The 57,671-nt window shown below is 59.2% G+C and carries 49 protein-coding genes (2 of these 49 only partly in view); 23 read left to right on the plus strand and 26 right to left on the minus strand.

The features are described from left to right. Positions 1-2,346 carry the 5' portion of a lytic transglycosylase domain-containing protein gene (locus DHV10_RS05400; RefSeq protein ID WP_162601214.1) on the minus strand. Its footprint begins 21 nt before the window's first position, so 2,346 of the gene's 2,367 nt are visible here — the first part of the coding sequence; it begins with the start codon at positions 2,344-2,346; the stop codon falls past the left edge of the window. A 263-nt stretch (positions 2,347-2,609) separates the two neighbouring features. Between DHV10_RS05400 and DHV10_RS05405 the strand changes: the two genes are divergently transcribed. The 5 genes from DHV10_RS05405 to DHV10_RS05425 all read left to right on the plus strand — a co-directional run bounded on the left by DHV10_RS05405 (position 2,610) and on the right by DHV10_RS05425 (position 7,709). After that, positions 2,610-3,260, plus strand: a complete 651-nt coding sequence (locus DHV10_RS05405) for a sigma-70 family RNA polymerase sigma factor (RefSeq protein ID WP_109485236.1) — start codon at positions 2,610-2,612, stop codon at positions 3,258-3,260. Further along, positions 3,247-3,483 carry an anti-sigma factor family protein gene (locus tag DHV10_RS05410; RefSeq protein ID WP_109485237.1) on the plus strand — a complete coding sequence of 79 codons (237 nt, stop codon included), beginning with the start codon at positions 3,247-3,249 and terminating at the stop codon, positions 3,481-3,483. The genes DHV10_RS05405 and DHV10_RS05410 overlap by 14 nt, the downstream gene beginning before the upstream one ends. Before the next feature lie 34 nt (positions 3,484-3,517). Further along, positions 3,518-3,991, plus strand: a complete 474-nt coding sequence (locus tag DHV10_RS05415; RefSeq protein ID WP_109485238.1) for a carboxypeptidase-like regulatory domain-containing protein — start codon at positions 3,518-3,520, stop codon at positions 3,989-3,991. 331 nt (positions 3,992-4,322) lie between these two features. Next, positions 4,323-6,452, plus strand: a complete 2,130-nt coding sequence (locus tag DHV10_RS05420) for a DUF1800 domain-containing protein (protein ID WP_109485239.1) — start codon at positions 4,323-4,325, stop codon at positions 6,450-6,452. A 12-nt stretch (positions 6,453-6,464) separates the two neighbouring features. Next, a complete protein-coding gene (locus tag DHV10_RS05425) occupies positions 6,465-7,709 on the plus strand; it encodes a DUF1501 domain-containing protein (RefSeq protein WP_109485240.1) in 1,245 nt (414 codons plus the stop codon). Between the two features lie 29 nt (positions 7,710-7,738). Here DHV10_RS05425 and DHV10_RS05430 read toward each other — a convergent pair whose 3' ends face one another. Continuing rightward, complete coding sequence (locus tag DHV10_RS05430; protein WP_109485241.1) at positions 7,739-10,384, minus strand: ABC transporter permease; 2,646 nt, start codon at positions 10,382-10,384, stop codon at positions 7,739-7,741. 41 nt (positions 10,385-10,425) lie between these two features. Beyond that, complete coding sequence (locus DHV10_RS05435) at positions 10,426-10,752, minus strand: PadR family transcriptional regulator (protein ID WP_109485242.1); 327 nt, start codon at positions 10,750-10,752, stop codon at positions 10,426-10,428. A gap of 128 nt (positions 10,753-10,880) precedes the next feature. On the opposite strand from DHV10_RS05435, the gene DHV10_RS05440 reads away from it, so the two are divergent. From DHV10_RS05440 to DHV10_RS05450, 3 genes are all read left to right on the plus strand, one after another. Beyond that, a complete protein-coding gene (locus tag DHV10_RS05440; protein ID WP_239461296.1) occupies positions 10,881-13,166 on the plus strand; it encodes a hypothetical protein in 2,286 nt (761 codons plus the stop codon). A gap of 36 nt (positions 13,167-13,202) precedes the next feature. Continuing rightward, entirely contained in the window at positions 13,203-14,456 is a 1,254-nt protein-coding gene (locus DHV10_RS05445; protein WP_109485243.1) for an FtsX-like permease family protein, read from the plus strand. Between the two features lie 62 nt (positions 14,457-14,518). After that, positions 14,519-15,406, plus strand: coding sequence for an SMP-30/gluconolactonase/LRE family protein (locus tag DHV10_RS05450; protein ID WP_109485244.1), 888 nt, complete (start codon positions 14,519-14,521; stop codon positions 15,404-15,406). A gap of 74 nt (positions 15,407-15,480) precedes the next feature. Here DHV10_RS05450 and DHV10_RS05455 read toward each other — a convergent pair whose 3' ends face one another. The 5 genes from DHV10_RS05455 to DHV10_RS05475 all read right to left on the minus strand — a co-directional run bounded on the left by DHV10_RS05455 (position 15,481) and on the right by DHV10_RS05475 (position 19,965). Further along, positions 15,481-16,542, minus strand: a complete 1,062-nt coding sequence (locus DHV10_RS05455; protein WP_204101329.1) for a sulfotransferase family protein — start codon at positions 16,540-16,542, stop codon at positions 15,481-15,483. Between the two features lie 657 nt (positions 16,543-17,199). Then, positions 17,200-18,633: a PIG-L family deacetylase gene (locus DHV10_RS05460; RefSeq protein WP_109485246.1), complete on the minus strand. Its 1,434-nt coding sequence runs from the start codon at positions 18,631-18,633 to the stop codon at positions 17,200-17,202. A gap of 38 nt (positions 18,634-18,671) precedes the next feature. Beyond that, positions 18,672-19,184: a GNAT family N-acetyltransferase gene (locus tag DHV10_RS05465; protein ID WP_109485247.1), complete on the minus strand. Its 513-nt coding sequence runs from the start codon at positions 19,182-19,184 to the stop codon at positions 18,672-18,674. A gap of 16 nt (positions 19,185-19,200) precedes the next feature. Beyond that, positions 19,201-19,401 (minus strand): hypothetical protein, encoded by a 201-nt coding sequence (locus DHV10_RS05470; protein ID WP_109485248.1) that lies wholly within the window; start codon positions 19,399-19,401, stop codon positions 19,201-19,203. A 9-nt stretch (positions 19,402-19,410) separates the two neighbouring features. Further along, on the minus strand, positions 19,411-19,965 hold the full coding sequence (locus DHV10_RS05475; protein WP_162601216.1) for a flavodoxin domain-containing protein: 555 nt from the start codon (positions 19,963-19,965) through the stop codon (positions 19,411-19,413). Positions 19,966-20,668: 703 nt separating this feature from the next. Between DHV10_RS05475 and DHV10_RS05480 the strand changes: the two genes are divergently transcribed. The 3 genes from DHV10_RS05480 to DHV10_RS05490 all read left to right on the plus strand — a co-directional run bounded on the left by DHV10_RS05480 (position 20,669) and on the right by DHV10_RS05490 (position 23,729). Continuing rightward, positions 20,669-21,550 carry an HAD family hydrolase gene (locus tag DHV10_RS05480; protein WP_109485250.1) on the plus strand — a complete coding sequence of 294 codons (882 nt, stop codon included), beginning with the start codon at positions 20,669-20,671 and terminating at the stop codon, positions 21,548-21,550. Positions 21,551-21,768: 218 nt separating this feature from the next. Then, entirely contained in the window at positions 21,769-22,515 is a 747-nt protein-coding gene (locus DHV10_RS05485) for a lytic transglycosylase domain-containing protein (protein WP_239461297.1), read from the plus strand. A gap of 98 nt (positions 22,516-22,613) precedes the next feature. Then, positions 22,614-23,729 (plus strand): lysylphosphatidylglycerol synthase transmembrane domain-containing protein, encoded by a 1,116-nt coding sequence (locus DHV10_RS05490; protein WP_162601217.1) that lies wholly within the window; start codon positions 22,614-22,616, stop codon positions 23,727-23,729. A 104-nt stretch (positions 23,730-23,833) separates the two neighbouring features. Here the strand turns inward: DHV10_RS05490 and DHV10_RS05495 are convergent, their stop codons facing one another. Beyond that, positions 23,834-25,042, minus strand: coding sequence for an SGNH/GDSL hydrolase family protein (locus DHV10_RS05495; RefSeq protein WP_109485252.1), 1,209 nt, complete (start codon positions 25,040-25,042; stop codon positions 23,834-23,836). 82 nt (positions 25,043-25,124) lie between these two features. Next, positions 25,125-25,796, minus strand: a complete 672-nt coding sequence (locus DHV10_RS05500; RefSeq protein WP_204101330.1) for a DUF502 domain-containing protein — start codon at positions 25,794-25,796, stop codon at positions 25,125-25,127. Positions 25,797-25,895: 99 nt separating this feature from the next. Here DHV10_RS05500 and DHV10_RS05505 point away from each other — a divergent pair, with 99 nt between their 5' ends. Further along, positions 25,896-26,726: a hypothetical protein gene (locus DHV10_RS05505; RefSeq protein WP_109485254.1), complete on the plus strand. Its 831-nt coding sequence runs from the start codon at positions 25,896-25,898 to the stop codon at positions 26,724-26,726. 388 nt (positions 26,727-27,114) lie between these two features. Continuing rightward, complete coding sequence (locus DHV10_RS05510; RefSeq protein ID WP_109485255.1) at positions 27,115-27,924, plus strand: GvpL/GvpF family gas vesicle protein; 810 nt, start codon at positions 27,115-27,117, stop codon at positions 27,922-27,924. A 384-nt stretch (positions 27,925-28,308) separates the two neighbouring features. Here DHV10_RS05510 and DHV10_RS05515 read toward each other — a convergent pair whose 3' ends face one another. Continuing rightward, positions 28,309-28,725 carry a histone-like protein 2 gene (locus DHV10_RS05515; protein WP_109485256.1) on the minus strand — a complete coding sequence of 139 codons (417 nt, stop codon included), beginning with the start codon at positions 28,723-28,725 and terminating at the stop codon, positions 28,309-28,311. Positions 28,726-28,880: 155 nt separating this feature from the next. On the opposite strand from DHV10_RS05515, the gene DHV10_RS05520 reads away from it, so the two are divergent. Further along, complete coding sequence (locus DHV10_RS05520) at positions 28,881-29,411, plus strand: hypothetical protein (protein ID WP_109485257.1); 531 nt, start codon at positions 28,881-28,883, stop codon at positions 29,409-29,411. Positions 29,412-29,573: 162 nt separating this feature from the next. Further along, on the plus strand, positions 29,574-30,248 hold the full coding sequence (locus DHV10_RS05525; RefSeq protein WP_162601218.1) for a hypothetical protein: 675 nt from the start codon (positions 29,574-29,576) through the stop codon (positions 30,246-30,248). 116 nt (positions 30,249-30,364) lie between these two features. On the opposite strand, the gene DHV10_RS05530 is transcribed toward DHV10_RS05525, so the two are convergent. The 4 genes from DHV10_RS05530 to DHV10_RS05545 form a co-directional block, all read right to left on the minus strand. After that, entirely contained in the window at positions 30,365-32,233 is a 1,869-nt protein-coding gene (locus DHV10_RS05530) for a glycoside hydrolase family 15 protein (RefSeq protein WP_162601219.1), read from the minus strand. A gap of 321 nt (positions 32,234-32,554) precedes the next feature. After that, a complete protein-coding gene (locus DHV10_RS05535; protein WP_338042571.1) occupies positions 32,555-33,472 on the minus strand; it encodes a lysophospholipid acyltransferase family protein in 918 nt (305 codons plus the stop codon). A 114-nt stretch (positions 33,473-33,586) separates the two neighbouring features. Further along, a complete protein-coding gene (locus DHV10_RS05540; protein ID WP_109485261.1) occupies positions 33,587-34,285 on the minus strand; it encodes a lipid-binding SYLF domain-containing protein in 699 nt (232 codons plus the stop codon). Positions 34,286-34,717: 432 nt separating this feature from the next. After that, a complete protein-coding gene (locus DHV10_RS05545) occupies positions 34,718-35,425 on the minus strand; it encodes a response regulator transcription factor (protein ID WP_109485262.1) in 708 nt (235 codons plus the stop codon). 447 nt (positions 35,426-35,872) lie between these two features. Between DHV10_RS05545 and DHV10_RS05550 the strand changes: the two genes are divergently transcribed. Further along, a complete protein-coding gene (locus DHV10_RS05550; protein WP_109485263.1) occupies positions 35,873-36,178 on the plus strand; it encodes an HU family DNA-binding protein in 306 nt (101 codons plus the stop codon). A 59-nt stretch (positions 36,179-36,237) separates the two neighbouring features. Here DHV10_RS05550 and DHV10_RS05555 read toward each other — a convergent pair whose 3' ends face one another. Next, on the minus strand, positions 36,238-36,663 hold the full coding sequence (locus DHV10_RS05555; protein WP_162601220.1) for a DUF3788 family protein: 426 nt from the start codon (positions 36,661-36,663) through the stop codon (positions 36,238-36,240). 228 nt (positions 36,664-36,891) lie between these two features. Between DHV10_RS05555 and DHV10_RS05560 the strand changes: the two genes are divergently transcribed. Beyond that, positions 36,892-37,959, plus strand: a complete 1,068-nt coding sequence (locus DHV10_RS05560) for a hypothetical protein (RefSeq protein ID WP_109485265.1) — start codon at positions 36,892-36,894, stop codon at positions 37,957-37,959. A 12-nt stretch (positions 37,960-37,971) separates the two neighbouring features. On the opposite strand, the gene priA is transcribed toward DHV10_RS05560, so the two are convergent. From priA to DHV10_RS05585, 5 genes are all read right to left on the minus strand, one after another. Continuing rightward, the gene (gene priA / locus DHV10_RS05565; protein ID WP_109485266.1) at positions 37,972-40,476 is read right to left on the minus strand and encodes a replication restart helicase PriA; all 2,505 of its coding nucleotides are present in this window, start codon (positions 40,474-40,476) and stop codon (positions 37,972-37,974) included. A gap of 110 nt (positions 40,477-40,586) precedes the next feature. Continuing rightward, positions 40,587-41,741 (minus strand): M24 family metallopeptidase, encoded by a 1,155-nt coding sequence (locus DHV10_RS05570; protein ID WP_109485267.1) that lies wholly within the window; start codon positions 41,739-41,741, stop codon positions 40,587-40,589. Between the two features lie 99 nt (positions 41,742-41,840). Further along, on the minus strand, positions 41,841-43,259 hold the full coding sequence (locus DHV10_RS05575) for an L-fucose/L-arabinose isomerase family protein (RefSeq protein WP_204101331.1): 1,419 nt from the start codon (positions 43,257-43,259) through the stop codon (positions 41,841-41,843). A 33-nt stretch (positions 43,260-43,292) separates the two neighbouring features. Then, a complete protein-coding gene (locus tag DHV10_RS05580) occupies positions 43,293-43,511 on the minus strand; it encodes a hypothetical protein (protein ID WP_109485268.1) in 219 nt (72 codons plus the stop codon). 9 nt (positions 43,512-43,520) lie between these two features. Beyond that, the gene (locus DHV10_RS05585) at positions 43,521-45,281 is read right to left on the minus strand and encodes a sodium:solute symporter family protein (protein ID WP_338042572.1); all 1,761 of its coding nucleotides are present in this window, start codon (positions 45,279-45,281) and stop codon (positions 43,521-43,523) included. A 466-nt stretch (positions 45,282-45,747) separates the two neighbouring features. Between DHV10_RS05585 and DHV10_RS05590 the strand changes: the two genes are divergently transcribed. After that, positions 45,748-46,965, plus strand: coding sequence for a pyridoxal phosphate-dependent aminotransferase (locus DHV10_RS05590; RefSeq protein ID WP_109485730.1), 1,218 nt, complete (start codon positions 45,748-45,750; stop codon positions 46,963-46,965). Positions 46,966-47,054: 89 nt separating this feature from the next. Here the strand turns inward: DHV10_RS05590 and DHV10_RS05595 are convergent, their stop codons facing one another. After that, complete coding sequence (locus DHV10_RS05595; protein WP_109485269.1) at positions 47,055-47,315, minus strand: energy transducer TonB; 261 nt, start codon at positions 47,313-47,315, stop codon at positions 47,055-47,057. Positions 47,316-47,416: 101 nt separating this feature from the next. Between DHV10_RS05595 and DHV10_RS26900 the strand changes: the two genes are divergently transcribed. The 3 genes from DHV10_RS26900 to DHV10_RS05605 all read left to right on the plus strand — a co-directional run bounded on the left by DHV10_RS26900 (position 47,417) and on the right by DHV10_RS05605 (position 48,737). Next, positions 47,417-47,704 (plus strand): hypothetical protein, encoded by a 288-nt coding sequence (locus tag DHV10_RS26900; RefSeq protein WP_162601222.1) that lies wholly within the window; start codon positions 47,417-47,419, stop codon positions 47,702-47,704. Further along, positions 47,705-47,917 (plus strand): hypothetical protein, encoded by a 213-nt coding sequence (locus tag DHV10_RS26905; protein ID WP_162601223.1) that lies wholly within the window; start codon positions 47,705-47,707, stop codon positions 47,915-47,917. Between the two features lie 319 nt (positions 47,918-48,236). After that, positions 48,237-48,737 (plus strand): GAF domain-containing protein, encoded by a 501-nt coding sequence (locus tag DHV10_RS05605; protein WP_109485271.1) that lies wholly within the window; start codon positions 48,237-48,239, stop codon positions 48,735-48,737. A 79-nt stretch (positions 48,738-48,816) separates the two neighbouring features. On the opposite strand, the gene DHV10_RS05610 is transcribed toward DHV10_RS05605, so the two are convergent. Further along, positions 48,817-52,065 (minus strand): TonB-dependent receptor, encoded by a 3,249-nt coding sequence (locus tag DHV10_RS05610; protein ID WP_109485272.1) that lies wholly within the window; start codon positions 52,063-52,065, stop codon positions 48,817-48,819. Between the two features lie 448 nt (positions 52,066-52,513). Here DHV10_RS05610 and DHV10_RS05615 point away from each other — a divergent pair, with 448 nt between their 5' ends. Together DHV10_RS05615 and DHV10_RS05620 are read left to right on the plus strand one after the other, a co-directional pair. Further along, entirely contained in the window at positions 52,514-54,946 is a 2,433-nt protein-coding gene (locus DHV10_RS05615) for an ABC transporter permease (protein WP_239461298.1), read from the plus strand. A 110-nt stretch (positions 54,947-55,056) separates the two neighbouring features. Further along, positions 55,057-56,013 carry a universal stress protein gene (locus tag DHV10_RS05620; RefSeq protein ID WP_109485274.1) on the plus strand — a complete coding sequence of 319 codons (957 nt, stop codon included), beginning with the start codon at positions 55,057-55,059 and terminating at the stop codon, positions 56,011-56,013. A 174-nt stretch (positions 56,014-56,187) separates the two neighbouring features. Here the strand turns inward: DHV10_RS05620 and DHV10_RS05625 are convergent, their stop codons facing one another. The 3 genes from DHV10_RS05625 to DHV10_RS05635 form a co-directional block, all read right to left on the minus strand. Beyond that, positions 56,188-56,769: an HD domain-containing protein gene (locus DHV10_RS05625; protein WP_109485275.1), complete on the minus strand. Its 582-nt coding sequence runs from the start codon at positions 56,767-56,769 to the stop codon at positions 56,188-56,190. 74 nt (positions 56,770-56,843) lie between these two features. Next, the gene (locus tag DHV10_RS05630; protein WP_109485276.1) at positions 56,844-57,260 is read right to left on the minus strand and encodes a (R)-mandelonitrile lyase; all 417 of its coding nucleotides are present in this window, start codon (positions 57,258-57,260) and stop codon (positions 56,844-56,846) included. Between the two features lie 36 nt (positions 57,261-57,296). Beyond that, a protein-coding gene (locus DHV10_RS05635; protein WP_109485277.1) for a hypothetical protein crosses the window boundary here: on the minus strand, positions 57,297-57,671 show its 3' portion. The gene runs 156 nt beyond the window's last position; 375 of the gene's 531 nt are visible here — the last part of the coding sequence; its start codon lies beyond the right edge, outside the window — the gene reads right to left on this strand; its stop codon occupies positions 57,297-57,299.

Genomic DNA, 57,671 nt, shown 5'->3' on the forward strand with positions numbered 1-57,671 from the left:
CGCTGCGGTCTTGCCTGGCGTATTGGCGCTTGCATCGATTTCTCGATAGATCTCGATGTTCCGCAGAATCGCCTGCACATACTCACGCGTCTGCGTAAACGGAATCGACTCCACAAATTCATCCATCCCGCTGTACGGCCCAGCGGCCTGCCAGTCCTGCACCCGGCTGTCGCCGGCGTTGTAAGCCGCCAGCGCATACTCTGGCACGCCCCCAAACTTGTCCAGCGTCTGTTTCAGATAACGCGTGCCCAGCCGGATGTTCGTCTCCGGATCGAGCAGCTGGAAGGTTTGAAAATTCTTCATTCCCTCCTGCTTCGCCAGCGAGTGCCCCACGGAGGGCAGAAGCTGCATTAGCCCCCACGCGTTCGCGTACGAAATCACGGACGGATTAAACTCCGACTCCTGCCGGATCAGCGACGCAACCAGATATGGATCGACATTATTCTTCGCCGCCTCCGCCTTGATGATTGACCAGTAAGGCTCCGGGAAGAGAATGCGCCAGTAAGGCAGCGGTATTGACTCGATAGACGCGCTCGCCGCTCCGGGCAGCGCGCGCTTCAGTGCGCGCAGTGCGCGGTACGCCTCGCCATACGAGGCGTAGATCTGCGCTTCAGCCAGCGCGCTCCATGAACCCGAATCGGGATCCGCCTGAATCTCACGCGCCATGTACTCATTCAGACCCGCGTTCGCGAGCAGCTTTGCCTTCGCCAAGTGCGGACTGTCTTCCGGAAAACTCTCCGACAGCGTCGGAGTCTCCGGCGTTTTTATCTGCTCCAGGTCCGGAGCCGATGCAGTGTCAGTGCCCGCACTACCCAGCGCTGCAAGCCTCTGCCGCGCCATCTGCGCGTAGAAGAAGTGCTGATACACGCGCACAATCGTGCGGTAGTTTGCCGCCGCCTTCGCGCTATCGTGATCCTGCGACTCATACAGCCTTGCCCGCCAATACAGCGCCGATGCCGTCTCCGGAGTGCCTGGAAACTTGTGTATCTGTTCCTCGAAAATTCGCGCTGCCTCTTTGTAATTCCCCAGGCGATAGTTCAGCCATCCCGCTCGCCAGTGCGCAGCGGATCCGTTCTTATTCGTCGGGAAATGATCTCCGAGATACGCGTAGTACTCTGCCGCCTTCGCATAGTCCTTCTTCAGCAGATACATGTTCCCGCTTGAGAACAGCGCTTCCGCAAGCCACTGGCTCTGCGGAAAGCTGGTCTCCATTCGCGTCACAATCTGCGACTGAGCATCCGCGTCGTTCCGGTTGCGCGCCAGTTCCATCAGCAGGTACGAGCGGCGCGCCCCATTCTCATCCGGAGTGTCGGGCAGAGCCTGCGCCTGGTTCTCCGTCAGCTTCTTCAACTTCAAATCGCACGCTGCCGCCGCAACGTTGAATCCGTTCCGCGCCTGCGTATCCAGGTTCGCCTTTTGCGCCAGCCTCCGGTACTGATCGGCTGCATCTTCATACCGACCAGCCTTGTAGTACGCGTCCCCCAGGCTCCGCAGTTCATCGTTGGTCAGCGTATCCTCTGCCCCCAGATTCGTGAGCTTGGCTCTTGCAATCGAAGCCTCAGTGCTGAGCGGGTACGCCAGCAGCAGCGCCTTGTAAATCCGAATCGCCTCGTCGTTCTCGTTCTGAGCCTGCGCCACAAGTCCGGCAGCCAGTTGATATCCGGCGCGTCCCGCCGCGGGGTCGCTCGCCGCCGCATCCAGCACACGCTTCGCTCCCGCAGCATCATGCAGATCCAGCAGCACATTCGCCTCAAGCTCCGGAACCTCGTCCACGAAAATACTATCCGGATACTTGAGCTTGAATCCCTTCAGCAGGGCTTCAGCCTGGGTCTCCTGGTCCGACTCGTGATACGCCTTGGCAGCGAGAAAGTCGTCGTAGTCCTCCAGGGAATCTCCCGCTCGCTTGGCCTGCTGCAAACTGCTCACCGCATCGGCATAGCGCTTATCCAGAATGTATGCGTGCCCCAACGCCAGGTATGCAGCCGCCGAAGCCTCGCCGCTGTGCGAACGAGCGTAAGCCGTCACGCCCGAGTACGCCGCCGGAGTCCGCAACGTCGCTAACTGCTGCGCCATGGGCCGCAACTCCGAAGACGCCACAAACGCCAGCTTGATCTTGTGTGCTCGAGCCGCGCGGCGCCGCCGCTCCGCCGGGCTCACGACCTTCTTCTTGCCGCGTGCCCTTGTCGCCGATCTTCGGGCGCTCGCCGACTTCGATGAGGTCGACGTCTTCTTCGCTGCCGCCGTCCCACTCACCTTCTTCTTCTGGCTGGTTGTCGACGCAGTCGCGTTGGTCGACTTGGCATTCGGCGCGTCATAGCGCTTCCCCTCTACCGGAGCAGCTGCCATCAAAGCGCAGAGCACCGCCGCGAGAGTCCTCGCCGAGGCACGCGTAAAAACAGGGGGAACCACTGGATGCATAGTTTCAATGTATGACGGATTTTGCCGTAGCGAGCGCCAGAGAATCACCACCGTAACGTACCCACCAATTTCCAGCTCTTCCGCTCCGCCGGGCCTGAAATCCTCGCCTCCGCCCCGGCCACCGTCTATTACACTTAGACGTGTGGGGCGCTTTATGGCCACCCCGCACAGAATTCCCGCAACCAACCCCCATGGCGACCATCCAATCTGTAGCGAACGAACCCGAGCAGCACCCCGATGTTGCCCTCGTCGAGAGGGTCAAAACCGGGGACATCTCGGCGTACGACGAACTCGTCCGCAAATACGAACGCCAGATCTTCCGGATTGCGCAGCACATTACGCAAAACCGCGAAGATGCTGAAGACGTAATGCAGGACGCGTTTCTCAAGGCGTATGAGAAGCTCGATCAATTTCAAGGGAATTCGAAGTTCTACACATGGCTGGTCCGGATCGCAGTAAACGAAAGCCTCATGCGGTTGCGCAAGCGCCGCACAGGCAAGATGGTCTCAATCGACGAGGACATCGAGACCGACGAGGGGAGCGTACCCCGCGACCTCGCCGACTGGGCTCCCGACCCGGAGCAGAACTACACCCAGGCCGAACTGGCCGAAATTCTTCGCAAAACCATCCAGGGGCTGCCACCCGGCTTCCGGGTAGTCTTTGTGCTGCGCGATGTGGACGGACTTTCCACCGAGGAAACAGCGGAGTCGCTCGGCTTGAGCGTACCTGCCGTCAAGTCGCGCCTGCTGCGTGCCCGCTTACAGTTGCGCGAACGCCTCGCCCGCTACTTCAAGCGGAAGAAGGTCGCCCGGGAAAAGGGAGTGAAAAGTGACGTGCACTGAGTTTCTGGCCATGCTCGACGACATGATCGACAACACCGTCTCGCGCGAGATGCGTTCCGACCTCCAGGAGCACCTCCGCGGGTGCGAGCACTGCGAAGTCACCCTCAACACCACCCGCAAGACCATCGAGATCTACCGCTCTCACGAGATCTACGAGATGCCCACCAACCTCCGCGACCGCCTCCACAAAGCCATCATGGAACGCTGCAAAAAAGGCTGCTAACTCTCTTTCGAAATCCAGCGCTATACTTCCGCCCATGGCTCGTGCATGGCTAGGCTTGCTGTTTATTGCGTTCTCTGCCCGCCCGCTCCTCGCGCAATCTACACAGCAACCCGTTCTAAACGTCCGAGTGCTGGATTCTACATTGGCCTTCATTCCCGACGCCAGGATTGAACTTCGTTCTGCGGCCGGCGCTTTAAACAGCGTGCGGACCAATAATCAGGGAAATGCAGCGATTCACTTAGATTCGGGTGAATACTCCATTTCAGTGAGCGCACTCGGATTCAAGGCTTTGAACAGTACGGTGCTATTGCCCAAGTCCGATCTTTCCATCAAGGTTGAACTTCAGGCCGATGAAATCTGTGACAACTGCGGCGACTGGGCCGAACCACTCCAAATGCAGTTTGAGCATTTTGCTCCCTCAGTAGAGCTTAGCTTCGTTCCCTTGAAATCGTTAACTGTGCCGCCTCGCCATCTGCGCTTTCCGCGCTTCCGGCATTTGCTAGGTTGAAGCCAATGACCGGTTACCCGTTTCCCTTCGCTCTGATCCTCCTATCGGTCGGCCCCTCGTTCGAACAGCGCACCGGCGAGTGGCCCAGGTCTGAAAAGCTGGATTTACGACTAAGGTCGGGTGCCCCATGTCTCCCGATTTTGGAGACATGGGATCCCACGACCCACCCTGCTCTACTCCCGCATTTTGTCCCATAACAACGCTTCCACCCATTACCAACGTCCACTTCAGACCCAATGCCCACAACTTCTTAAGCTTTTTGGAGTCATCATGAACAGACGCTGACACACTCCTCTGTACCGCAGCGCAATTTCCAACCGGGGAATGCAGCATGCAGTTTCTTCAAGCACCATTGACTGCAGTCCTGTGCCTGTCCCTCATCGGACAGACGCTTCCTGCCGCACCGCAGAACGGCACACCCGCCTCGGCAATCTCCCACCAATCCGCCGGCACCAACCGCCCCTCCTACCACTCAAAACAACTCCAGGGCGACGACCGCATCCTCCATGCGCTGAACCGCTTTACCTTCGGCCCCCGCCCCGGCGACCTCGCCGCAGTCCGCGCCATGGGCCTCGACAAGTGGTTCAACCTCCAGCTCCACCCCGCGTCGATCGACGAGGTTGACCTCCATACCCGCCTCGCCCAGTTCCCCGCCATGCAGTGGACCCCCGAGCAGTTGCTTTACCGCGTCCCCAGCAACGCCATCATTCGCCAGACCATCGCCGGCAAGTTGCCCCTCCCCGATCGCGGAGCCCTCCGCGCCGTCTACGAAAACCAGATCTTCCGCTACTCCGAAAAGAAGCAGGAGAAGGAGCAGGAAAAAGGCGCAGCCGCATCAACACCGCCGTCCGTGTCCCCGCAGAAAGACATGGCTGCTTCCTCTCCTGAAGCAACTATGCAGAACACCGCGCCAAACACCGCAGCAGACACAAACGAAATGCGCTCCGCCGACACGGCCCCATCCGCCGTGCCAGACGACCAGCTCTCCCGCATTCTCTCGCTCGCTCCATCTCAGCGCGTCTCCGCCCTCGCCGCAATGCCGCCCGAATCCGCCAACACCTTCTTCAAATCCCTCCGGCCCCCGCAGCGCGCCTCTCTCCTCAATGACCTCACCCCCGACCTCCGCGAAACCGTGCTCGACCTTGAGGGCCCGCAGCGACTCGTCAACGAAGAGATCGTCGCCCAGCGCCTCACACGCGACATCTACGCCAGCGCGCAACTCCAGGAGGTCATGACCGACTTCTGGATGAATCACTTCACCGTCTTCCTCCACAAGAACGACGAGATGCCCTACTACCTCGTCAGCTACGAGCGCGACGTCATCCGCCCTCGCGCCCTGGGCAAGTTCGAAGACCTCCTCGAAGCCACAGCGCACAGCCCGGCGATGCTGCTCTATCTCGACAACGCAAGCAGCGTCGGCCCCGACTCCCTCGCCGCCGAACGCGCGCAGTTCCGTCCCAACGACAAGAAGCGCCGCGAAGGCCTCAACGAAAACTACGCCCGCGAACTGATGGAACTCCACACCGTAGGGGTCAACGGCGGCTACACGCAAGCCGACGTCACGCAGGTCGCGAAAATCCTCACCGGCTGGACGGTCGACCGCCCGCAGCGCGGCGGCGGATTCCAGTTCGACCCGCGCCGACACGAGCCCGGCTCCAAAACCGTCATGGGTAAAAAGTTCAAGGATCACGGCGAGCAGGAAGGCCGCGAGCTTCTTCACATGCTCGCCACCCGCCCCGCCACCGCCCAGTTCATCGCGCGCAAGCTCGCCGTCCGCTTCGTCAGCGACAACCCGCCGCAGGCGCTCGTCGATCGCATGACCAAGACCTTCCTCATCACCGACGGCGACATCAAGGCCGTCCTGACCACGCTCTTCCGCTCACCTGAGTTCTGGAACTCCGACATCAACCGCGCCAAAGTGAAGACGCCCATCGAATTTGTGGTCTCCGCCGCGCGTGCCGCCAACGCCGACATCGAAAACCTTCAGCCCCTCGCCAATGCTGTTCGCGAGATGGGCATGCCTCTCTATGGCTGCGTCACCCCCAATGGCTACAGCTGGACCTCCGACACCTGGGTCAGCACCAACGCCCTCGTCAATCGCATGAACTTTGCCCTGTCTCTCGCCGCCAATCGCTTCCCCGGCATCGCCATCACCTGGAATCCTCAATCCACCTCAACCGCCGACACGACCTCAACCGCCCCCGCCAACTCCGATCCGCAATCCGAAGAAGCCCGCCTCGAAGCACTCCTCCTCGCCGGCGGCGTAAGCGACTCCACCAGAACCGCAGTCCTCCAGCAATTCGAGCAGCAGCGTCAGAACAGCGCACCATCCGCCTCCCTGATGCCCGCCGCAGCAGGAGACCGCCCCAGATTCCGCACCCGCCCCGCCTCCCAGACTGAGCGCCAGGATCAGATCCTCGCCGGCTTGCTCCTCGGCTCACCCGAATTCCAAAGGCGTTGAAGGAGAAACAGAATGCAGATCAATCGCCGCTTCTTCCTCCACAAAGGCGCACTCGCCGTCGCCGGAACCGCCGCACTTCCGCAGTTCCTCGTGCGCTCCGTTCTCGCCGAAACAAACTCCGCACCGAACCGCCGCCTCGTCGTCATCTTCCAGCGCGGCGCCGCCGACGGCCTTAACGTCGTCGTCCCCTGGCGCGAAAAGAACTACTACTCCATGCGCCCCAGCATCGCCATCCCGCAGAAGCAGGTCATCGACCTCGATGGCTTCTTCGGCCTCCATCCGGCACTCACCTCTTTCAAGCCGCTCTACGACGCCGGCCATCTCGCCATCGTCCACGCCGCCGGATCGCCCGACATGTCGCGCTCCCACTTCGACGCCCAGGACTACATGGAGTCCGGCACTCCCGGCATCAAAAGCACTGAAGACGGCTGGCTCAATCGCGCTCTTCAGTCCGAAGACCAGTTCGCGCCCCATCAGCAATCTGCCTTCCGCGCCCTCGCGCTCGGCCCTGAGGTTCCCCGCACCCTCGCCGGCAAAGTTCCTGCGATTGCACTCAGCAACCTGAACAATTTCTCCGTTGCAGGCAGAGGACCAGCCCCCTCCCCCGCCGCCAGCGCCTTTGAAGCCATGTACGGAGAAACCGGTGACCACATCCTCCACGCCGCCGGAGAAGAGACCTTCGAAGCTGTCAAAATGCTCCGCGCCGCCAATCCTGCACAGTACCAGCCCGCTCCCGGCGCTGATTATCCCAACTCGGAATTCGGCAATCGCATGAAGCAGGTCGCCCAGCTCCTCAGATCCAACCTGGGCGTCGAAACCGCCTTCACCGACATCGGCGGTTGGGACACTCACCAGAATCAAGGCAACGTTGAAGGGCAGCTCGCCGCTCGCCTGCGCGACTTCTCGCAGAGCATCGCCGGCTTCTGGCGCGACATGGGCGACGCCGCCGAAAACATCACGCTCGTGACTATGTCAGAGTTCGGCCGCACCGCCCGCGAAAACGGCACCGGCGGCACCGACCACGGCCATGCCAACTGCATGTTCGTGCTCGGCGGAAGTGTGCGTGGCGGCAAAGTCTACGGTCGCTGGCCCGGTCTCGATAACCATCAGCTCAACGAAGGCCGCGACCTCGCTCTCACCACCGACTATCGCCAGGTCCTCGGAGAACTCGTCTCCAAAACCATCGGCGCCAGGAACCTCGACCTCGTCTTCCCCGCCGCCCGCGTCGCGCAGAGCAACTTCCTCGGCCTCGTCTGATTCTGACTGGCTGCCCGGGGCGAACCAGACTACTCCGACCTCAATGCATCCGTCGGATTCACCGAAGCCGCTCGGTGCGCCGGCAAGAAGCTCGCCGCAAGCGAAGCGCTTGCCAGCACAACTGCAACAATCGCCAGCGTCGGCACATCCCATGCCGCCACACCGAACAACAGCTTCCTCCCCAGCGACGCCGCCCCGATCGCGCATCCCACTCCAATCGCGACCCCGGCCAGCGTCAGCCATCCCGCCTGCCGCATCACCATCGCATACACGGCACTGCGTTGCGCACCCAGGGCCATCCGCACTCCGATCTCGCGCGTGCGCTGCCCAACCGAGTACGCAATCACTCCATACAACCCAACCGCCGCCAGCACCAGAGCAATCGCCGCAAAGCCATCCACCAGCCACATCGCCGTACGATGAATCATTGCCGACTGCGTGCTGTTCATCTGGTCTTTCATCGTGAGCTCGCCGTAGGTTCCGAGTGTGGGATCCACCTCGTGTACTGCCTTGATCAGTGAGGGCAGAAATGCCCCCTCATCCCCCACGGTTCGAACCGCAACAGCTACATAACTTGCAGGACTCTGATAGATGGCCTCATATTCAGTCGGCCACAACTCCTCGTCCAGGCCACCTTCACGCACATTCCCCACCACCCCGATGATCTCTCTCATCGATTTCGGATCCAGACCACCATTCGCGATCATCTTCCCGATCGGATCTTCTCCGGGGAAATACTTCTCCGCGAGCAGCTTGTTGATGATGATCTTGTTGCTCTTGGAAGCATTGTCATCCTCGCTAAAAAGCCGTCCCCGGATCAGCTGCGCTTTCAGTGTGGGTAGATAGCTTGGGCTCACGTCGCGCTCGTTCACTTCGTTGTGCTCGCCATGGAACGGCTTGCCCACGATACGAATCCAATCCGTGTTGCAGTTGCACTGAATCGGCAGATCCGAGGTAATGCCCACAGACTCGACGCCGGGCAGGGACGAAAGCTTGCGACTCAACTCCCGGAACAGCGAGACCTGTTGTTCTGGCTTCGAGTAAGCGCCCGGAGGAGCGACTACCTGCAGAGTCGCCAGGTGCGTAGCGTCGAACCCGACATCAACCTTTAGCAGTCGGTAGAAGCTCTTGCTCAGCAGTCCCGCTCCAAACAGCAGAATCACTGCCAGGGAAAGCTCAACCACCACCAAGTTGGCCCCCATTCGGCGCCAGAACCTCCCAGCGACAGAGCGGTTTCCATCGCTCAGAGCATCGCGAACGTCTGCGAACGTTAGGCGTACGATGGGCGTGGCCGCCATCAGTCCCGAAGCAAGGATTGCTATCAACAGGCAAAATGCAGCCTCATGCCAATGGATTCCCACTCGCCAGAGGAACGGTAGATTCTGCGCCATTGTCTTGGGGATAAGGCTTGTGAGCACCCTTATCGATCCGTCGGCCACCAGGAACCCTGCAGAGCATCCCAGCAGGCCGAGTAGAAATGCCTCCGTCACAAATTGCCTCGAAATACGAGCGGGAGTGGCGCCGAGCGCTCCGCGCACAGCAATCTCGCGCCGGCGCGATTCCGACCGCACGAGCAACAGGCTTGCCACATTGACAGACGCGATAACCAGGAGCAGCCCAGACGCCGCAAGCAGCGTAAGCATGATGGGCCGCACTGGACCGACGATGATCTCCGACAGCGGCTGAACGACAGCCCCCTGAAACTTGTTCGAATCCGGATACTGTATCTCCAGCTGTGCCGCGATCGCCTTCATCTCATTGAGAGCCGAGTTCCCCGAAACCCCCTCCCGGAGCCGGCCTATGCCGAAGAGGTTGTGACAGCTGCGCCTCTTTTCGCATTCGTTCTTATCCAGCAGCGGAACAAAAAACTCAGCGTTGGCCCGAGGTGCAAATTCGAACTCAAGTGGCAGAACACCGATCACCGTGTACGCCGTCCCATCCAGCGTGATAGCCTGCCCGACAATCTCCCTTCGCGCTCCAAACCGCTTCCTCCACGTTCCATAAGACAGCATGACGATCTTCGCCCCGCCAGGACGGTCTTCCCCGGGCAAGAAGTCTCTACCCAGCATCGGCTTGACTCCCAGCGTTCGGAAAAGTCCATCGCTCACGCGGCCAGCTGGCACTGGCTCTGTTCCCGAAGGCGTTCGCAGCAGGTATCCTGAGCCGCCGTACACATCAAGTGAGCTGAAAGAGTGGTTGAGCCGCTTCCAATCCTCGTAGTCCGCTCGCGACAGGTTCGAACGATGGAGTGTTTCTCCGCTTTCGGCAACATCCATCAGGCGGTTCGGCTCAAAGTACGGCAGTGGCTGGATCACCGCGGCATCCGCAAAGGCGAATATCGCCACACTCACGCCCATTCCCACTGCGAGAATGAAGATCGCAGTCAGAACGAAACCGGGGCTCTGCCGGAATTGCCTCAGCGCAAATCGCAGATCCTGCCACACTGTCTCCCACTGGAAAGCAATCACCCGATGGCTCTCATCGCGAAGATGCGTCGCATTTCCGAACTGGCGCGCGGCCTCCCTGCGTGCCTGCGCAGCCGACATGCCACGCTCCATCAGTTCTTTCTCGACTTGTTCGCGATGAAACGTCATCTCCTCATCCAGATCGGAGTGGAAGCGTCTGCGGCCAAAGAGCATGCTGATCTTCATTGCCATCGATGTGAGCGGGTTCATATGCCCTCCGTTGCTTCACTAGAGCCAGGCTGCGCCGGCCATCACGCTTCGCGCAGAACGCGGCCGATCGCCGTAACCATCTGCTCGAATTCCGACACCTCGACGCCCAACTGCTTGCGGCCGGCCGCAGTCAATGTGTAGAAGCGCGCTCGCCGATTCGTCTCTGTCATCTTCCATTCGGCTTTTACCCAACCCTGCAGCAGCAGCCGCTGCAGCGCCGGATACAGAGAGCCCTCCTCAACCGTCAGCACTTCATCCGACATTCGCCGGATAGATTGCGCAATTCCATAGCCGTGCAACGGCGCCCGCGCGAGCGTCTTGAGAATGAGCATGTCAAGTGTTCCGGGAAGCAGGTCTGGTCGCTTCATGTGCCTATGTATAGGCTATCTAGGGGTTCGGGTCAAACCTTCTGTGACGAGCCGGGAGAACAGGTCCCAAAACGCCGCCCTCGGCTGCCTGCATACCTCATACCTCCTTTAGTAGACTCATCTCCAGAATGTCTCCGACTCCCCGCCTGCTAATCGCCCTGACGATCGCTGCCTCCGCGATGCTTATCGCTCCACCAACTCTCGGTGCCCAGGGTACCCATCTCTGGACTCAATCTCGTATTGAGGAGTTCGAGAAGGGTAGCCCGCAGGGTGTCGCCATCAACAGCAACGGGATGCTCCGCGAAGGTCCGGGCCTCTCCGACCTGCTCACCTCACCTTCCACATTCATCTGGTCTGTCGCCGTCGACAAGAGCGGCACTCCCTACCTTGGCACCGGCTCGCCGGCAACGGTTCTGCGCGGCAGCGCGCAAAAAGACGGCAAGCCCGCCACCATCTTCGAAACGCGCGACGTCAGCGTGCAGGTCGTCCGCATCGGCCCTGACGGCTCCATTTACGCAGCCACTGTCCCCGGCGGTAAGGTCTACAAGCTCAACTCGAGCTCGACAACGAAACAGGATGAGTCATCCGCCAAACTCGTCTTCGACGCAGCCAAAGCAGAAGCCGCACCCGCAGGCGACGACGACGCCAAGCCAAACCGCGAGTCAAAATCGCACTACATCTGGGACATGGCCTTCGACGCCGCCGGCAAGCTCTACATCGCGGTCGGCGGTCCCGGAGCCATCTACCGCGTCAATCCCACCACCCCTGAGAACAAGCCAGACCTCTTCTTCAAGACCGACGAACAACACATCCGGTCGCTCGCCTGGGACACCAAAGGCAATCTCATCGCCGGTACTGACGGATCTGGTCTCGTCTATCGCATCAGCCCTCAGGGCAAGGGCTACGTTCTCTTCGAAGCCCCGCGCCGCGAGATCACCTCCGTTGCCGTTGGCGCAGACGGCACCATCTACGCCGCCAGCGTGGGCGATAAGAGTCACAATCCTCTTCCGCCGCTTCCCGTCCAGGGAGTCGGCACCATCACCTTCACCATCGTCCAGCCCGGCTCCCTGCAAGCTGCCAACGCGAGTTCCTCCGCTCCCGACGGCACCGAACTCTATGCCATCGCCGAAGATCAGGCGCCTCGCAAAATCTGGTCCAGCAAAGAAGACATCGTCTACGCGCTCGATGCGCAAGCAGACGGTATCCTCGCCATCAGCGGCAACCGGGGCCACATCTTCCGCATTCAGAAAAACGGCGACTACGCCGACATCGCCCACGTCGAAGCGCAACAGGGCCTCAGTCTGGCCAACGCCCCTGGGGGCGCCGTCCTCATCGGCACCGGCAACACCGGCAAGCTCTATTCGCTCGGCAAAACCCAAACGCACGAGTACGCCAGCGACGTCCTCGATGCCGGCGCGTTCGCGCGCTTTGGCCGCGTCGAGGTCGAGCCCGACTCCGCCAACTACGATCTCCTCACACGCAGCGGCAACGTCGAACAACCTATCCGCGGCCGCGGAGACTGGGGCTGGTCCGACTGGCAGCCGCTCAAAGACGGCGCGGTGCAATCCCCGCCAGGCCGCTTCCTGCAATGGAAAGCGATCCTCCGTGACGGCGGCCAACTCGGCGAAGTCGGCGTGAACTATCTTCCGGTAAATGCCGCACCCAACGTCGATGATCTCGTCGTCGTTCCCGGCGCGCGGCTCAATCCGCAACCTTCCAATCCGAATCAGCAGACCGTCAACATCAGCTTTCCATCAACCAGCCAGCCCGCCGTCGTTCCAGTCGAAACGAGCAGCGCGACCACTCCCATCCAGGGGGTAAAAGACCGCGGAGCCGTCACCGTCCGCTGGGCCGCGCACGACGACAACGGCGACGACCTCGTCTACTCGCTTTATCTCCGCGGAGACAACGAACACGACTGGCACTTGCTGAAGGACAACATCAGCGAGAAGGCCTACAGCTTCGACGCAGCCCTCATTCCCGACGGCGGCTATCGCATCAAGGTCGTCGCGTCCGACGCACCATCGCATAACCCCGGCGATGCCCTCACTGACTTCATGGAAAGCGATCGCTTCGAGATCGACACCACGCCCCCCGTTGTGAGCGCCCTGAAAGCTGAGGAGCAGCCGATCCAATGCGTGCGCGCGCCCTGCGTCGGTCCTGTGCACGTAACCTTCGACGCCGAAGACGCAGCCTCGCCCATTGCTCACGCAGAGTACGCCATTGACGCCGGCACCTGGCAATACATCGAACCCGCAGGCAAGCTCTCCGACTCGAAACGTGAACACTACGACTTCCAGATCCCCGCCAAGTCTCTCGAAGGCAAATCGGGCGAGCACCTCATCACCGTCCGCGTCTACGACCGGCATGAAAACGTGGGACTGGCCAAATCGGTGGTCACCGGGACGAAATAGAATCGGCAACGGATTCCGGCAATAGAATCAGGCTAGATGCGATTTGAACTCTTTGTGGCGGCGCGGTATCTAAAAGCCAAGCGGCGGCAGGCAGTCGTCGGCGTCGTCACCGCGATCTCCATCGCCGGAGTCACAGCCGGCGTCGCTGCCCTCATCATCGCGCTCGCAATCACCAACGGCATGCGTCGCGATATGCAGGATCGCCTTATCGACTCGAGCGCACACATCCAGCTCATGCGCACGAACCAGAACGAAGGCATCCACGACTGGCGGCCTCTTCTCGATCGCCTCTCCAGGCTGCCGCACGTTGTCGCCGCCGCGCCCGAACTCGACGAGCAGGTCGTCGTCGCACACGGAGCACGCGAAGGCTACGCTCTCGTCGAAGGCATCATCCCTCAATACGAGAAGTCCGTCAGCAAAGTCCTCACCAACGCTCCGGCAGCCGCTGTGAAAGCCCTCGAGCCTACAAACGAATCAGCCGACGCCTCACCTTCATCGCAGCTTCCCCCGCTCATCATCGGCAAGGAACTGGCTGACACCATCGGCGCCGCCGTTGGCGATACCGTCACATTGATCAGCCCCCAAGGCGAACTCAGTCCGCTCGGCATGATCCCGCAGACCGTCCGTTTCCAGCTCGTCGGCACCTACCACACCGGCTTCTATCAATACGACTCCAATTGGGGATTCATTCGTCTCGGCGATGCACAGCGCCTCTACGATGAGCCCGACATCATCACGGTCATCAGCTTCCGCGTCGACAATCTCAATCACGCGCCTGAGATCGCAAAGCAAATCGAAACCGCCGCCGGCCCGGGCTTTCAAACCACCAACTGGAAAGAACAGAACCGCGAGCTCTTCCGCGCCCTTCGCCTCGAGCAGATCGTCACCTTCATCGTCATCACGCTCATCGTCATCGTCGCGGCGCTCAACATCCTCATCGCCCTCACCATGATGGTGATGGAGAAGACCCGCGACATCGCAGTCCTCATGAGCTTCGGTGTGGATCCAAACCAGGTGCGCCGCATCTTCCTCCTGCAGGGATTCCTCATCAGTCTCGTCGGCACAATCCTCGGCCTCATCCTCGGATATCTTGGCGCCTGGGCCGGCTCGCATTACCACATCGGTCTTACACCTGACGTCTACGCCATCGACACCCTGCCCTTCGCGCCTCGAGTCATCGACGGCATCGTCGTTGCGACCGTCTCCATCAGCATCTCTCTGCTCGCCACGCTGTACCCCTCCTCCACAGCCGCCCGCATCCGCCCCGCCGAAGCTCTTCGCTACGAGTAAGCACCGCTCGGCACCGGTACAATTGCAGCGATCTCGAATCCAGCGAATGGAAGAGAAACGCCATGCCGGAGTTCACCAAGCTTGTCGGCGGCTTCGCCTTCACGGAGTGCCCACGCTGGCACAACGGCCATCTCTACTTCTCTGACCAGCACGGCTATCGCGTCTATCAGTCTTCCATCGACGGATTCACCGACGACATCGCCCTCATCCCGAATCGACCCTCCGGGCTAGGCTTTCTACCCGACGGCCGGCTGCTCATCGCCTCCATGTGCGACCGCAGGATCATGCGTCTCGAAGAAGACGGCTCGCTCTCGCTGCACTGCGACCTCTCTGCACTCGCACCCGGCGACATCAACGACATGCTCGTTGATGTCGCAGGCCGCGCGTGGGTCGGCAATTTCGGCTTCGACCTCCACGGCGGCGCGCCTGCCTGCAGCACCTGTCTCATCTGCGTCGAGCCCGACGGCTCCGCCCACATCGCAGCCGAAGGCCTCCACTTCCCCAACGGCATGGTGCTCACTCCAGACGGCCGCACTCTCATCGTCGCAGAGACCCTTGCCAACCGCCTCAGCGCATTTGACGTGCGCAACGGCAAGCTCGGCCCGCGGCGCACGTGGGCCGCCTTCGGTGCCGCACCCACATCATCCAACGTCAGCGAAATCCTCGCCCATTCCGTAGTCGTTCCCGACGGAATCTGCCTCGATGCCGAAGGCGCTGTCTGGGTCGCCGACATCATGCACCACCGCCTCCTCCGCGTAGCCGAGGGCGGCCGAATCCTTCAGGAGCTCTCGACGCCGCTCTCACCATTCGCCTGCATGCTCGGCGGCGAAGACGGCCGCACTCTTTTCATCTGCGTCGCCCCCACCTTCCACGAAGCTGAAGCGAAAACGCTCATGAACTCTTCTATCCTCACAACGCGAGTCGAAATCCCCCACGCCGGCCTGCCGTAGTGTTGAACGCCCGCAGGTACACCCGGCAAACCGGACACTCGCGCCACCGAATCCTTTTGCTGTGAGCCACGGGGCTACCGCAGGCTCGTCGCTCGTTTGCTTCGCCCTACCTCTTCGATTGTGAAACCGTACCTTTGCATATATTCGTAATTGCTTTCGAGCAAGTGTTCCGCGTCAAGCCCATACTCCTGGAGCGAATAACTGTGACGTCCGTATTTCCCTTGACGATTGTTGTCGAGGTACGCGCGCATTCGTTGCTCGAACTTCGGCGTTACCTCAAGATCGAACCATGAATAGATCCGTTTGACCATGGCGATTGGGTCAGCGAACAAGTCGTCGTACATGCAATCAAAAATGCGCCGGGACTTGTCCGGATTGTCACGTCGATACTGAAGCGGCACTGAGAGAGTAGCTTCCCAAATTTCCGAAACGATCTTTGCAAAGCGGTGCTTGTCGAAGAAACCGTCACGAGTGAAGGCGATGCACCACGATTCCATGAGACGACATACCGACGGAACGACGATAAGCGGGTTGCGGTGAGTTAAAACAATTCGGGCATCCTGGTACTCCTTTGCCATCCATGGGAGGGCTGGTGCATAGTTCGGAGCTTTAAACACCCAGTGCGATTTCGCAGGTCTATAGGCATCAAGCATTGTGAAGAACATGCGTTCGTACCGAAGTACCGGAGCGTGGTAACACCCTTGTCGCTGGACTCGTATATAGTCTTCGCCGGCGTCTGGAGCACTCATGACCGACACGCCATTGTGCGCCAGCATGTAAATGTACGACTCCTCGAACTCTGTAGCGCTCCACAAGTGAGATTCGGCAAGCTTTTCGAGGAAGCCTGGAGCGATGCGGGCTAGCAACTTCAGCGCATCGCCCGATCGCGCGATTCGCGGATCGGTTAAAGGATCGCCGTCCTGTGACATGGGCGGCAAGGGGCTCTCCATCTCAAACGTGAGAGGTGACCGAGCATCTGGATCTTCGGCCATGAGCCGCTGGAGCAACGTGCTGCCCGTCCTGGGCAATCCAGTGATGATGAACGGAGCACGAAGCTTACCATGAGTTTGAATGAACGATCGATTCTCCGAGCAGAACTTCAGCACAGCACAACGAGCGGTAAGGTATTTCGTCATAAGCTTCTTTATCAGCACTCGACCGATCCCAAGCAGATGCGGATTGCGGTCGATTCCCTGCACAAAGGCGACGAGGCAGGAACGGAGGGAACTCAGTTCTTCTGCCGTACCGAGGCAAGCATCTAAGGGATGGGCGCGATCAAACGCAGCCAGTACGGCGCGCTCAATTGAGAGCGGCCCTGAATGCTTCCGCACATGAACTGCGTTCAGCCACTCGACTGGCTTCAGCTTTGCCGGATAACGAACATGATTCCTGGGAAAGCGTGCTGTGTCCGCTTGATCGGCCTGCGCAGCGGGTCGCTGAAAGTAGTTGTCTGATGTGAAAGGTGTTGTTTCCAACGCTTGATCTCTGACACGCATAGAGTTGTCCCTCGAGTGGCCATGGATGAAAGGACGAATTGGGGATAGGCCTGCGTTACAGAATGGGAAGAGCCCGAATGTTAGATCATGCGTGGTCCTTGGCACAAGAAAAACTGGTCCGGGTCTCAAAACAGGCTTGGCCCTCGTTTGTGGGTGCCGATGACCAGGGATCCGGAAGTTTGCCCGGATAAGCCGCGCATCGATTCCGCTGTTCGCCGACGGTACCAATCACCACAACTGTGGGTGGATCTTTCCGGTGCATGTATCCGATCTTGGAACTTTTGCGCTCTCAGACCTTTACCGCGGCATGCTCCCCACCTTCCCCACAAAAACCCGCACCGTGACACTCCCGACTGAATGCCCATCCTGCGTCGCAGTCCACGTCAGTTCGTCCCACTTCTCGTCACCTGAACTCCGCGCCGAAACCATCGCCGTCACCGGGTAGCACTCCCCCGCACGCACCGGATACCGTTTGTACTGGGCGTGATCCACCCAACCCGTCGGCAACTCCGCACTCAAATCAATCGCCGCATCGTGGTCCGTGTAATTACACGCCCGCAGCTCGACATTCAGCCACTCGCCATAGTCGGCTTCCATCTCGGGCACCGGAATCAGCGCCGCCATTCGATCCAGATCATGCGCATTCCAGAACAGCGAATAGAACCGCCACGGGTCCCCAATCTCCAGCGTGACCCCGCGCTTCCCCTCCGCCGCGTATCCATGCACCGGCTTGAACGGCACACCCTCCGTCCGCACACCCTCGAACACATCTCCCGTCACCGATCCGCCCACAACCGACTTCCCTAAAATCAGCTTCACCGGAAACTCGAACGTCTTGAAGTTCTTCGCCTTCACCGCATCCACGCCAAGCTGCCCCTCCTGCGTCATGTAGTACGTCTGCTCATCCGCCTCAATCTGCGCGTACGACATATGCCGGCTCGGCGAAGTCTCCGTCATCGCGAAACTCGGCCCCGTTCCCTCCCCCAGGTTCTTCCGGAAAGGCGACTGCTTCTTCGCGTCGTACCAGTACGGCGTGAACACCTCATACGCATCCGTGAAGAAGTAGAGCTTTTGCGGTTGCCATGGCAACAGGCCCTCCGTCAAATTCGACATCCCCGTGCGATTCTTCGCCGGCGAAATCTGCTCCGCGAACTTCGTCGCATCTCCCGCCGCATCGAACGCCTCCGCCGCCACCACGCTCGACGCCTGATGATCCGCATGGTTCTCGCCCGAAACCGGATCGGGCAGCCACGTCAACACCACATCCGGCCGCGTGATCCGCATCAACCGCACCAGCGCTCCCAGCACATGCCCATGATCCCAGTGCCCGAGCGAAAACAGAACATTCTGGTTCGGCGTGTCGTGCTGATTCAGAAACCAGACATTCTCAATTCCGATGGATGCGAGCGCCCTCCGCGCCTCCATCTGCCGCTCCTGCCCCAGTGCCGCACCCGCCTCATTGCCGACTGCATTACCCCCGCCATCACCGTTCGTCACGTAAACAACCGCAATGCGTTTGTGCTCGTCTTGTGCCAGCTTAGCCAGGTACCCCGCGATCATCACCTCATCGTCTTCATGCGCAACCACCACCAATACGTCTGCTTTGAAGCGCGCATCCGGGCGCAGCTGTTCCGGAGCCGTCGAGCTCTCCTGCGCAAACAGTCGAAATGTGAAAAGAAGAATGGCAATCGCCGACAGGCAGCCACGCAGAAGAACCGGCCGAAGTTTCATCGCAACATCTCAAGCTGTGCCCCATTCATCGCACAGCCTCATCCTGCGATGAGTGGGATCCGAAGCATCATCTCGTGCTCGACAATCGCCGTATCATTCGGATACTGCTCCGTCAGACCCGTCTTCACGAACCCGAGCCTCTCGTAAAATGCAATTGCACCTTCATTCACGTCCGTCACCATCAGCACGATTTCCCGCACGTCTCGATCCCGATTCCACTCGACAACCGCATGGACCAGCATTCTTCCCACGCCCGCCCGCCGATACGCTGGATCCACCCACATCGAGACCAACTGCGCGCGTCCTGCAATCTGCGTATCTCTCAAAGTGCCCGCGATCCCGCAAACGGCTCCGCCCTCAAATGCCATAAACATCGCGTCTTTGCCATCGTCGCTGCAGCGCTCCGCGCGCCGTCGCCACTCCTCATCCGGAAACTGCGACTCCCGCGCATAGGTACTCGAGAAGGCAGTCGGCGAATCCGCAAGTGCGCGGAGCCGTGCCTCCTTGAACACAAATGCAGTCTCAGGCGTGATGCGCTTGATCTCGATCATCTGGTTTTGGATCGGTCTATTGCGGCGTAATGATCCCGCCCACCGCATGGCGCCGTGGCAAAACAATCCCGCGATGATCCACTTCAGCCGGAACAGCTTTCGTCTCGACTTCTGCCAACTCCGGCCGATCCGTCATCGCTCCGCCGCAAGCCGGGCACCAGTCCGCCTTCTTGTTGGCCGCCAGCACTGCGTGGCAATTCGCACAGATCCGTTCCATGAAGTCAGTCTATCGAATCATTGGGCTCACGCACATTCGCGCTGCAATCTCCTCGGCAATGGCCCCAGCCCACCGGTGAATCCACTCCCAATCGCGAATATCCGTTGCGGGCACCTTTCGAAGCGGATTCCCGGGCACCTTCATGATCAGCTTCATGGGGAATGCAAGCTTCAGACTTGCCGGATCAAACTTCCCGCCCAGCACCCGCATATCCGCCGGGTGCAGCGACGGATGCTTACCAAGTTCCTTCCTGGCCTGCTCTTCGGCCGCGGCAAATTGCTTCCGCTCCCGCTCCGTCGGCCCAAGCACGAACACCCACGGCCTCACTTTCCCGAGTTCCGCCTCGAAGCGATTCAGAAACTGATGGAACTCCTTCGGCAGATGTCCGATGTAGAGCGCCGCCCCCAGCACAACCTCCGTGCCCGGGGCAATCGCATCCACCTCCGCAATCGACTTCACTTCGACCACCAGACCCGTTTCTCTAAGCGTCTTCCCGATCGCCTCCGCCACCTCGGCAGTCGATCCGCTGCGCGTGCAATACGCAATCAAAACCTGAGTTCTCATACCTGACTCCCCGAGCCCCACTCCGCCGGCCACATTCCGGATGCGTAATTCTGCTCGCCCGATTGCACACCATGTCGTGCCCGCCATCACACCCGCTCCTCGTCACCTCGTGCCCTTGTACCCCCACCCCCTCGTCACCTGCCTCTCGTCCCCTCTTCACCTGCTTCTCGTTCCCTCGTACCCCTGATCACTGACCACTGATCACTGCGCCCTGTGCCTCCCATCACCTTTTCCGTTGCAGTCAATTTCCCCCCAGAAGCGGATACTTGGATCAAAGCTAGACGCAGCTCAATTTGCGGACTCCGGATAAAAGGAGGAACGATCGCGCGGGGGAACAAACCCCTTACATAAGAGACACTTACGGCTAAGTCCAATCCCGAGATACACTTGGAGCGCACGCTCTCATGTAGATAGAAGAAAACAGGACACTTGTTTACAAGCTGTATGGGAGGGGGGCGGGGGGCACACCACCTAATTGAATGTCTGCTTCCGATCTCCGACCACTGACGACTGACGACTGACCACTGACCACTGATCACGATCTAGTCCTTAGTCCTTAGTCCTTAGTCCTTAGTCCTTAGTCCTTAGTCCTTAGTCCTTAGTCCTTAGTCCCTAGTCCCTAGTCCCTGGTCCCTAGTCCCTAGTCCCTAGTCCCTGGTCCCTAGTCCCTAGTCCCTAGTCCCTAGTCCCTTAAAATAGCCTCATGCATCCCCCCGTTCGCCTGGTGGCGATCGACATCGACGGCACGCTCCTGCCCACCTTCAGCCAGAACATCAGCCCTCGGAACGCCGAGGCGCTTCGCGCTGCCCAACGCGCCGGAGTTACCGTCGCAATCGCAACCGGCCGCCGAACCGCATACACCGCGCCGCTCCTCCAGGGCCTCGGCCTGCGAGCGGATATGCCCCTCATCACGTCCAATGGAGCAGTGACTCGAACTCTCGGTGGCGACCCGCTCGACCGCTCGCACCTTAAAGCCAGCGTGGCCCGCGAACTCTGCCAACTCCTAAGGCCTTTCGGAACACTGGTTTTCACCTTCGACACAGTCGGTCGAGGCGAATTGGTTCTCGAAGACATGGAACAGGCGCACCAGCGCATCGAGTTATGGGTCGAGGCGAATCGCAACGCCATCGAGGTAGTTCGGCCTCTCGAGAACGCCCTCCCCGACGGCAACGACCCCATTCAGGGAATGGTCACCGGCGGAGTGGAACGGATGCGCCAAGCCGAGCAAGCCCTCAAGTCCAGCCCGCTCAGCCAGTTTTGCGAAGCCGTCCGAACCGAATACCCTGCTCGCGACCTCTCCATCGTCGACCTCCTTCCGCCGGGCGTTTCCAAGGGCTGGGCACTCGAGCGCCTCGCCACGCGTCTCGGCGTCGACCGCAAAGAGACCATGGCGATCGGCGATAACTGGAACGACGTCAACATGCTGGAGTGGGCCGGCCAGGCAGTCCTCATGGGCAACGCTGCCCAGGACCTCCGCACCATGGCCAAAACCAACGGCTGGAAGCAGGCTCCGCCCAACGACGAAGACGGAGTCGCCATAACTTTGGAGAGAGCCCTCAGCCGCCTCTCCTCTGCTACAGTCTGAGGAAACAGTCTTCACCCAAGCTGCTGCTTGAAGAGTTCGTTTTTGAAATGCCCGACTTCATAGCTTTCGGAAGAAGTTCGAATTCAAGATGCTTGAAACGGCCCGACTTTATAGCTTTCTGAAGAAGTTCGAATTCAAGATGCTTTGAAAGGGCACGACTTTAGTCGTGCCGCATAAGCCCAGAGAGGAATTCCGGGCTTTAGCCCCTGAGGGATGTTTTGAAACTCGCCCCCCAACTCGTCATCACCGCCATCGCTGTCGCAGCCCCAATCGCTGCAACCGCTGCAGAGCGCGTGCACCTCGCCAACGGCTTCGATATGCGCTGCGATCATCACGCCGAAGTCGGCTCCGTCGTTCGCCTCTACATGAGCCACGGCGAAAGCAGCTTCATCGAGATGAAGCCCGCAGAAATCACGAGCTACGAAACAGTCCCCGACCCGCCGGCTCCCGCTGCGTCTGCTCCAGAGGCCCGGACGGAAGCCAGACTTACCCCCGCCGACCTGCACCTGATGCTTGCCGACGCCGGAGAACAGCACAACGTCGATGCCGACCTCCTCGCCAGCATCGTTAAGGCCGAAAGCAACGGCAATGCCCGCGCAGTCAGCCACGCCGGCGCGCGTGGCCTGATGCAGCTCATGCCCGGCACCGCTGCCGATCTCGGCGTAGACGACAGTTTCGCGCCCGACCAGAATGTTCGCGGCGGCTCGGCCTATCTTGACGAGTTGCTCAACCGTTATCACGACAACATCGCGCTCGCCCTCGCCGCGTACAACGCAGGCCCGGCAGCAGTCGACAAGTACCACGGCATCCCGCCCTACCACGAGACCCGCGCCTACGTTGCCCGCGTCATCCACGAGTTCAATCGCCGCGTGATCGCCCGACAGCGCGAGGCCGCGCGTGAATTGCAGCGCGCCCGGACATCAGCGGCTATCTCGGCCGCCCTTCAAGCTTCCTCTTCTCGCTAACGCGCTTCCTAGTCAGGTGCATAGTTGCTCACCGGTGCTCGCCCCGGAGCCGGACCTGCGGGAACATACAATAACAGCAGCATCCCATCGGAGATCGCTTGAATAAACGACAACTGATCCTGGGACTCGTGGTGCTCGCCGCTCTGATCGCGCTTGCCTTCTACGCGCAGCATCGCCACCCTATCAACTGGCATGAGGTCGTTCAACAATTCGCCGTATCCCGGTGGAGCTACTTCGGCCTCGGCATCGCCGGCATCTACCTCGCTTACGTTCTCCGCGCCACCCGGTGGGCCTACCTCCTGCGCCACCACAAAAAGGTCAGCCCGCTTTCGCTCGTCGCCTCGCAGGTCATCGGCTTCACCGCCGTCGCGCTCATCGGCCGCGTAGCCGATCCGGTGCGTCCTTACCTCACGGCTAAGAAGACCGGCCTTACGGTCGCCAATCAGCTTGCCGTCTACATCGTTGAACGCCTCTTCGACTTCGGAACCATGGCCGTCTTCTTCTCCGTCGCCATGATCATCCTCTTCCAAGATCAGAGCGCGTCCTCAAGTCTCATCGTGCAGTCCACCCACTCCGGGTTCCTCGCTAAAATCGCGGGCCCGCGCGTCGCGCAGTTTGGCGGACTCGTACTCACGCTATTCGGCGTCATCTTTCTCGTTCTTGTACGCATCTCCGGGACCGCCGTAGCCGCCCTGATGGAGAAATCGCTTGGCCTGGTCTCCAAAAACGTCGGCAGAGTCGTCGGCGAAAAAATCCGCAGCTTTCAAGCCGGCCTAGACACCATCCGCACCCTGCAGGACTTTCTCATCGCCGCAGGCACATCTTTTGCAATGTGGACGCTGATCGCCTGCGCTTACTTCTTCACGTTGCGCGGATTCACGGGCAGCCCCGCGCTGTCCACCATCAGCTTCACCAAAGCTGTCGTCCTCATGATGATTAGCGGTGGCGCGAGCGTTCTTCAGCTTCCCGTAATCGGATGGTTCACGCAGATCTTCGCCGTAGCAGCCGTCCTCGCCAAGGTCTTCGAAGTTGACGCGGAAGCAGCGATGGCGTGCGCCGCGATGCTTCTGCTCGTCACGTTCCTTTGCGTGATCCCTGTTGGCCTCATCTGGGCTCAGTTCGAAAACATCAGCCTGCGCAAAGTCACGCAAGAAAGCGAAGCCGCCGAAGACGTCGCCGAACCGGCAGTCGCACCAGACCCGGAATCACTGTAGATTTTGTCGCGCTCAGCAAAGGGACTCACCGCAACCCCTACTGTCATCCCGAGCGAAGCCCAGGGATCTGCAGTTCGTGCTCCAGACCCCCTCGGCCCAATGCCCTACCGGAACAAACTCAGATCGATCGAATCCGCCATGATCTGATATCCCGGATCCTTCGGATGCAAATGATCTCCACCATCCGCCTGCGCCGAAAACGCCTGCGGATTTACCGTGTCCCGCGTAGCTTTATCGAAGTCGATGGTCCCGTCGAACACGCCGGACGTCAGAATCCACTGATTCAACGCCTCACGAATCTGTTCGCCCTGCTCCGTGAAATAACCAGCGCCTTTGTACGGCGTCAGAGTTGCGCCGAACACCTTGATACCGTGCACGTGCGCACGAGCGACCAGTTGCATCAGCCCTTGCTCAAGATCCTGTGCCGTCAGCTTGTAGTCGGGCTGATTCGGGCTGTGCAGATGCCCGATGTCATTGATCCCCTCCAGCACAATCATGTACTTCACGCCAGCCTGCGCCAGAACGTCTCGATCGAACCGCGCCAGTGCATTCTGCCCGACACAGTGAATCAGGATGCAGTTGCCGCCGATGCCCTGGTCCAGAACCGAGAGATGTGCCGTCGCGGAATTCCCTTTCAGTCGCGCCGCGAAAAAATCAGGCCATCGGTGGTTGGCATTCTGCGTCGACAGCGCCCCATCCGTGATCGAATCTCCAAACGTCACCACAGACGCTGCATTGGCATCGCTCGCCTGCACATCCACTCCCTTCAGGAAGAACCAGGATGGCGTGACCACTGGCTCCGTGAACGATGCATCGCGAACGTGGTTCCCGGTCGCGATGAAGTTGTCCTGCTGCGCGCTCGAATGCACCGTCACATTGCTTACCTGCTGCAGCGGGAGATAAAAGCTCACCGCAAGGTTGGCTGCAGCCGGCACGGGCATCACCACCGGATCGCTAACGGCCTCTGCGCCTGGCGGAATTACGATTGAAGGCGAGTTGCCGAACCTCAAGTTGTGCAGAGTCGCCGCATCCACACTGCTCGTTCCCGAACTCACCGCGATCGTGACTGCATCAACCCGCAGCGGCTCCTTCCCAAACTCGTTTGTCAGATGTACACGCACCGCATTGCCGCCGATCGACGTGTGCACGATCTCGCGCAGCGTCGAATCCACCAGCGTGGGAATCTGATGCCAGGGGTCACCGTCGAAAGGAGACGCCGCCCACGTCCCCACCCACGGACCAGCCTCAGGCTTCGACTGAGCCACACCAGCAGAAACACAAACCATCATCAGAAACGCAGTTCGCAAGCGCATTTTCAGTTCAAAGCCTCCACAGAAGATCAAAGAATGTCCATCATAAACGCCGAAGAGCGATGTGCCCCATCGAGCCGGGCAATCACAACGTCTTCGATAGGCTTGGCTGCTGCTCCCGCGAGAACACAATCTTCTCCGGCGCCACCGCCCCACCTGTCAGCAGCATGCTCATCGCCTGCTCCATCGTCAGATCGGTGAGTGTCACCCGGTTCATCGGCAGCAGCTGCAAAAACGCCGACGTCGGATTAATCGCATTCGGCAGCAGCACCGCCGCCACTTCCTCGCCCGTATTCGAATCCACCAGCGTCCGCGTCAAAAACCCGATGCTCTTATGCCCGGCCATCGGGAAATCCACCAGCACCACACGCTGATTCGAATCCTTCTTCGCCATCATCGTGTCCAGCAGCTGCCGCACAGATGAGTACACCTTCGCCACCACCGGCAGTCGTTCCAGAACGGAATCCAGCAACCCCAGCGCCTGTCGGCCAATCACCATCGAGGTCAGCTTTCCCAGCACATACAGCACGAGGAGAGTCAGCACCACCGCAAGCACCGGCTGCATCCACGGCCGCCTCAGCCAGGCTTCGGGATACATCGTCTGCAATCCGTACACCAGCGGCTGGCCCGCACGCACCAGCTTGTCGAGCAGAAAACTGAACACCAGCCACGTCACGAAAAGCGGGCCCACCGTAATCAATCCCGCAAGAATATTGCGCTGCAAACTCCGCATCGGTCTCACAAGCACAGATTTCACGCACTCGTCCTCAACCGTCAGAATACGAAATAGGTCCCGGTTTTTCAGAACTGGGTTCGATTGATCATCGCCTATAGTTGTTACTTAAATGGTGGCTGCATGATCGATCCCCTCGGCCCAGATCCGAACGATCCCGCAACCAGGCCAGCGAAACCGAAGGACGTGATCTCCGACTTCGAAGCCCCTGGTGCGGCGGCGCGTTTGCGTCCCAAGATCAGGCATGCCAACTACGACAGTCCCGAAGCCCTCGTGCGTCCCGAAGATGCCGAGCACCAAAAGCCCGTTACCGAACCGAAACCGCCGCCAATTCCGGCGCCACAGCCGAAGCCTGCGATACCAGCCGAACCTGCGGCCAGAACCGCAGCACCACCCGTAGTCATCCCGGAATCGAAAAAGATCTCAATGCCCAAGACCGCCGCAAACGCCGCCATACCCCTAGCCGAAACACCTCGTGTAGCCGACCCTGTCACCAGCGCCCTCGCCCATCCCGTCCCGCCCAAGCCCGGCAAGCTCGAACGTGCCGTCGGACTCGCCAAGACCATGCTCCCCATCGTGGGCAATCTGCTCCCTCTCCTCGAAGGCAATGTCGCAGGCGCCGCCGCCAATCTCATCGCGAACCGCCATGGAGGCCAGCAGGTCGACCTCAAACCCATGGAAGAAGCGATCGCAAAGCTTCAATCAGACCAGCGCGCCCTCACCTTCCACACCGGCGAACAGAAGCGTGCCATCCGCCGCATTGAAGATGAGTTCGCTACGCTGCAGGAGTCAGTCCAGAAGCACGCCGCCGATCAGGCCGAGCTGGCAGAACAACTCGTTAAGCTCGCCAAGCGCACTTCGAGCTTCATGCGCCTGGTCACTATCCTTCTGATCGTCTCCATCCTCTTCTCGGCCCTCCTGGTCGTCCGCATCGCCTACCTCATGCACTCGTGAGTTCACCTTGAGCGTTCATCGCGATATTTCGCGGTGAACGGGATTGCCACGCCGCTTTTGGGACCAGGAACGGATGCAGGGATCCAAATTCGCGCCTATTTACTAAAAAAGCACTTCACGTCATCGCAAAAGCTACTGAACCGTCAACTACATTCCATCCTACTTCAACTCTCGTTGACGTAGCAAAAGCCACTTCCGCTTCCCTACTCACCTTTTACGCTGAACGTGATGCAGAACATTGCCAGCCGTATTATGCGAGGACTACTATTCCCGGTAGTTCAATTGGGGATATTTCGCCCTGTGTCGAACCGCTGTCTGTACTGAGTTCACAGAGCTTCACTAACGAGCGGCGAGCCTACCAACTCGCCCGCACACGGAGTGCCTCCATATGGCATGGTATGCCTACTGCATTGGTGAGAAACAAGCCTTCCCAGAACTAGCCCGCCACCGAAAACCAGTTCCGCTTGAATCAGTCCACGGAGTAAGCGGAAATCAGGTTTTCCTTTACCCAGCCAGTGATCTAGCAGTTATCGTCAGTGAGCATAACCCGGCAGAAGCTCTTAATCAGAAATCCGGGGTCGACCACGCAAGAGTCATTGCAGATTGTTTCAAGCACTCCACCGTTCTTCCCTTCCGATTCGGTACAGTCTTCAACGACGACGAAAGCCTCCGCAAATCCATCCGGTCCAACCAGCGCCAGTTCCTCGGTAACATCGAAAAACTCCGCGGCAAAACCGAGATGCACCTCAAGATCCTCGTTGACGACTGCTCCTGCGGCAAAGAACTCGCCTATCTCGCACCAGATAAGGTCGGTCGCGAATACCTCTCCAACCTCCGCGAAACCGCAACCCGCCAGCGCGAGCGTCAAACCCGGGCCCGGGCCGTCAGCTTTCAGATGCATCGCCTCTTCGCCCCTCTGGATGAAGAAGTCAGCTGCCGCCTCACTGAATCCGGCAAGATGGTTCTCGACATCTCTCACCTCATCGAGCGCAAGTGCGTCGAGCGCTACCAGAACAAGTTCCAGACCACCAGCGCAATGATGAAGGACTGCCAGATGCAGCTCTCCGGTCCCTGGCCGCCCTATCACTTCGTCCATCGCCTCACGCGTGGAGCGCACATTCCCGCGCAACCCACACATGCAGAGGTTCCCGCTGCTGCTGCAACTCCGGCAACGACGCAAGTCGCCGCCATGGCCTGATTCTCTCCGCAGTCGAAGTCCTCAGCCCGGCTCCGGCCGGGCTTTTCATTGCTCCGTACTGTTCCGATCTATGGGTTTGGGTGCCCATGTCTCCCGATTTTCGTGACATGGCTTATAGCCGCCGTGTGCCGGGTATCAGAGTGACACGCCGAAGCTTGCGTAGGCGGATCCATTTGGCTCATATGCCAGCCAGTCGTGTCATGCCGACCAGAGCTCAGCGAGTGGAGGAACCTCCATTTGCTTTTCATCGGCTCATTCATCCTTCGGCGCTGCTTGCGAATGGGTGGGAACGATGAAGTCCCACACCACCACACCGGCTGTCATCCCGAGCGGCGCTGAGGGACCGCGCGTTCGTGCAGCAGCCCGTCAAAGCTCACGTCCGGCCTAGGCCCGGGTTCTCTTTGATGTCCCCTTCACAGATTTCTTTGCCGTTTTCTTCGCCGGTGAGCGTTTAGCCGTCGACCTCTTGGCGGACGATTTCTTTACGGGCTGCTTTTTAGCCGGCGTCTTCCTGACCGGAGATTTCTTGGCCGACGTTCTGACCGAGGACTTCTTGTCAGCTGCCGTCTTCTTCGCGCCTGCCTTCGCAGAAGCTACTTCCCTCACCGGTCGTTGAACCTCCGCTTCCTTCGGCGCTTCTGGCTTCGTCTCCGCAGATTGCTGCTCCTCCGGCGATTTGGTCACGGCCGCTACAGCCGCCCCGACTGCCGCTGTGACCGAGCCCGCCATACCTTCTGCCATCGCGAGTCCATATCCGATCTTTTCCGCCGCTTTCTCCACAATCGACTTCTTCTCTGCCATGAATGCCCCTTCCGTGTCGGGTCCTGCGTCGCTACGAATTGTAGAGGCATGTTCGCAGTCAGCATACAAACTTTTGCGCAGCTCACTTCCGAATTGCCAATCGAATGTTCCTCATCAGGCTAGCTGACCGATCATGGTTGCAGAGGCTCTGAGCCATGTACCGCAAGAACACCCTCTACATTGACATCGATGACACCATCATCGCCGAAGTGCTTCCTGGATCCGGCCGTGATCTCCGCCCCTGCGTGATCACTCAACTCACAGTTCTCGGCCAGCTCTTCGACTGCTGCTGGCTCACCTCATGGCCGTATTCACCGGCGCACGCCCCGTCCTACGGCATGTGCGTTCAAACGCTCATGCACGCGCTGTACGCCCATCGCGTCAATGAGACATTTCGCTATGCACGATGGGATCACGAGCACCCCGACGGCAAGGCTGGCTTCGTTCTCAGCCCTGACCAGCCAGAAGAGTGGTACTGGCTTGAAGACCCCATTCCCGCGGGAGAACGCGACGCGCTCGCAGCGGCGGGCAAGCTCGACCGCTACATCCCAGTCGACCCGCAAGGTCCCTGGGGCTTCCTTGATGCTGTCAACGAGCTCTTTGTCAGGACTGGAATCACACGCTCTGCGTTCGACCGAGTTGGAGCCCGGCCTGCGTGGTTCGATCGCACTGCTTTGCTTTTCTGATCATTCCCATCGCGCTCCTTTCACAAGAATTTATAGACACTCGTCTGACCCCGGTGTACCATCGTTTTCCGTTCCCCTACTCCGTTGCAAAACAGCACGGGCAATTTCTTGCACAGCGATGAGGAACGTTCCCCCATTCCATGGTTCCCGAAAGGAAATCCTATGACCAGGTCCCGTTTGTTTCAGATCACCGGCGTTTGCGCTGTAGCAGCCACAATCGCGATCGTCGCGTCCACAAATCCCTCGAAAGCCAAGGCAGAAGATCGCGATCACGACCGCGACTCGCGCGTTCAGATCGGTCTCAACGCCGCCCCCGTTCCCCTCGACACCAGAGGGAAGAACATGGCCCTGGTAGGCCTCGGAAGCTACTACGTCAATGTAGTGGGCGACTGCGACGGCTGCCACTCCGCTGGGCCGCAAACCGAATACGCGCCCGGAGGAAATCCCTATTTCAACCAGAAGGAAAAGGTGAATCCAGCCACCTACCTCGGCGGCGGCAGAAACTTCGGTCCGCTCATTCCCGGCTCAGCTCCCATCATCTCGCGCAACCTGACTCCGGACGCGAGTGGAATCCCAATCGGAGGAGACAGCTTCGAGAAATTCGTGCACACCATCCGCACGGGCATCGATCCCGATCATCTGCACCCACCGTGCACGGGCGCGCCCAACGCGAACTGCATCCCGCATCCATTCGATGGCAATCTGCTGCAGATCATGCCCTGGCCCAATCTTCGCAAACTCTCAGACCGCGACCTCCGCGCCATCTACGAGTACCTCAGCACCATTCCTTGCGTGCAGGGGAATTATCCCGGCGAAGATCCTCACCGCTGCGGCTGAGATCTACCGTTTGTCTATGATGCGGGCGTCGCTGCGGCGCCCGCATTTGTTTGCAAGCCGGGCGTTCCATCCTAACCGCAGCCGTTCGCGGTTAAGGCTGAACAGTTTCGAAATCGTCATTTCCCACCGGCTGCCCTCCACCGCTCCCTCTCCATCACGTGCAGCACGAATGCTCCCGCTCCATATCCCACCATCGGCAGCGCTCCCGTAGGGTCACCAACCTTTCCCGGAAACAGCTTGCACGGCACCGCGACATACATCTCAGGGATGATGTCGTGATCGGCCGCCGCCTTCTTCACGATCCGCGCGAGTATCGCGTCTGCCTCTCCTGTCTTGCCCAACCGTCGATACAACTCCGCCAGGCTCAGATCGACAAACAGGAACTCCTCCTGCTCATACCAGTACTCATAGATCGCCGGATCCGTGTATGTCCCGCGCACGCGCCTGTACCCGCCCGACACGACCTTCAACAGCTTCATCCTCTCCACCGTATCCCGGATGATCGTCGGATCCTTCACAACACCGAAGTTGATGATCGGAATCAGCGCGCCATCGATGTCGTTCTTTACGCCCTGCTCCAGCGTCCCACGCAGATGCCCTCCACGTATGAACGCCGCATCGAATCCCTTTTGCAAAGCATCAGCCTTGCCCAGCACCTCACTCCGAGTCTTCTCATCTCCGGCGCGCATAGCCACATCAGCAAACTCACGCAACCCAAATATCGCCGCGGCGGTCGAAAACGCGAAATGCTTTTTGTCCCTCTGCCGCTCCTCCCAGATCGAGGTGTCCGCAGCCACGATCAACCCTCCGCCATATGGCTCAGTGTTGGCGAGCAGCGGCTTCATAACGAAGTCGCGCGCGCTCTCGTAAAGGTTCCCCCGGTACGTCTCCGCCTGGAGCAGATCCGAATCGTCGTATCGCTTCAGATACTCGCCGAGAACCCACAGCGCCTCGCCCCAATCATCAAACTCGATGTTGGTGCTTCCCTCCTGCGTGAAGAACGGCTCTTCCTCTCCATTGCCGAAATACCGAACAACGGAAATCTGATAATCCGCTCCACCCGTTTCCGCCCGCATCCTGCCCGTAGGCTTCGCGTTGAAGTACGCCAGCACCGCCGCGCGCGCCTCCTCGCGATGTCCCATCCGCGCCAGCGCCACCGTAGCCCAAGCCATGTCGCGCACCCACGGCGTGAAGAACACTCCATCTGGCAGCGCTGCCACGATCAGCCCATTCCCATGCCGCCCTTCGCGATTCGGCTCCCGGCTTTGCGCCATCCGCAGCATCACCTCGCTCTGCCGCCACAGATGCTGCTCCTCCTCCGAAGCAAAATGCACCGCCGGCTTTACGCGCCAACGCTCAAGCTGCTGCGTTTCGCGCTTAGCCATCGAGTTCGGAGTTAAACCATTCCGCCACTGATTGAATTCCGAAAAGACCCCTTGAGTGTCTTCACCTGGGCCAATTGAGATAAGGGCCCAGTACCTGCTTCCCGACAGAGGTTGCTTCTTGGTCTCATGGCGAACAGACTCCAACGGAACCAGGAGAAGTGATTCCTGAACGCCGGAAAAATGAAGCACCCTGCCTGAAGAACTTCCCATGGCGCCGGCGAACTCAATCTCCTTTTCCGAATCGACATCGTGAGCCCACCGCACTTGCAATCGCTCGTCACTGTTTGCCGGCACGCTCAGAAGGATCAATGCGGGATGCCCAAATCCAAATGGCATAAAGGCCATGAGGTCGCCGCGATAGCTATGGATCGCGATAACGTGCGAATCCTCGACATAGTAGCTGCCGTTTTGCGGACCCGCCGGATTGGTCCATCCAATGCTGGTGATGAAGTTCGTTGTCTCAATCCCTTCACTCAGCGGCTTCTGCGGATCCGGCGCAACGAAGCTGTACGGATGCGCATAAAACTTCGTCACTGCACCCACTTCCGGCGACACTACGGCAAAGCCATAACCATTGCCCGTGACAAGATGCGAAGCCAACAGAGCCTGCGCACCCCCGAGCAAACAACAACCTGTTGCGATCGCAGACAAGCCGCGTTCAACTCTGAAACTTCGTCGAACCGCTGTACTGAACCGGCGCCGCTTTAGCCGCACCGAAACAACGCAAAAGATCCCCCAAACCGCAATCGCGACGACACTCTGTTCGACCGCTGTTTTGAAAGGGTACGACTTCAGTCGTGCCAACAGGACGCAGATGGAAGACAGGGCTTTGGCCACTTGGGATTGTTCGTACCTGATTCTGAAACTCACCGGAAAGATCATTGCCAGCCAACTTACGCTGTCACGATCCTGCCGGGCAAATCAGTACAGCGGCGCTTCTCCAGCCGGCCGCGTCTTCCACCGCCGGTGGATCCACAGCCACTGATCCGGATACCGCCGTATCCACGATTCCAGCACGTCATTGCACTGCTGCGTCGCCGCGAGTACGTCAGCCTCGGCTTCACCGTTCCGGGTAAAGTGCAGCTGAGGACCGAAGTGCAGCACGTACTTGTGTTCCTTCGGCTCCCACAGCATAAAGCCCGGGAGCACCGCCGCTCCCGTCTTCAGAGCAACGCGCGCCAGTCCAGACGCCGTACACGCCGTTATCCCGAAGAACTTCACAAACTCGCCCTGCGGTGGAGTCATGTTCGTATCCATCAGGATGCCGACCGTACCGCCCTCGTGCATTGCGTGCAGCAGTCCGCGTGCGAAGTCGTCTTTGTGCAAAACCTGATTGCCATGCATGCAGCGGATACGATTCACGAACTCGTCGAGCCTTCGGTTATCCAGACGCCGGATCACCATGCCCATCGGATAGCCCATCAGCGAGTGATAGAAGCTCGACAACTCCCACGCGCCAAGATGCGCCGTCAGCACCAGAACACCACGGCCGAGCGCCTGTGCCGCGAGATAGTGCTCCAGCCCCTCGGTCCGGATGTGATCTTTGGTGTTGTCGCGTGTGTAACGCGGCATATGGCAGAACTCGACCAGTTGCCAGCCGAGATGCTGGTATACCCCTCTCAGAACTTGCTGGCGTTGCTCCGCCGGCAATTCCGGCATGGCAAGCTGCAGGTTCCGCTCACCCACATGCCGCAGCCGCCCCATCGCGAGATACACACCCCAGGCCAGCCCGTCCGCAAACAGCCGTGCCAGCCTGCGCGGCATCCACCCAAGCACGCGCGCAACCACCACTACAAGCCAGTACTCGAGCGACTTCTGCATCGTTTCGGGCAAAGACAAGTGTAGGACACCGATCAGGCTCTACGCCGAACAACAATCACCGGCATCCCGCAATTTGCAAACAGAAAAGGCGGCCTCCTGAAGAGACCGCCTCCGTCACGCGTTACTTTCTCACTACTGCTGAGAATCCTGTTTCGCTTCGGTGAAGTGGTGCGCAACGTCGCGCACAAACTCCACCGCGCCGTCCGGTACTGCTACATTCCCCTTCAACACGCTCTCGAAACTCTGTGGCGACCCGTAGTAGGTCTCCGTGTCTACCTTGTTTTGTGTCACGCCCGTCCCGTCCAGGCTGATCCCCGCGAATACTCCCTTGTTCCGCGAGTAGCTCAGCAGTTCAGCATTCATCTTCCAGTCTGTTGCGGCCTGTCCCGCTCGGCCCACCGGCCCTGCTGCCGCCGACGCATCTGCGCCAATCTTGAACTTGCTCTTCAGCAGATCCTGGAACCCCCGATTGTTCACAGCCACCAGAATCAGATCCGTCGATTGCCCGCCGATCTGCAGTCCCCACGAACCACCCGCCATGCGTATAAACACCGGAGCACTCCACCCGTGGCCTGTCCGGCACGTCACCACTCCCTGCCCATATTGCGCGCCAAAGATGATGGCGCCTTTGATCATTCCCGGCACCACGCCCACACAGGTAGCCTGCTGAAGAATGTTCCTCGGGATGGTATTGTCCTGTGCGTTCATAATCTCGTCCAATACATTCTTGGCCGAGTCAATGCGGTCCTGAAGATCCTGCTTCGACGAAGCAGCGTTCGCGTAGATCGAAGTCGATAAACAAAGACAGAGGGAAGCAATAAGTCTTTTCATCTGGGGATTCCTTTCATGTTTGCGCGCGCCTGCGGTGATGGGCGCACGGACTGCTGCATGTATAGGACAGAAGCGCTTCGTCAAAGTCGCGTCTGAATCGCTCAAAAGAGTTGAATCGTGAACAACGTCGTGTAACACCGTCCCGCTTAGGCTAGCAGTTGCCATGGGCCGCTGAATGCACAGACGGGCCCTCGCTGCGTGGCGCCGGACCACTTCGATCAACGGGAATCTCCATATTTGGGCGGGAGTTCAGCAAGGCAGGGTGCTCGGACCAAAAAAAGAGGAGTTCGCAGGCTCATCGCCCAGGAACTCCTTTCCCCAGATCTGCGTTGTTTCTAAAACCTATTATGGGTAACGTCTCAATTCGGAACAAGAGTACTAAGGTTTTAGAATATAGGTCATCGATATGCAGGTAATTTCGTAGTTACCAGCCTAAACAGTGGCAGGCTCCATGACCTGGTACTGGTTCTGCACTGGCGACGGCTTGTACGACCCGTGCAGCGCCCGCATCGACAGCTCAATCCTGTTCTCCGCCCCTACCTTCCGCATCAGCTTGCCCACGTGCGCCTTCACTGTGCGCTCTTCGATCCCCAGTTCCTCGGCAATCTCGCGATTTGACCGCGCCAGCAGCAACAGCTGCAGCACCTGCTCCTCGCGCGCCGTGAGATGCGGCCGCGGGCTGGTAACACTGGCGTCTTCTCCCGAGAGCAGCCGGTCGATCAGCTTCGAAAGCAGCTTTCTCGGCGCCCAGATCGATCCTGAAATGACTACATCGAGCGCTTCCCGTACCAGCCTCGGCCCTGCGCCCATGTCCAGATACGCTCTCGCACCGGCAATGATCGTATCCATCATTACCTGCTCATTGCTGTCCGGCCCAATGACTACCATCCGCAACGTGGGCCGCTTGCGCCGTATGCCCTCCAGAACTCCGAGCTTCTTGGTAGAACTGCTCCAGTCGATCAGAACGTATTCAATGGCTTCATTGTCGAGGTGCTCTTCAAGTGTCCCAACTATTGGCACAAGAGGAGCTTCGCCCGGCTTGGCGTGATTCTCAAAAATACTGGTGAGGCCTTCGAGCCGCATCGGTTCGTTAGCCACTACACCGATTCGGATTGGATCTGTACTGTACATCGCGGACATCGAGCCTCTCTCCTTGCCTTGCCCTAATGAGCGACGGGGCTGATCAATTTCCGCCGGGCTGCGGCAACCACTGCAAGCCAACGAAACTCTAACCCCTTCAATTTCTATGCCTTCACACCGAAGACGGTTACTCTAAGAACTTCGGTTATGGTTACCTGAAACAACAGTATCCGGCAAAGTCACTTGTTCGCCTAGGGTTTACGTTCAGCTGGAACCACTTTGACCATCTCCAAAGTCACAACGCCCCGGTTTCCACAAAACCACTCTGGAGCCCTCCAAAATGGGTGAGCTGAATCACGGTAAACCTAATCCCCTGCCGTTCCCTCTTCCGGTCACAATCTACAAATTTCCTTCTCCCCGTAGTTCCACAAATGAGCCAAACGCTGTACCATCAGTCCGGTAGGGCGTGGTACAGTCGGAGAACAGTCGCGCTAGCGAGGTGACGTTTTGATTAAACAAGACATCGTGCACCATGTGATCGAGCGCACAGGCCTGCCCCGCACCAAGGCCGAAGCGGCAGTCGACACTGTGTTTGAAGGGCTCAAAGAAGCGCTTGCTGCAGGCGAGCGCATTGAACTGCGTGGTTTCGGTGTATTCAGCGTTCGCGCGCGCAAAACCGGCATCGGCCGCAATCCGCGAACCGGAACTGAAGTCAGCATCACGCCGGGAAAGGCCGTACGCTTCAAGCCCGGCAAAGAGCTGCATACATTGACCGAAGGCGCTCCCGCCCCCTCGTCCAACACACACGAATAACGAGATTTTCCCATCCGTTCCGCGCTGTTGCGGAATGGATGGGAAGCGATCAGGTCGACTCAGTTCGCAATCTTTATGGCCGCGATCTTCCGGACCGCTCCCACATCTCCTTCTTTTCGCACCAGCAGCCTTATCCCATTCCCCTCCGGATACCGTGGCGCCGCCTCCAGCGCATCTTGCACACTCTTGGAAAGATGCGCTCCCTTTGCTTCCTTCAAAGCCTTGTCGCTCAGAACGAAGCTCGCCATGAAGCAGTCTTTCCCCGGGCTTAGATAGATGATGTTGCGGCCCTTCTTCTTCAGCCGCAGACTCCACCCGTATTTCTTCACCACTACGCCCTTCCACTCCTGATCCGAGACGCCCTCCTTCTCGCTCATCCACGCAATGAACTCATCCCACAGCTTCATTTTTGGGCCAAGCACCTCAGCCACTTCCGAGTGCGTAGGTGTGTCCGTCTTCCCAATAAATGCATTGCGGTATTCCATGGCTCCCTCACTCGCGCGGAATTCTAGCTCCGCGAGCTGCCTGTTGAACGTGACAAGCCTTGGAAATCCTGAGTTATAGTGTCTGTCGTGATCGGTCCGGTTCATCGCGCCTTCCCGCAATCTCGAAGAGGCGCCCGCGTCGTGCTTGCCCTGACATCTTCGCTGTTCTTTCAAGAGCTCACACACGCACAGCAGAATGGAACAAAGACTTTGAACGTCTCTCCTCATATGACTAGTTCAGACCGCGACATAGCCGGTCTCCGCGGCCCCGTCCGCTCCGTCACGGAAGAACGCACGTATCCTGCGTGGACCGATGCGGAGGGAAAGGCCAGGCCGGCAGCTGAACAATGGAACAAAACGGAATACGATCGCGAGGGCAGACTGGCCGTAACATGGTGGCGAGCACCGTCCGGTGAGGGCAGAGCGAACGCACTGACCGCCATCCGATACACCTATAAAGATGGCCGGATGCTGACGAGAACGGCCGAGACCGACAGCAAGCTGATGTCACAAACCACTTACGACTACGACGACACTGGACGCCTCAAAAGCATTACCTGTTCCAGCGATCCCACCAACCCGATTGCCTTCCAATACGATGCCAATGGCCGCAAAACCAAGATCGCGATCAGAAAGCCCGCCGACACGCAGCAAGGCACCTCCGCCATCTCGACCAGCTTCGAGCACCTCTTCGATGACGAGGGCAGTACCTACACCAATTCCTCCGAAGGTGGCAGCGCAACAACGCTCTACGATGAGTTGAACCGGCCCATCGAGATGCAATTCCACGACGCAGAGGGCACGGTCACAAGCCGGGCGATCAGAATCTACGATAGCCAGGGCCGAGTCAGCGAAGAGAAGATGTTGATGACCGATCCCATTGCGATGCTTTCGGCCGGAAATCAGAAAGCGATTCTCGAAGCAGGCAACGTACAGGAGCTTCGTGATCAGTTCGCAGCATTTCTAGGAGGCCCAGAGATGTGGTTGGTCAAATACGAATATGATGACCGGGGCCGAAAGGTTCGGACGACCCACAACACCTTCAACCACATTCACGAGACAACACGCACGAAGTACAACCAACAAGGTGACGTGCAAAGCGAGACCACCCACTACGAAGCAAGCGGCAACGGCAGTCCTGAAGCAGACGAAAACCGCAGCGGGGAGACGATCTACACCTACGAGTACGACTCGCAAGGCAATTGGTTATCTAGAGCGATTGCGTCGCGAGATCTGCCGAACGGACTGCAGAAAAGTGTTGGCGATGAAGTAAAGCGCACCATCGAGTACTACTGACGACCCGCTCGATTACATCAGTCTCTGCGCATCCACATCCACCACAATGTTCCTTCGCGGAACGCCCGCACCATCCGCATGCGCCAGTGCGCCCCGCAGCGCCGCATTCAGCGCCTTTCGCGAGCCCGCCTTCAGAATCAAATGGAATCGGTAGACATTCTTGATCCTTGCAATCGGCGCCGTGCATGGACCCAGAACCCGCACGCCCTCGGGCGTCGTCTTCTGAAACCAATTCCCAATCTCCGCCGACCACCCGGCAGCCTCCTCCAATTTCTCCGACTGAATCAGCACATTAGCCAGCACGCCAAATGGTGGATAGTGCATCCACCGCCGATACTTCAGCTCGCGCTCGCCGAACGCGCCGTAGTCATGCTTGCTCGCCGCCAGAATGGCATAGTGATCCGGATAGTACGTCTGCACGACAACACGTCCCGGCAGTTCTCCGCGGCCCGCTCGCCCTGACACCTGCGTCATCAACTGAAACACCCGCTCGGCCGCGCGAAAGTCTGGCATCGACAGAGCATGATCGCATCCGACCACTCCCACCAGCGTCACGCCGTGAATATCGTGCCCCTTCGCAATCATCTGCGTACCCACCAGCAGATTGATCTCGCCCGAATGCAATCGCGCCAGCAGATGCTCCAGATCGTGTCTCCCGCGCACCGTGTCGCGATCCATCCTTCCGATCCGCGCACCCGGAAAAATCTCCGCGAGCCGCTCCTCACCCTGCTGCGAACCCGCGCCAAGATAATACAAGTGCTCGCTCTCGCATTCCGGACACTTCGATGGAACCGTCCGCTTGTACCCGCAGTAGTGGCACTCCAGCCGCTGCCCCGCCCTCGCAATCTGATCCTCGCCCGACGGTTTGTGATGGGTCAGAGCGATCGCGCAATTCTGGCACTCCAGCTTCTTCCCGCACGCCCGGCAGATCACCGCAAACGAATATCCGCGGCGGTTCAGCAGAATAATCGCCTGCTCGCCGCGATCCAGTGCAGCTCGTGTCTGATCCACCAGCGACCGCGAAAACAACTGCTCCCGCCCGGTCTCCTGAAACTCGCGCCGCATGTCGATCAGCTCGACCTCGGGCAGCGGCCGATTCTTCACGCGGTCGTTCATCTCGATGCGGGTGTACTTCCCCTGCACCGAGTTCTGCCAGCTCTCGAGCGACGGCGTCGCCGACCCAAGCACAACAACAGCGCCTTCCAGCTTCGCGCGCATCACGGCAACGTCGCGTGCGTTGTAGCGCGGCGTCTCCTCCTGCTTGTAGCTCTGATCGTGTTCTTCATCCACGAGGATCAGCCCCAGGTTCGGCGCTGGCGCAAAAATCGCCGACCGCGTTCCCACCACCACCGGAGCCTCTCCGCGATGAATGCGTCTCCACTGCTCTGTCCGCTCCTCCGGCGTTAGCGCCGAATGCAGCAATGCCACGCGCGATCCAAATGCCGCATCCAGCAGCCCCACCATCTGCGGAGTCAGACCGATCTCCGGCACCAGCAGAATCGCCGACTGCCCTCGGTCCAGCGCTCGCTGCATCGCCTGCAGATACACCGCCGTCTTCCCCGACCCGGTTACGCCATGCAGCAAAAACGGATGAAATTCTCCCAGCTTCGAAACAATCGAAGCCAGCGCCTCCAGTTGCGATTCGTTCAGCATCAGCGGCTGCGCAGCCCCTTCAATTCCCCCCAGCCTAAAGGCCGCTGCTCGCTCCTCGATCCGTACCAGTTCCCTCCTTACCAGCGTCTGCAGCGTCGACGAAGGCAGCTCCTTCTTGCGCAACTCCGCCAGCGGCAGCTCTCCATCTCTCGCCGCGAGTTCCGCCAGAATCGCCTGTTGCAGCTTCGTCAGTACCGGCAGCCGTGCATTCTCCACCAGCACCGCGAACCGCTCCGTCCTGCGCGCATCCCGCTCCACGGCAGAAGTCTCCCGCGCGACCCACTTCCTGCGCAGCATCAGCGCCAGCGTCTGCAAACTCGCGCCCGTGGCCGTTCGCAGCGTCGACGCCTTTACCCGCTCTCCCGCGGACAGCCTCTGCAACACCGTCTGTTCTACGCTCTGCGCTCCTGAGCTGCTCTTGAGCTGTGTCCCATTCATCCCGCGCTTTTTGCCCGATGATTGGGAAGGACGGGTCTCATCATCTCCATCTAGGCTCTTCGCCAACGCATCCCGCCCAAGGTCCGTAATCCGGTAGTAGACAGTTCGGCGCACCTCCGCCATCAGCGGCAGCATCGTCCGGAGAACTTCGCCAAGCGGCGCGAGATAATACCCCGCAATCCACTCCGCCAGTTGTAGCAGATTCTCTCCAAGCAGCGGCTCATCATCGATCACTGCTTCCAGAGCCTTCGCCGCAAACTCCGTGGGCTCGGCGACACCAACGGCCGTCACCACACCGATCAACCTTTCATTTCGAAAAGGAGCGATAACGCGCGCTCCACGCGCCGGCTGCTCAAACTCGGGCACCGCATAAGTGAATGTCCGGTCCAGCGGCACCGGCAGCGCGACTTCGCAATAGGAAGGCATCGGGAGCAACTTCCAGTTTAGCGACACAGGCTGCTGAATCCTGTGCGTAAGCTGGGACGCAAACTCCCGGCTCTTTCCCACGCTAGGTCATAGGAAACTCGACCACTGCGTCACCGCTCCAGCACTCCCGCCGCCGGATATACCTTCCCATTCACCTCAGCCTCAATCACCGGCAATTCCGTCGTCGCCGTCAGCCACTCAATCTTCCCATCCCGCAGAATCACCGTATCCTCCGCCTTTCCGCCGCGGATACTCGGATTCCACGCAAACGCCTGTTTGTCCACCACCGTCTCTTTTCCGTTCGGCGTGGCCACCCACTCGCGTTCCCCATATCCCGTCGGCCCACCCTGGTGATGAAAGCACTCCTCACCCGGGAACCCCTCCGCCGCATACGCCGCCTGTGCCACCTTGAACAGGTCCCGTGAAGTCGCGCCGACCCTGGTCGCATCCAGCAGAGCCGCATTCACCTGCGCCGCCGACTTGAACCTCTCCTGCAGCTCTGCCGGCACCGCGCCGAAATGCAAAAAGCGCGTGATCGAGATGGCCAATCCCCACTTGCGCGTGCACAGATTCAGCATCGCATACTTGTCGAGCTTCGCTCCCCGCGCCACCGCATGTTTGTACTTGTAGATCCGATCATCCACCGCATACAGATACACCGAAGGCAGAATGCCGCGCTTCAACAGATTCGCCGCCGTAATCGCCTCCAGGTCGTACTCGCTCATGCCACGCTCTACCTGTTTCAGCGATTCCACCGTAGCCGCTGCCGTATTGGCACCCAGACACCGGTACCGCGCAATCTCGCTCTCGCTCAACGACGCCCGCAGCGGATGAAGGTCCACCGCAATTGTCCCAGGCACCGGTGTGTCGCAACCCAGCGGGCCGCCCGCCAGCTTCGCAGCGGTCGCCGCCGTATCATCCGCGAACCATGGAAACAGGACCGGCTCAAAATCCAGTGCCCCAAATTCTTCATCCTGCAGCCGTGGCGCCTCGTTCTCCGTAGTGAAGTAGTACCGCTTCCCTTCCGCTGTAATGAGCAGCGACGCCACCCCGGTCTCACTCGGCGTCAGCACGCGCACTTCCACTGCTCCGCCCGTCACCCACGCGACGTTCTCATTCCGCCGGATCAGAACCCCGCTCAAGCTCTCGCGCCGTAACCATTCAACAAGCCGTGCCTGCTTCTCTTCCAACTCCGCATTCCACGCGGCCTCAGCGACAATGGTCTCGCCGCCCACCACTAGCGCCTTCCCAATCCTCTTCGCCATCTCACCCACCTTCCCCAAACAAACTCAAGGGACCAGACCAGCTACTCCTGCGCAGCCACGCCCCGGTCCCTCGTCACCTTGTTCTTTCGTTCCCTGCTTCTATTCTCCTGGGTGGTAATAGCTCTCCCATCCCAGATACCGCGCCGCCTCGTGGATCGACCTCGAAACGTCGCTGAAGTTCGCCGCCACGTGATGCTCGAATCCCTCGCGGCAGATATGCTTCAGCAGCTTCTGCAGTTGCGGAATCTCCGCCACCCCCGCGCCGCCAAAGGTCTCCAGCGGATCCTCCGTGAACCGCCCCGCGCCCGTATAGCCGCGCACGATCCCGCGCCGGTCGTCCGTCGAGTAGCGCGCATAGCTCATCACGCCCGGCTTCACGCGACCGACGCATGTGCCAAACGTATTCAGTTTGCCCACCGTGCCCGCAATGATTTCCTGGTAGTCCATCTTCACGTCCTGGAAGAAATGCTTGGGCAGGTTCGAGCAGTGGAAGCATACGCACTTGTTCGGATCGCTTCCGTAATTGTTGTTCCAGTCCAGCAGCGCAGAAGGCGTCTGGCTCGCCAGCGTCAGCATGTACATGCTCAGCGTACCCGGCACATCTACTTCGCACGCCGACGGAATCAGCTCATTCGACATCATGCTCATCACAGTGCATGGCACCACGCCGAAATATTCTTCCATCGACGTCCAGCACTGCACCGCGCTGATCGTCACCGGAGCCGTCTTCATCCAGTTCTCGATCACCGCTCCCAGCTTCGCCATCTTCAGCAGCGCATCATCCGGAATCCCCTGCGTCGTCACATACTTCTTGATCGCCGACAGCTTCGCCTGCGCCGCATCATCGTTGTCCTTCATCCGGTTGATGCGCCCGAAGATCTCCGACAGATCGATCGTCTCGATCGTGATCCCGCTCGTCTCGAAAATGCGCTCTGAATAACGAACCGTATTGAACGCCGTCGGCCTCGCGCCAATCGCGCCGATGCGCAGGTTCTTCAGCCCCTTCACAATGCGGCAGACCGCAGAGAACCACTCAAGATCCGCCTTGAACTCCGCCGAGTTCACCGCCTCCGTGTGCAGCGTCGTCAGCGAGTACTCAATCTCGTACTGCATCATGTTGTTGCAGCACGACATCTTTCCGCAGAAGCTGTCGCGACGAGTCGCAATCGTCATCGCGTCCGACCGGTCGGGCGTAGCCTGCACCAGAACTGGAACCTTCAGCCCCGACAAGCGAATCGCATCCACAATCCCGCGCTCTTCGCCGAAGTTTGGCAGCGTTACGATAATGCCGTCAATCTCATCCGCGTGCTTCTTGAAAAGCTCCGCGCAATGCTGCGCCTCGGTGTAGGTCTCCACCGCTCCGTACTTCGACTGCTCGGGCCCCAGCACAATCGCCGTTGCTCCCACGCCCTGAAGCACCGACAGAATCTCTTCCCGCCCCGTCTTCGCCAGATGGTCCGGAAAAAATCCGCGATTCCCTACAATTACGCCAAACGTCATCTTTCTTTCTGCTGCCATCTTTCAAGCTCCTTGTAATGCCGCATTAACTGATTAACCGTTGCGGCCCGGGCGAAAGCGAATACCGTAAAAAAGGCCGAGTATCAACATCCCGCCGCCCCACCACACTGGAGCATGCAGGTTTGCCAGCACCACGTTTGCCACGTGTCCCGTCGCCAATTCGTACAGGCCGTAGCAGAAGATCATCGCTCCATATACCGTGAGCAGAATCCCGATAAAGAACCAGATCGAACTGTGTCCTGATGTGCTCATCTCGTCTCCCTACCAGAAATAGATATTCAGCGCGCAGAACATTACGGTTGCAACCGCCGTCCAGAACCACTCGTTCTTATAGATCGGTACGGGCTCTTCCTCAGGAATCTTTGTAGCTCCATAAACGAGTCCTTCGAGTTCTGCAGCGGGCTTAGGCTTGGTCGCCATGCTCACAACCACGTTCACCAGGATGGCGACGATGACCGACCACAGAGCGCGATACATGTTCTCCGCCATATCCTTCGCATCCGGCGAAAGCGCCACGTACCGCAGGGCATGCGGATCAGCCTTCACCCACGCCCACAGGCCAACCGACGTCAGAGTTCCCAGCAGCAATCCCCAGAAGCCGCCCGCCTTCGTCGCCCGCGTCCAGAACATTCCCACCAGCACCACGCCCAACAGCGGCGAGATAAAGAAGCTGAAGAGCGCCTGCACGTAATCCATGATTCCCGCTGCGCTCATCACCAGGTACGCAGTCCCGATCGAAACCACGACACCCAGAATCGTCGCCCAGCGACCCACGGTCACTAGGTGCTGATCGCTCGCATCTTTCTTGATCAGCGGCTGATAGATGTCGTAAGTCCACACCGCCGAAAAGGCGCTGACATTCCCCGCCATGCCGCTCATAAAGCCCGCGATCAGCGCCGTGATTCCCAACCCCAGCAATCCCGGAGACATGTACCGCACCATCATCAGCGGCAGCACCTCGTTGTAGCTGTGCAGCCCTGAGCCCTCCGTTGCCAGGTTCTGCGGAACCAGGTGCATCAGCGTGCCGTTCGGATTCTGCAGCACCACCAGCCCCAGCAATCCCGGGAGAATAACGATGAACGGCACCGCCATCTTGAAGAACGATCCAATAATCGGAGCCATCCGCGCCGACCGCAGGTTGTGCGCCGCCAGCACGCGCTGCACGACCAGAAAGTCGGTCGTCCAATACCCAAAACTGATTGCGAAACCGAGCCCGAACACGATGCCCGTCCAGTGGATTCCCATCGGGTTATCGGTGAAGTGCCCCATGCTGCGCCACATGTGCGTGTAGTCGCCCTGCCCAATTGCGCCCGAAGCAATGTTCTGTGCCAGCCGCGCCTTGAAGCCGTTCCAGCCGCCCGTCTCCACCATGCCCAGGATCGGAACCAGCAGCGCACCGCCCCAGATCAGCATGAACTGCAGCACTTCATTGAAGATTGCCGACCGCAATCCTCCCAGCGCCACATACGCGGCAACCGCGAGGGACGAAACTATGATCGAGAAGTTCAGGTCCCACCCGAGCACCACCTTCATCACCTCGGCCATCGCGAACATGTTCACGCCGCTCATCAGCACCGTCATAAACGCGAACGAGATCGCCGAGACCACGCTCGCGCCCTGCCCATACCGTAGCTTCAGGTATCCCGGCACAGAGTGCGTCTTGCACACGTAGTAGAACGGCATCATCACCATGCCGAGAAACAGCATCGCCGGGATTGCGCCGATCCAGTACCAGTGCGCCGCAAGAATGCCGTACTGATAGGCCGATCCAGCCCAGCCCATCAATTCCAGCGACCCCAGGTTCGCGGAGACAAAGCTCAACCCCGCAATCCACGCCGTCATCTCGCGGCCGGCCATGAAGAACTCTTCGCTCGTGCTGGCCTGGCCCTTAAGGTAGAAGCCGATCCAGATCACCATGGCGAAGTAGATCACGATCACGGCGATATCAAGCGCACCCAGTCGCGCCAGCGGAGAAGCCGCCATTGCGAGATGCGAGTGCGCATTAATTAGGGGAAGAGACATACCGTTTGCTGCAACCAATCCGAACATTCCCTCACCTGAATGTCATCATTAAAATCAAAAACGCCGTTACCTCTCGCGCGCAAGCTAAATGGCTTTAGTTGAGGCTTGCCGACCCAATCTCGAAGCTGACATGGTCTCTCGTTGCACACTCTTGTTTATTCGCGCCGAACCTGACCCACTTTTCCGGGATACGTTTTCTCGACGGAGTCTAACACAGCCGGGTATCCGCGCAATAGGAGACCCGCCCTTCCCATCCGCACCCTCCAACGGACTGCTCTGATCGCCCCTTCCCGATCCGCATTTATCTCCCGCAAGTGCATTTCTTCCTTGTTTCTTTATGCATGCCAGCGCTACCTTCAGTTATGGGATCCTTCCCCTTCCCAATTACTTGCGTATTCCGTCTCGCGTCACCTCGCCGCGCTCGGCTTTCTGTCCCATTCCAATTCCAACCAAAGGAGTCCTGCCGATGTACCCGACCGTCGACCCTATAACTCCGACTGGAATCTCCCGCCGCAACTTCTTCCGCTTCGCCGCCGGAGCCTCCGCGCTGGCCAGCCTGCCCATCCTCACTGAAGCACACCTCGCCTACGCCGACCGCCCCAAATTCGCCGACCCCAACAAGGGCATCCACATCGACGCCAACGAGAACCCCATGGGCCCCTCCGAAGCGGCGCGCAAGGCAATCCTCGACATCACTCCCCGCGGCGGCCGCTACCTCTTCACCGGCGAAGAAGAACTTTCCGAGATCTTCGCCAAGCAGGAAGGCCTCAGCGTTGATTCAGTCGCACCCTACGCCGGCTCGAGCGAACCCCTTCATTACACCGTGCTCTCCTTCACCAGCAAGGACCGCCCTCTCGTCGTCGCCGATCCCGGATACGAAGCACCTATGTGGGCCGCCCAGGTCAGCGGAGCTCCGATTCTGAAAGTTCCTCTCGCCGATCCCACGGGCGAAGCGCGTCACGACATCAAGGCGATGCTCGCCGCGTCTACCAACCCCGGCGTCATCTACATCTGCAACCCTAACAACCCTACGGGCACCTGCACCCCGCGCTCTGACATCGAGTACGCCGTCGCGAATGCTCCCAAAGACACCGTCATCCTCATCGACGAGGCCTACATCCACCTCTGCGATGCACCGCGATCCCTCGACTTCGTGAAGGAAGGCAAGAACGTTATCGTTCTCCGCACCTTCTCCAAGCTCTACGGAATGGCCGGCATTCGCATGGGCTTCGCCGTCGGTCGCCCCGATCTGCTCAAAAAGATCTCGAGCTTCGGCGGAATGAATGCCCTTCCCGTCACCGCGGTCGCCGCCGCCAAGGCTAGCCTGCTCGACGCCGATCTCGTGCCCACGCGCAAAAAGATCATCGCCGACACCCGTGCCGAAACATTGGCATGGCTCAAGAAAGAGGGCTATGCCTGCACGCCGTCAGAGAGCAACTGCTTCATGCTCGATGTCCGCAAGCCCGGCAAAGAGGTGCAAGCCGCGCTCGCCGCCAGAGATATGTATGTCGGCCGCATCTGGCCCGCATGGCCCAACAGCCTTCGCATCACAGTCGGTACGCCGCAGGAAATGGCAGCCTTCCGCAAGGACTTCACCGCGGTGATGAACAGCAACACCGCCGCCTTCGTCGCCCCCAAGCTGCCGAAGCGCCTGCAGGACCACCCGCACACTCACCTCTCCTGACAAAAAACGACCTCTCAACCAAAAGCCCCGTCCTCGCGACGGGGCTTCTCTGTTTGCTTTAAAGCGGCTGGCCGCGTCCAGCAAAAATCTCAATAAAGACTGTCGTATCCGATCGTGACGTAGATATCGGCGACGACCGGCTCCGCTCCACATCTGGCGGGCTCGAATCTCCACTTTTTGAGCGCCGCTAGAATGGCTGCATTTTGTGCGGGTCCGACGCTTCCGACAATCTCCGCATTGCTGACCGCGCCAACGGTGTTAACCGTCACCTGAGCGTTCGTTTCTACCCTCCCATGCCGAGAGTGATCAGGCGGTGGGACTGGCTGATCCAGAATCTTCGGTCTCGTCATGTCTGGGCATACTCGACGCTCGATCGCGTTCGGCGGGGGATTGAGAAGCGCCGATCAAGACGCGATTCTTGCAGTCCGGTTATGACGGCGGAGATCTGCGGATGTCCGTTCTTCGAAGACTCAAACTTGCGTGGATAGCGATGTCCTCCAAAAGCAACGAAGTCGCTGAACTCGGTTCGGTAGATGTCGTCTTGCTTGTAGCCCTCAAATCTCCGAGTCTCACTCACGACATCATGCGTGGCTGCATCAACACAGACCTCAAAATGTTCGCGCTTGAGCTTTGGATCAGGGTTCTGTGCATCCAAGCAGCTCATTTGCAATCCGCCTGCTACTCGATGCTTCTCTTCCCGTACTGCGAGCTTCTCGTACACGCTACCCACGTGAAGTAGATGGACAAGATCATCAATCTGTTTGGGCGTGAAATCAATGTTCCGCACGGTGTACGAGTGTTCTCCGTTCTGGAACTTGACTTGTTCGAATTTACCCATCGACACCCGCGTCCACCAACGATCTTTGGATTCCCACCTGAATCGCAGATGACCTTGAACCGGGGCGTCCAACTGGACGACGAAATCGACATCCATGAGAAGAGGAAAGGTTGAATCGTCCAGAAGAAAGCCCTGTCTCCCAACTGCATCGGCCAGACTATTAGGAGGTGGCCCATCCAGAGCGAGCCCGAAATTGGAACCCAACACTATTGCGCCCATAAGCAGCACATCTCGGACCACAGCTACCCCCTGGTACACCTTACGATCTCTAGCTGTTTGGATTCGACCGTATCCTAACAGATTTCAAATGGCATCCGCTTACCACAGGATTTCAACTGCAGCGCTCACATAATCCGGCGACACGTATGGCTCACCTGCGCTATCCTCCCACTTACCTGGCGCAGTTCATCCCCAGCTCTATCGGAGCGCTGCCATGCAGACACCGCCCATCCCCTGCAACGAAACCGACCGCCTCGCCGCTCTTCACGCCCTCAACATCCTCGATACTCCCCGCGAAGAGCGCTTCGACCGCCTCACCCGCTTGGCCCGCCGCATCTTCAACGTCCCCTACGTCACCATCAGCATGATCGACATGCATCGTCAGTGGTTCAAGTCCGTCCAGGGGCTCACCATCTGCCAGACCTCGCGCGACATCTCCTTCTGCGCGCACGCCATCCTCTTCGACGACATCCTCTGCGTCGAGAATGCCCTCAAAGATCCGCGCTTCTCTGACAATCCCGTCGTCGTCGGAGACCCAAAGGTCCGCTTCTACGCCGGCTGCTCTCTCAATGTGAATGGCTTCAAAGCCGGCACCTTCTGCATCTTCGACAGAAAACCCAGATCGTTCACCGCCGAAGATCACCACTTCCTCAAAGACCTCTCCATTCTCGCCGAGAAAGAACTCGCTAAAGCACCGCAGGTCCCTCCCGCCTGACCCGCGACCGGCTCCAACTTGTACAGCAAAAAAACCGGCCGCCCGAAGGCGGCCGGCTTCACTCGACAACTCACTTCCGTCAGAAGGTGACCTTCAGCGCCAGCTGCGTATTGAACGGCTCGCCCGCCCCAATGCCTGGTGCGCCATTGAAGTCTCCGATTGTGTCGTACAACTGCATCGTGCTGATCGTCGCCTGGTTTGGGTTATAGCTGCCGCTCGCGCCGCCCAGCGGCGGAGCGAAGTTCGTCCGGTTGAAAATGTTGTAGAACTCCACCCGGAACTGCGTATTCACTCGTTCCCCGATCTTCGTGTTCTTGAAGACTGAGAAGTCCACGTCTCCGAATCCCGGAGATGCATAGGCATTCCGTCGCGAAGTGCCCCACGTCCCGTCTGCCGGATCTGCAAACGCGTCCTGATTGAGCCAGTCCGCTCCCACCTTCTGCTTTTTAAATCCGGAATACGGGTTCGCCAGAACCTGGTTTGCGCGCTGGTTACCCTCGCCCGTGTTATCGGTCTGATCATCAGTCAGCACTGTGAACGGCAGTCCGGTGTGGAATGCCCAGACGCTGTTCAACTGCCAGCCGCCCGTGATCGCTTTGTGTTCCGCGAACCCGGGTACGTCGTAGCTCACTTCGCCCACAAATGTGTGACGGGTGTCGAAGTCGCTCTGTCCGTAATCACCCTTGAAGTTTGTGCTGTCCTGCGGGAGCGCACCGCGGTACGCCGTAACGTCATCGAATGCGTGTGACCAGGTGTAAGCGCCCTGCACCGAAAGGTGATGGAAGTTCGTCGCCCGCAGAGTCGCCTGCAGCGAGTTGTAGTTCGAGTTTCCAATGCTCTGGATCTCGTTGATGTTTCCGTAGACAGGGAACGCGCTGTAATACGGCCGGCTCGTCTGATCTACGCCTTCGCCATTTGGCATGCTCTGATTCAGGTCGATGATCGACAGCAGATGACGCCCTTCGCTGCCTACATAACCAAGTTGCGCAATCACGTTCGATCCGACTGACTGCTCAATCTGGAAGTTGTAGTTGATGTTGTACGACGGCTGGAACTTCTTCTGCACCGAGAAGACGCCGCACGGACTGTCCGGAAGGCATGTCGGCGCCGTGGCCGATCCAAACGGATCCACACCCGGCTGCCATGTGTACTGATTCTTCGAGATAGCGAATACCGGGCTCGCTCCCGCCGGATTGCTCTCCAGTCCGTTTGGTGCATTGTTACCGGGCCGATTATCCAGGAACGGATTGATATTCGGCGTGTCGTAATAAATGCCGGAGCCTGCGCGAACCACGGTGTGCTGTTTCGCTTGGTACGAAATTCCCACGCGAGGGCTGAAATTCGTGTACTTCGGATCGTATACCGACGAAATCTTGTCCCCCTGGAACACGATCCCGCCCAGTTCCGGCCGGAACACCGACAGGTCCTTCTTACTGTCGTGCAGAGGACCCTCAAAGTCCCACCGCAATCCGAAGTTAAGGTTGAGGCTCTTCGTTATCTGATAGGAGTCTTGCCCGAAGCCAGCAAACGTATGCACATATACGAGCCGCTCCGGATTCCCCAGAGTGATTGTCGACGTGTTCACGTCGCCGGCCAGAAAGTCCGCTAGCGCAAGAAGCCTCGCCTTCACTGCACCGTCCGTGATCGAGCCCGCCAGGACGGACTTGCTCAGGTCCCAGTTACCGCGCGCTCCGTTGAACTTGAAGTTGCCCTGCGCGTTGCGGTGATAGAACTCGTTCAGCGAAACCCGGCGGAACTCCATTCCGAACCGCGCCTGGTGTTTTCCCTTCACCCACGACACGTTGTCTGAAATCTGCCCGGTGATATCGTTGCGGCCCTCAGGAGGCGTACGTCCCGTCGAATCGAACCCCGATATCTGCAGCTTCGGGGCATTTTTGAAAGGCGAGCCGTCGATCAACCCCAGCGTGGTTACGTCATAGCCTGTCTTGTCGTCGTTGAAAATCTGGTTGAAGTAATTCACTCCGGCCACCACCTGGTTCGTCAGCGATGGACTAAAGGTCCGGTTATACGTCAGCTGCCAGTTCTGTACGTGAATTGGAGCTACTTCGTAGTAAGGCAGCAGCGCCGAGCCTACCGGTGCAACCTGGTTACCCTGCCCCCCAAACCAGTGCGCAGAGATGGAATTGTTGCTGTTGATGGTGTAATCCACCTTCGCCACGCCGTTGTAGCTGTATCCGAATTCAGGATCAGGGCTGACGTAATTTCCGACCACCGGAATGCTTGTCTCCGCAGAAGAGGTCAAAGCATAAGAAGGCCAGAGCATCGTGAGCAGTCCGCTCGAGATTGGACTGATCGTGCCTCCATTCGACTTGACGATATCCGTCGCATAACTCTGCCACAGGCCCGTCGGCTCGGTCGCCTGCTGCGGAACACCAATTACAAAACGCTGCTGCTCGTAATTCGCAAAGTAGAACAGCTTGTCCTTGAGAATCGGGCCGCCCACGGATCCGCCTGCGTTATAGTCGCGCACCTTCTGCTTCGTCGGCGTGAACGGGCTCTTCGTCCCGAACAGCTCATTTCTGTTGTAGTAGTACGCCGATCCATGCAGATGATTGGTGCCGCCTTTGAGTCCGAGCGTCGCCGTGCCGCCGGGATTCCGCCCCGTATCCGCCGAAGCATTCGTCTGAATCGAGAACTGCTCCACCGAGTCAATCGGCAGAATAATACCGGCGATTCCCGATACGCCACCCTGGTTCACTGCCGGAATGTTGTGCCAGATGTCGTTGTTATCCACGCCATCGATCTGCCAGTTGATCTGGTTCGCGCGCGTTCCGTTCAGCGACCCGTATCCGCCGGCACCTGAATTGGCAAACCCCGGTGTGAGTGTTGCCAATTGCGTGAAATCGCGGCCGTTCAAGGGCGCATCGTCCACGGCCTGCGCGTCAATGATTGTGGTCTGTGTCGTGGTCGTCGTATCCAATGTGTAGGCGTCCGCTGAAACTTCGATGGTCTCCGCCGACGACGCCACCGTCAGCTTCATCGCCTGCGTAAAGATCATGCCCGCCGATACCGACACGCCCTTCACCTTCACGCTCTGGAACCCCGATGCAGTGGCCACAATGTCGTATTTGCCGATGTTCAGCTCAGGAAACGCATATTCGCCCGCCGAGCTCGACAGCGTGGAAAGCGTAACGTTGGTCTCCTCGTTGGTCACGTCCACCTTTGCTCCGGAGATCACTGCGCCGGATTGGTCCGTGACAACGCCGTTGATTCCGCCTCGAAACGTATGCTGCGCCACGGTCGCGCTGCACAGTGCAATAGCCATTGCCAGCAAGGTAGACACACGTCGAGTAAGCCGAGTAAGCATCACGCTTAACCTCCAGAAAGTCGAATGAGTTGTCCTTTTGTGCGCCGCGTAAAAATGCTGCCGCGAAGAAAACGGCGCTAAATCACCCGCACGAAACCCTTATGTTTTTTGGAGAATTTACAAGGATGGAGAGATGGAAGATGGGATTCCATTCCCAACTGTAGTTTGCAATCAAATAAGGAATCAATGAGGATCGGCACAAAACCCACAAGCCCAGGCCGGAATTTGTTTCCTTTTCCTCCGCCCAATGTGACCGGTAGCGCACATGGTTCCTCTTCGGCTAGGTCTCCACTGCCTATAATCCCCACACACGGTTCTACTAAGGCTTGCGCCCTCAACAGAAAATTCTTCCCTAACCGGCCCCGCAATCACACTATCCAATGGCGTAAGCGATTTCAGGTAGTTAGTCGAATTCTTTTCCATCGGCTCAGGGCATCGGAGGCTCACTTTGCGGGAATTTCGTTTTGCCACTCGGATGCTGCTCAAGCAGCCCGGCTTTAGCCTCATCGCAGCGCTTACGCTCGCACTCGGCATCGGCGCCACCTCCGCGATTTTCAGCCTGATTCAGCGAGTGCTGCTGACTCCTCCTCCGTATCACAAACCCGGTCAGCTCATGCTTGTGCCAACCGTGCGCACCGATGGAAAAGACCTGGAGCGTCCGCGCGGCTGGCCTGCCGAACAGTGGATGAACTGGAGCAAAGAAGCGAAAACCTTGCAAGGAATCGCCGGCTTCGATTGGACTTTCAACTTCCTCATTCACAGCGACGGCAGCCACTCCATGCAGGGGCTGGTTGTAACGAGAGATTATCTCCGCGTGATGGGCCTACGACCCGCTGCAGGACGCGGCTTCGCCGACGGCGATTTTCAGCTGGGACCCACAAAAGCCATCATGCTCGGGTACGAGTTCTGGCACCGCGAGTTCGGCGGAGACCCGCAGGTCATCGGCAAGACCGTCCGCATCAGCCGGTGGCCGGTCTCCCCCACGGTCATCGGAGTGATGCAGCCGGACGTTCGCTTTCTTCCATCGCCCGGCGCATCGAAAGAGCCGAACTACGACGTCAATGCCAAGGTCGACTTCTGGATCCCTGCCGAACCAGATCCCAAGAACCTGAAAGAACCCGACTGGAACGTCGTCGCCCGCCTGCGCGACGACGCCACTCAAGCCCAGGCCCAGCAGGAACTCGCCGTTCTCGCCGCACGAGAAGCACACACAGAAAAGAAGTTCGAAGGCTTTCGTCCACAGCTTCAATCGCTCACGGACGAGCAGAACCGCGACGGCCGGCGCATTCTTCTTCCGCTGCTTGGCGCAGCCGGCCTTGTGCTCCTCATCGCATGCGGCAACGCAGCCGCCCTCCTGCTTGTACGCGGTCTTCAGCGGCAGCAGGAATATGCGGTGCGCAGCGCCATGGGCATGGGCCGCGTCGCCCTGATCCGCCAGGTTCTGCTCGAGAGTCTTTTGCTCGCCGCTCTCGGCGGTGTGCTCGGGATCGGCCTCGCCTTTGGCGCAGTCAAGCTCTTCACGCTGATTGCAGGCCACGCCGTTCCCCGTCTCGATGGAGTCACAGCAGGCTGGACGGTCCTGATATGGGCGCTCGGAGCCGCATTGCTCTCTGCGCTTTTTGCAGGAGCCTTCCCCGCCTTGCGAACCCTTCGCTTAGACCCGATGGAAGTCCTCAAGAACGCGAGTCCGAAAGGAACTGCAGCGGTCGGAGAACGTCGCCTGCTTCAGGCAGTCACGATGCTCCAGACCGCGCTCACGCTTGCTTTGCTTTTCGGCGCTGGTTTGCTCATTCGCACCATGGTCAAGATTGCCGAAGTGCCCTCCGGATACAACATGAGCAAAATCCTCACGATGAGCGTGACCGAAGTGCAAGGTCGCGAGACATGGAACAGCTTCCATCGTCAGGCTCTCGAACGTGTCTCAGCGATTCCTGGCGTGCAGAATGCTGCATTCGCTTGGGGCGTTCCGCTCACTGGAAACAGCTGGCCTGCAATTATGGACATCGAAGGGCAACCTCCTGCCCTGAAAGAGAGTGACAAGCCCGGATTGCCCTTGCGCGCTGTCACCCCCGATTACTTCAACCTCATGGGGATGGCGCTGATGGATGGCCGCCAGTTTCGTTCCAACGACGATGACAAGGCGGCCAAGGTCGCCATCGTGAACGAGGCATTCGCGCAGCGCTTCTTCCCGAAAAGCAATGCTGTGGGGCGAAGGATCTGGTTCGGTGACCGCGACAAACCAGGGATCGAAATCGTTGGAGAAATCGCAAATGGCCGCACCGACGACCTTACCCAGAGGGCCTTGCCCGAGGTCTATCTTCCGCTCTGGCAAGCGCAGGCGTTCTCAAAACACCTCGTCGTTCGAACAACAGCCGACCCTCGCGCAGTAGTTGTGGACGTGGAACGCGCATTGCGTTCCGTCGACCCCACCGCTGCCATTGAAAACGTGAAAACCCTCGAGCAGATTCGTGACGACTCACTCTCATCGAGAATCTTCGCCATGAACCTCCTTGCAGGATTTGGAGCTATCGCCAGCGTTCTCACTCTGGTCGGCATTTACGGCGTACTCTCCTTATCCGTTGCTTCCCGCCGTCGCGAACTGGCCATCCGCAGCGCCGTGGGAGCGCAGCAGAAAGACATTAGCAAGCTGATCTTCGGCGAAGGATTTCGCCTGATCGCCGGAGGTGTAATCGTCGGCGTTGTGCTCGCACTTGGACTGTCAAGGGTGCTCAGGTCTTTTCTCTTCGAAGTCCAGCCTGGTGATCCCGTGACCTTGGCCTCGGTAGGGCTCCTGTTCGTTGCGGTGGGTCTGCTCGCGTGCTGGGTCCCGGTACGTCGCGCCCGCAAGGTTGATCCACTCGAGGCTCTGCGCTACGAGTAAACAATAGGAAATGATCGCTCATTTTGTGATCTATCTCACAAATTCCCGTGCTCCGCAGCACATCCCGTGGCCTCCAGTGGTGCGAACCTCTTCGCGTAGAGGTGGCTGTCATGCCGGATCCGGGACCAAGCCGCTGGGCCCGTCCCTCCATCATCCTCGTCGCGACTGACCTCGGCGACCTGGATCGGCTGATGCCCTTTGCGCTTCAGCAGGCGCATCAGTCCGATGCGAGAATCATCCTCCTGCATGTCTTGGGAGCCGGAGCCGGAATCGCCGCCGATCCGGTCGGCATGCCCTACTACGATCCGGCAGCCGCAATCGACTTCGCCATCAAGACCCTAGAGCCCTGGCGGACACTTGCCCGCACCCAGGAGATTCCCTGCGATGCCATCGTCCGCGAAGGTTATCCCGCACAACAGATCATCGCCGCAGCCCGCCAGTTCAAAGCGGATCGTATCCTCCTCGGAACTCGGAGCCGGAGCAAGGTAAGCAAGTTGCTCCTCGGCTCTGTAGCAGAACAAGTGCTGCGCTCGGTAAACCTACCGGTCATTACCGTAGGACCCGAGGCTCATCTCGAGGCGGTCAGCGGTACCGGCTCCCAGCGAGTCGTGCTGCACGCCACCACGCTAAGAGAGACCTCAAGCCCGAGCGCAGCGCTTGCCTGTGAAATTGCGGCAGCTCACCAGGCCCGCCTTGTCCTGATGCACGTTCTGCCGCCCGTCGACGAGATGAAGCGCGAACATCTGCCCACAGCACTCGACTCTACCGCCACGCGTGAGTTGCAGATCCTGGCCGCTGAAACCGGCGCCAACGATCTCTGCTGCACGAAAGTCGAGACTCGAATCGCGCACGGTCATCCCGCCATCGAGATCCTCGCCGCCTCAGTTGAGCTCAACGCGGGTCTTATCGTTCTCGGGTCAGCCACGCACTCCATCATGCACAATCTCACGCATGACCGCACGGTCTACCGCGTGCTCGCCCACGCCCGCTGCCCCGTCATGACCCTCCGCGACATCGAAGAGCAGTCCGTCCCGCTTCCCCAGGTGCACGACGCGATTAGTATGTGATTGCTCAAATTACTTCGACACGCCGGGTGCCCCAGGTCTCGCTTTTGAGACCTGGGAGGCGGGGAATCCGCCAAGCCGGGTGCCCCCTCGCTTTTCGGGACCGGGGTGACCGGGTACCCCATCCTTAACCGCCGCCTTTGGCGCTTTAGGGTGGGATACGAGAAGTCTCACTACTCAATTATTCCCAAACCACCCAACTCTCTGCGCCTCATCCAGCTTCTCTTTCAGATAAGCCCACAGCGCCGGACACCCCGCCTCTGCCGCCGGCCCGTTCCGCTGGATCACCTGCTCGTAACGGATCCCGTTCTCCCGCCAGCTCTGCCCGTTGTTCGCCAGATTCAAAATGATCGGAATCGTCCGGTCCATCGCGTGCGCAAACTTTGCTTCCGCCGTCTCGCCTGCCTCAAACTCCAGCCACAGCCCTAGGAACTCCGCGCCCACTTCCTCCGGAAGCATCCCGCAGATCCGCTCCACCGCGGCCCGCTCCTCGCCCTTCTTCTCTTCGCGAATCGCAGTCGCGTAGACAATCGTGTCGCCCGTGTCGATCTCGCCGATATCATGCAGCAACAGCATCTTGATCGTCCGCAGCTCATCGATCGGCACCGCAGAAAACCGCGACAACGACAGCACCATCACCGCAAGTTGCCAGCTATGCTCGGCAGAATTCTCATACCGCTCGAGTCCTAACGGCTTCGTCTTCCGCTCGACGCTCTTCAGCCTGTCCACTTCGCGAATAAAATCGATGATCGCCTGCACACCGCAACGCTATCAGACCCGACCCACAGCCCTCCGTGACGAAGTCACCCAGTCACCTTGTCCCAGTCAACTCGTCACCTTGTCCCCTCGTCCACTGCCTCTCCGTACTGTTCCTCGCTGACATGCTCCATCCACTCCACATACTTCCCTTCCAGTTTCTCCTGAATCGCAATGTGGCTCATAGCCGTCGCTGGCCCCGCGCCATGCCAGTGTTTCTCGCCGGGAGCAAACCACACCACATCTCCCGGCCGAATCTCCTCGATCGGACCGCCCAGCCTCTGCGCACGTCCGCACCCTGACATCACAATCAACGTCTGCCCCAGTGGATGCGTGTGCCACGCCGTCCGCGCTCCCGGCTCAAACGTCACCAGCGCGCCCGCCACCATCGCCGGATCGGGCGCGGTGAACAGCGGATCGATCCGCACCGTTCCCGTGAACCACTCCGCCGGCCCGCTGCCCGACGCCTGCGACCCCGCCCGCTTGATCTCCATCCCAATCCTCCAAACCGCCGCGCAGCGCACTGCGCTTCAAGCATCGTGATGCGTTTCCTTTTTTGTGAACACGAGGTAGCAGACCGTATCCCATGCATTGTGAATCCCTGCAAACAGCAGACCCAAGACTGCTCCAGCTACTCCAAACAGCGAGCCTGGCGTATGGACGGAAATCATGCAGGCGGAGACAACAAGCGCTCCGTACGACAGAAGCGGGATCAATGCATGGAAGATCCAGTCCTCGAGTTGAGGCCTATAATCGCTCTGCTTGCTCATTCGACGCACCACGATGAGTTCGTAAAACAGTCCCGCTGATCCGGTGCCGACCAGTAACAGCGCAAGGGGCATCAACCCCGGCCAGGGCGCGCTGAGTAAACCGGAGATTGCCAATGCGATGACAAAGTGCACGAT

Source organism: Occallatibacter savannae, assembly GCF_003131205.1.
GTDB classification, from domain to species: Bacteria; Acidobacteriota; Terriglobia; order Terriglobales; family Acidobacteriaceae; genus Telmatobacter; species Telmatobacter savannae.

Coding starts and splice junctions, on each gene's coding strand:
- DHV10_RS05430 (WP_109485241.1), bottom strand. CDS start 10,384: ATGAACCCGCTCACATCGATGGCAATGAAGATCAGCATGCTCTTTGGC.
- DHV10_RS05415 (WP_109485238.1), top strand. CDS start 3,518: ATGGCTCGTGCATGGCTAGGCTTGCTGTTTATTGCGTTCTCTGCCCGC.
- DHV10_RS05405 (WP_109485236.1), top strand. CDS start 2,610: ATGGCGACCATCCAATCTGTAGCGAACGAACCCGAGCAGCACCCCGAT.
- DHV10_RS05580 (WP_109485268.1), bottom strand. CDS start 43,511: ATGAGCACATCAGGACACAGTTCGATCTGGTTCTTTATCGGGATTCTG.
- DHV10_RS05595 (WP_109485269.1), bottom strand. CDS start 47,315: ATGACGAGACCGAAGATTCTGGATCAGCCAGTCCCACCGCCTGATCAC.
- DHV10_RS05420 (WP_109485239.1), top strand. CDS start 4,323: ATGCAGTTTCTTCAAGCACCATTGACTGCAGTCCTGTGCCTGTCCCTC.
- DHV10_RS05570 (WP_109485267.1), bottom strand. CDS start 41,741: ATGGCGAAGAGGATTGGGAAGGCGCTAGTGGTGGGCGGCGAGACCATT.
- DHV10_RS05425 (WP_109485240.1), top strand. CDS start 6,465: ATGCAGATCAATCGCCGCTTCTTCCTCCACAAAGGCGCACTCGCCGTC.
- DHV10_RS05470 (WP_109485248.1), bottom strand. CDS start 19,401: ATGGAACGGATCTGTGCGAATTGCCACGCAGTGCTGGCGGCCAACAAG.
- DHV10_RS05605 (WP_109485271.1), top strand. CDS start 48,237: ATGCAGACACCGCCCATCCCCTGCAACGAAACCGACCGCCTCGCCGCT.
- DHV10_RS05495 (WP_109485252.1), bottom strand. CDS start 25,042: ATGCGCTTGCGAACTGCGTTTCTGATGATGGTTTGTGTTTCTGCTGGT.
- DHV10_RS26900 (WP_162601222.1), top strand. CDS start 47,417: ATGTCCGTTCTTCGAAGACTCAAACTTGCGTGGATAGCGATGTCCTCC.
- DHV10_RS05510 (WP_109485255.1), top strand. CDS start 27,115: ATGGCATGGTATGCCTACTGCATTGGTGAGAAACAAGCCTTCCCAGAA.
- DHV10_RS26905 (WP_162601223.1), top strand. CDS start 47,705: ATGGACAAGATCATCAATCTGTTTGGGCGTGAAATCAATGTTCCGCAC.
- DHV10_RS05435 (WP_109485242.1), bottom strand. CDS start 10,752: ATGAAGCGACCAGACCTGCTTCCCGGAACACTTGACATGCTCATTCTC.
- DHV10_RS05455 (WP_204101329.1), bottom strand. CDS start 16,542: ATGACGAAATACCTTACCGCTCGTTGTGCTGTGCTGAAGTTCTGCTCG.
- DHV10_RS05440 (WP_239461296.1), top strand. CDS start 10,881: ATGTCTCCGACTCCCCGCCTGCTAATCGCCCTGACGATCGCTGCCTCC.
- DHV10_RS05575 (WP_204101331.1), bottom strand. CDS start 43,259: ATGGCAGCAGAAAGAAAGATGACGTTTGGCGTAATTGTAGGGAATCGC.
- DHV10_RS05445 (WP_109485243.1), top strand. CDS start 13,203: ATGCGATTTGAACTCTTTGTGGCGGCGCGGTATCTAAAAGCCAAGCGG.
- DHV10_RS05560 (WP_109485265.1), top strand. CDS start 36,892: ATGACTAGTTCAGACCGCGACATAGCCGGTCTCCGCGGCCCCGTCCGC.
- priA (WP_109485266.1), bottom strand. CDS start 40,476: ATGCCTTCCTATTGCGAAGTCGCGCTGCCGGTGCCGCTGGACCGGACA.
- DHV10_RS05525 (WP_162601218.1), top strand. CDS start 29,574: ATGACCAGGTCCCGTTTGTTTCAGATCACCGGCGTTTGCGCTGTAGCA.
- DHV10_RS05620 (WP_109485274.1), top strand. CDS start 55,057: ATGCCGGATCCGGGACCAAGCCGCTGGGCCCGTCCCTCCATCATCCTC.
- DHV10_RS05590 (WP_109485730.1), top strand. CDS start 45,748: ATGTACCCGACCGTCGACCCTATAACTCCGACTGGAATCTCCCGCCGC.
- DHV10_RS05555 (WP_162601220.1), bottom strand. CDS start 36,663: ATGGAATACCGCAATGCATTTATTGGGAAGACGGACACACCTACGCAC.
- DHV10_RS05505 (WP_109485254.1), top strand. CDS start 25,896: ATGATCGATCCCCTCGGCCCAGATCCGAACGATCCCGCAACCAGGCCA.
- DHV10_RS05540 (WP_109485261.1), bottom strand. CDS start 34,285: ATGAAAAGACTTATTGCTTCCCTCTGTCTTTGTTTATCGACTTCGATC.
- DHV10_RS05480 (WP_109485250.1), top strand. CDS start 20,669: ATGCATCCCCCCGTTCGCCTGGTGGCGATCGACATCGACGGCACGCTC.
- DHV10_RS05585 (WP_338042572.1), bottom strand. CDS start 45,281: ATGTCTCTTCCCCTAATTAATGCGCACTCGCATCTCGCAATGGCGGCT.
- DHV10_RS05460 (WP_109485246.1), bottom strand. CDS start 18,633: ATGAAACTTCGGCCGGTTCTTCTGCGTGGCTGCCTGTCGGCGATTGCC.
- DHV10_RS05450 (WP_109485244.1), top strand. CDS start 14,519: ATGCCGGAGTTCACCAAGCTTGTCGGCGGCTTCGCCTTCACGGAGTGC.
- DHV10_RS05465 (WP_109485247.1), bottom strand. CDS start 19,184: ATGATCGAGATCAAGCGCATCACGCCTGAGACTGCATTTGTGTTCAAG.
- DHV10_RS05545 (WP_109485262.1), bottom strand. CDS start 35,425: ATGTCCGCGATGTACAGTACAGATCCAATCCGAATCGGTGTAGTGGCT.
- DHV10_RS05475 (WP_162601216.1), bottom strand. CDS start 19,965: ATGAGAACTCAGGTTTTGATTGCGTATTGCACGCGCAGCGGATCGACT.
- DHV10_RS05610 (WP_109485272.1), bottom strand. CDS start 52,065: ATGCTTACTCGGCTTACTCGACGTGTGTCTACCTTGCTGGCAATGGCT.
- DHV10_RS05515 (WP_109485256.1), bottom strand. CDS start 28,725: ATGGCAGAGAAGAAGTCGATTGTGGAGAAAGCGGCGGAAAAGATCGGA.
- DHV10_RS05630 (WP_109485276.1), bottom strand. CDS start 57,260: ATGGAGATCAAGCGGGCGGGGTCGCAGGCGTCGGGCAGCGGGCCGGCG.
- DHV10_RS05520 (WP_109485257.1), top strand. CDS start 28,881: ATGTACCGCAAGAACACCCTCTACATTGACATCGATGACACCATCATC.